Annotated in this window: 40 protein-coding genes and 3 pseudogenes (2 of these 43 running past the window's edge); 29 read left to right on the plus strand and 14 right to left on the minus strand. The window is 56.5% G+C overall.

Features of this window, described 5'->3' with window-relative positions; all coding sequences use genetic code 11:
• The 6 genes from D8896_RS19645 to D8896_RS16930 all read right to left on the minus strand — a co-directional run.
• A protein-coding gene (locus D8896_RS19645; protein ID WP_162991631.1) for a hypothetical protein crosses the window boundary here: on the minus strand, positions 1–789 show its beginning. It extends 2,388 nt beyond the left edge of the window; 789 of the gene's 3,177 nt are visible here — the first part of the coding sequence; its start codon is at positions 787–789; its stop codon lies off the left edge, out of view.
• Positions 790–950: 161 nt separating this feature from the next.
• Entirely contained in the window at positions 951–2,495 is a 1,545-nt protein-coding gene (locus D8896_RS16905; RefSeq protein ID WP_162991632.1) for a coiled-coil domain-containing protein, read from the minus strand.
• A gap of 37 nt (positions 2,496–2,532) precedes the next feature.
• A complete protein-coding gene (locus D8896_RS16910; RefSeq protein ID WP_121823286.1) occupies positions 2,533–4,314 on the minus strand; it encodes an FtsZ/tubulin family protein in 1,782 nt (593 codons plus the stop codon).
• Positions 4,315–4,317: 3 nt separating this feature from the next.
• Complete coding sequence (locus tag D8896_RS16915) at positions 4,318–6,429, minus strand: hypothetical protein (RefSeq protein WP_162991633.1); 2,112 nt, start codon at positions 6,427–6,429, stop codon at positions 4,318–4,320.
• A 148-nt stretch (positions 6,430–6,577) separates the two neighbouring features.
• Positions 6,578–9,214 carry a protein kinase domain-containing protein gene (locus D8896_RS16920; protein WP_121823288.1) on the minus strand — a complete coding sequence of 879 codons (2,637 nt, stop codon included), beginning with the start codon at positions 9,212–9,214 and terminating at the stop codon, positions 6,578–6,580.
• Positions 9,215–9,709: 495 nt separating this feature from the next.
• Positions 9,710–10,669: a DHH family phosphoesterase gene (locus tag D8896_RS16930; RefSeq protein WP_121823290.1), complete on the minus strand. Its 960-nt coding sequence runs from the start codon at positions 10,667–10,669 to the stop codon at positions 9,710–9,712.
• A gap of 102 nt (positions 10,670–10,771) precedes the next feature.
• Between D8896_RS16930 and D8896_RS16935 the strand changes: the two genes are divergently transcribed.
• From D8896_RS16935 to D8896_RS16945, 3 genes and pseudogenes are all read left to right on the plus strand, one after another.
• Entirely contained in the window at positions 10,772–11,437 is a 666-nt protein-coding gene (locus tag D8896_RS16935; RefSeq protein WP_121823291.1) for a metallophosphoesterase family protein, read from the plus strand.
• A 141-nt stretch (positions 11,438–11,578) separates the two neighbouring features.
• Entirely contained in the window at positions 11,579–13,306 is a 1,728-nt protein-coding gene (locus D8896_RS16940) for an AAA family ATPase (protein ID WP_121823292.1), read from the plus strand.
• Between the two features lie 19 nt (positions 13,307–13,325).
• Positions 13,326–13,820: pseudogene (locus D8896_RS16945) on the plus strand (hypothetical protein); the annotation flags it as partial.
• Positions 13,821–13,831: 11 nt separating this feature from the next.
• Here D8896_RS16945 and D8896_RS16950 read toward each other — a convergent pair.
• Both D8896_RS16950 and D8896_RS16955 read right to left on the minus strand, forming a co-directional pair.
• Entirely contained in the window at positions 13,832–14,635 is an 804-nt protein-coding gene (locus D8896_RS16950) for a DUF6036 family nucleotidyltransferase (protein ID WP_121823293.1), read from the minus strand.
• Complete coding sequence (locus D8896_RS16955; RefSeq protein WP_121823294.1) at positions 14,632–15,558, minus strand: helix-turn-helix transcriptional regulator; 927 nt, start codon at positions 15,556–15,558, stop codon at positions 14,632–14,634. The genes D8896_RS16950 and D8896_RS16955 overlap by 4 nt, the downstream gene beginning before the upstream one ends.
• Positions 15,559–15,696: 138 nt before the next feature.
• On the opposite strand from D8896_RS16955, the gene D8896_RS16960 reads away from it, so the two are divergent.
• Together D8896_RS16960 and D8896_RS20175 are read left to right on the plus strand one after the other, a co-directional pair.
• Positions 15,697–16,020 carry a hypothetical protein gene (locus tag D8896_RS16960; RefSeq protein WP_121823295.1) on the plus strand — a complete coding sequence of 108 codons (324 nt, stop codon included), beginning with the start codon at positions 15,697–15,699 and terminating at the stop codon, positions 16,018–16,020.
• Positions 16,021–16,197: 177 nt separating this feature from the next.
• Positions 16,198–16,716 carry an HNH endonuclease gene (locus D8896_RS20175; protein WP_375137066.1) on the plus strand — a complete coding sequence of 173 codons (519 nt, stop codon included), beginning with the start codon at positions 16,198–16,200 and terminating at the stop codon, positions 16,714–16,716.
• A gap of 264 nt (positions 16,717–16,980) precedes the next feature.
• Here D8896_RS20175 and D8896_RS16970 read toward each other — a convergent pair whose 3' ends face one another.
• Both D8896_RS16970 and D8896_RS16975 read right to left on the minus strand, forming a co-directional pair.
• Complete coding sequence (locus D8896_RS16970) at positions 16,981–18,327, minus strand: orc1/cdc6 family replication initiation protein (protein WP_121823296.1); 1,347 nt, start codon at positions 18,325–18,327, stop codon at positions 16,981–16,983.
• A 774-nt stretch (positions 18,328–19,101) separates the two neighbouring features.
• On the minus strand, positions 19,102–21,267 hold the full coding sequence (locus D8896_RS16975; protein ID WP_121823297.1) for a type B DNA-directed DNA polymerase: 2,166 nt from the start codon (positions 21,265–21,267) through the stop codon (positions 19,102–19,104).
• A 217-nt stretch (positions 21,268–21,484) separates the two neighbouring features.
• On the opposite strand from D8896_RS16975, the gene D8896_RS16980 reads away from it, so the two are divergent.
• From D8896_RS16980 to D8896_RS16990, 3 genes are read left to right on the plus strand one after another with little or no spacing between them, the layout of a single operon-like run.
• Entirely contained in the window at positions 21,485–22,606 is a 1,122-nt protein-coding gene (locus D8896_RS16980; protein WP_121823298.1) for a hypothetical protein, read from the plus strand.
• The gene (locus tag D8896_RS16985; protein WP_162991634.1) at positions 22,599–24,461 is read left to right on the plus strand and encodes a hypothetical protein; all 1,863 of its coding nucleotides are present in this window, start codon (positions 22,599–22,601) and stop codon (positions 24,459–24,461) included. Before D8896_RS16980 ends, D8896_RS16985 begins: the two co-directional genes overlap by 8 nt.
• Before the next feature lie 5 nt (positions 24,462–24,466).
• Positions 24,467–26,104: an AAA family ATPase gene (locus tag D8896_RS16990; RefSeq protein ID WP_121823300.1), complete on the plus strand. Its 1,638-nt coding sequence runs from the start codon at positions 24,467–24,469 to the stop codon at positions 26,102–26,104.
• 175 nt (positions 26,105–26,279) lie between these two features.
• Here the strand turns inward: D8896_RS16990 and D8896_RS16995 are convergent, their stop codons facing one another.
• The 3 genes and pseudogenes from D8896_RS16995 to D8896_RS17005 form a co-directional block, all read right to left on the minus strand.
• A complete protein-coding gene (locus tag D8896_RS16995; RefSeq protein ID WP_121823301.1) occupies positions 26,280–27,566 on the minus strand; it encodes an RNA-guided endonuclease InsQ/TnpB family protein in 1,287 nt (428 codons plus the stop codon).
• A 173-nt stretch (positions 27,567–27,739) separates the two neighbouring features.
• On the minus strand, positions 27,740–28,045 hold the full coding sequence (locus D8896_RS17000) for a hypothetical protein (RefSeq protein ID WP_121823302.1): 306 nt from the start codon (positions 28,043–28,045) through the stop codon (positions 27,740–27,742).
• 2 nt (positions 28,046–28,047) lie between these two features.
• A pseudogene (locus D8896_RS17005) lies at positions 28,048–28,566 on the minus strand (hypothetical protein); the annotation flags it as partial.
• On the opposite strand from D8896_RS17005, the gene D8896_RS17010 reads away from it, so the two are divergent.
• The 6 genes from D8896_RS17010 (at position 28,526) to D8896_RS19650 (ending at position 40,055) form a co-directional block, all read left to right on the plus strand.
• The gene (locus tag D8896_RS17010; RefSeq protein WP_121823303.1) at positions 28,526–29,170 is read left to right on the plus strand and encodes a hypothetical protein; all 645 of its coding nucleotides are present in this window, start codon (positions 28,526–28,528) and stop codon (positions 29,168–29,170) included. The pseudogene D8896_RS17005 and the gene D8896_RS17010 overlap by 41 nt on opposite strands.
• A 559-nt stretch (positions 29,171–29,729) precedes the next feature.
• Complete coding sequence (locus D8896_RS17015; RefSeq protein ID WP_162991635.1) at positions 29,730–30,956, plus strand: hypothetical protein; 1,227 nt, start codon at positions 29,730–29,732, stop codon at positions 30,954–30,956.
• A 486-nt stretch (positions 30,957–31,442) separates the two neighbouring features.
• Positions 31,443–34,658 (plus strand): PD-(D/E)XK nuclease family protein, encoded by a 3,216-nt coding sequence (locus D8896_RS17020; protein ID WP_121823305.1) that lies wholly within the window; start codon positions 31,443–31,445, stop codon positions 34,656–34,658.
• Entirely contained in the window at positions 34,655–38,377 is a 3,723-nt protein-coding gene (locus D8896_RS17025; protein ID WP_121823306.1) for a UvrD-helicase domain-containing protein, read from the plus strand. The genes D8896_RS17020 and D8896_RS17025 overlap by 4 nt, the downstream gene beginning before the upstream one ends.
• Positions 38,378–38,503: 126 nt before the next feature.
• Positions 38,504–38,956 carry a hypothetical protein gene (locus tag D8896_RS17030; protein WP_121823307.1) on the plus strand — a complete coding sequence of 151 codons (453 nt, stop codon included), beginning with the start codon at positions 38,504–38,506 and terminating at the stop codon, positions 38,954–38,956.
• Positions 38,937–40,055: a hypothetical protein gene (locus D8896_RS19650; protein ID WP_162991636.1), complete on the plus strand. Its 1,119-nt coding sequence runs from the start codon at positions 38,937–38,939 to the stop codon at positions 40,053–40,055. Before D8896_RS17030 ends, D8896_RS19650 begins: the two co-directional genes overlap by 20 nt.
• Here D8896_RS19650 and D8896_RS17045 read toward each other — a convergent pair.
• Entirely contained in the window at positions 40,052–42,247 is a 2,196-nt protein-coding gene (locus D8896_RS17045) for an argonaute/piwi family protein (protein ID WP_121823310.1), read from the minus strand. The two genes, D8896_RS19650 and D8896_RS17045, sit on opposite strands and share 4 nt — an antisense overlap.
• Positions 42,248–42,429: 182 nt before the next feature.
• Between D8896_RS17045 and D8896_RS17050 the strand changes: the two genes are divergently transcribed.
• The 15 genes and pseudogenes from D8896_RS17050 to D8896_RS17115 form a co-directional block, all read left to right on the plus strand.
• Positions 42,430–43,536, plus strand: a complete 1,107-nt coding sequence (locus D8896_RS17050) for a competence protein CoiA family protein (protein WP_205596870.1) — start codon at positions 42,430–42,432, stop codon at positions 43,534–43,536.
• Between the two features lie 63 nt (positions 43,537–43,599).
• Positions 43,600–46,041, plus strand: coding sequence for a DUF262 domain-containing protein (locus tag D8896_RS17055; RefSeq protein WP_121823311.1), 2,442 nt, complete (start codon positions 43,600–43,602; stop codon positions 46,039–46,041).
• 386 nt (positions 46,042–46,427) lie between these two features.
• Complete coding sequence (locus D8896_RS17060) at positions 46,428–47,246, plus strand: ParA family protein (RefSeq protein ID WP_121823312.1); 819 nt, start codon at positions 46,428–46,430, stop codon at positions 47,244–47,246.
• Positions 47,243–47,650: a hypothetical protein gene (locus D8896_RS17065; protein ID WP_121823313.1), complete on the plus strand. Its 408-nt coding sequence runs from the start codon at positions 47,243–47,245 to the stop codon at positions 47,648–47,650. Before D8896_RS17060 ends, D8896_RS17065 begins: the two co-directional genes overlap by 4 nt.
• A gap of 273 nt (positions 47,651–47,923) precedes the next feature.
• Positions 47,924–49,174, plus strand: a complete 1,251-nt coding sequence (locus tag D8896_RS17070) for a tyrosine-type recombinase/integrase (protein WP_121823314.1) — start codon at positions 47,924–47,926, stop codon at positions 49,172–49,174.
• Positions 49,175–49,245: 71 nt separating this feature from the next.
• A pseudogene (locus D8896_RS20180) lies at positions 49,246–49,314 on the plus strand (zinc-ribbon domain-containing protein); the annotation flags it as partial.
• 39 nt (positions 49,315–49,353) lie between these two features.
• Positions 49,354–49,758: a hypothetical protein gene (locus D8896_RS17075; RefSeq protein WP_121823315.1), complete on the plus strand. Its 405-nt coding sequence runs from the start codon at positions 49,354–49,356 to the stop codon at positions 49,756–49,758.
• A 210-nt stretch (positions 49,759–49,968) separates the two neighbouring features.
• Positions 49,969–50,199 carry a hypothetical protein gene (locus D8896_RS17080; RefSeq protein ID WP_240452058.1) on the plus strand — a complete coding sequence of 77 codons (231 nt, stop codon included), beginning with the start codon at positions 49,969–49,971 and terminating at the stop codon, positions 50,197–50,199.
• 6 nt (positions 50,200–50,205) lie between these two features.
• On the plus strand, positions 50,206–50,625 hold the full coding sequence (locus D8896_RS20085) for a hypothetical protein (protein WP_121823316.1): 420 nt from the start codon (positions 50,206–50,208) through the stop codon (positions 50,623–50,625).
• A 26-nt stretch (positions 50,626–50,651) separates the two neighbouring features.
• On the plus strand, positions 50,652–52,388 hold the full coding sequence (locus D8896_RS17090) for a hypothetical protein (protein ID WP_121823317.1): 1,737 nt from the start codon (positions 50,652–50,654) through the stop codon (positions 52,386–52,388).
• Positions 52,385–53,239 (plus strand): hypothetical protein, encoded by an 855-nt coding sequence (locus D8896_RS17095; RefSeq protein ID WP_205596871.1) that lies wholly within the window; start codon positions 52,385–52,387, stop codon positions 53,237–53,239. Before D8896_RS17090 ends, D8896_RS17095 begins: the two co-directional genes overlap by 4 nt.
• A 2-nt stretch (positions 53,240–53,241) precedes the next feature.
• Positions 53,242–54,294 carry a hypothetical protein gene (locus D8896_RS17100; protein WP_121823319.1) on the plus strand — a complete coding sequence of 351 codons (1,053 nt, stop codon included), beginning with the start codon at positions 53,242–53,244 and terminating at the stop codon, positions 54,292–54,294.
• Positions 54,295–54,306: 12 nt separating this feature from the next.
• On the plus strand, positions 54,307–55,428 hold the full coding sequence (locus D8896_RS17105) for a hypothetical protein (RefSeq protein ID WP_121823320.1): 1,122 nt from the start codon (positions 54,307–54,309) through the stop codon (positions 55,426–55,428).
• The gene (locus D8896_RS17110; protein ID WP_205596872.1) at positions 55,412–57,646 is read left to right on the plus strand and encodes a VirB4 family type IV secretion system protein; all 2,235 of its coding nucleotides are present in this window, start codon (positions 55,412–55,414) and stop codon (positions 57,644–57,646) included. Before D8896_RS17105 ends, D8896_RS17110 begins: the two co-directional genes overlap by 17 nt.
• Positions 57,639–57,671, plus strand: partial view of an ATP-binding protein gene (locus tag D8896_RS17115; protein WP_121823321.1) — the 5' end (the start) only. 3,792 nt of this gene lie beyond the right edge of the window; the window shows 33 of its 3,825 coding nt (coding positions 1–33); the start codon lies at positions 57,639–57,641; the stop codon falls past the right edge of the window. The genes D8896_RS17110 and D8896_RS17115 overlap by 8 nt, the downstream gene beginning before the upstream one ends.

Below are 57,671 nucleotides of genomic sequence, written 5' to 3' on the forward strand. Positions count from 1 at the left end.
CGTTCCGTCATGACTTTGAACGATCTCGTACGTATCATCCCCCAATGGGGAGTGTTCACCTGGAAGCGCTCCGACAGTGAGAAGTTGTTGTTCGCTTTGGCCGAGGATTTCGGTGCGTCCCCCAGCTCCGGCGAGTTCCACGCCAGCATGATCACTGCTCGTTTTTACCAAGCCGTCTCTTCCGACCCAGTAGATCGCTGCATCAGTAGTCACGACGATACTATCTCCAAGCGCCGCAACGGAAACGATCGGTGAGTCAAACGACCGATTGAACTGTATCACACCGGTTTCGTCGTAACAGCGGAGAGTCTCCTGGGACGTACATGCGAACCAAGACCCGAGATCAAACAATTGACGGCGATTTGGCGTGAGTTCGACCCCATCAATCGGGAATCGGACGCTGCCGGATACCGTGTTGAGTCCAACCATACTCCCGTCCACGCGGAGCGCGACGAGGAGGTCGCTCTCGCTAAGGGCAACAAGTTCGGTAACGTCAGACTGCCAGTTGTCCTCCAGCGAACCAATATCCGTTATCGTTGAGATAGACCCATCAAAGACGCCGTAAATTGAGTGATCAGCTGCGAGAGCGATTTCATCACACGTAGTCGACACCTCTGTCTCGTACTGTTCGACACCTCCCTCGTGAAATACGTGGATCCGATCAGCTTCAGTAGCGATAGCGATCCCATCACCGGTTGCCCCATACGCTGTCGGAACTCTAATTCGAGTCGTATTGATCCGACCGAAGCCGACGGTATCGAGCAATGAGTCGAGTTCAGGAGCAGTCATCTGACGGTTATAGATGTTATAGATCTTATTTTAGATGTTTTTTGTGGTCTAGCGGTTTACCATCTGGCCGTGAACCACATGGAAACGAGCCCCAAGTCATTCGATCTACTCCGTCAGGGTGGGGTCACAAAATGTTTTATTATACCAAATGACAAATACAGCTATCCTTGATGCTCAAGGCGTCTAAGTAGGTCCTTTGGTTTGGGGTCTTGGTACAGTTTGCGTACGGTCGTGAGCAACTTGTTGGCGCCGAAGATGATCCCCTCTGCCTTGTCGGCGTTCCCCTTTGACGCTTCCTGTGATGCGTTCTCGATGAGTTCCTCGGCCAAGTTGGTGAACTGTTGTGGGATTAGGCTGTGTCGCTTGTCATCCCCGAAAATGTAGTTCTTCTTGATATTGTCGAGTCGGTCGCGGGTCTCTTCGACATCGGTCGGTTCATCGGGACCGCGACCCTTAATATCGACGACCAGATCGTCGATCACCTGCAGTTTTTCACTTGCTATGAACCGATCAAGCGGATCGGGGTCCGCCGAACGGTCAAGGGATTCGGTTACAGTGTCGATCCGGCTTTTCAGCGTCGAACTTAAGACCTCGATCCCAAATTCACTGCACTCCTCTTTCACTTTCTCGGCGCGAGTTTCGAGACTATCGACATCCTCTGTCCCACGCTGAAGCCGGCGTTTCTGTCGCTCGTATTGATCCAGTTCGTCGAGGACGGTCCCAAGCGACTCTTCGAGTTGTTGCGGTTCAGTCTCCTCCTCGTTACGGAGATCGGTGAGAAGTGACTCTGCAGCAGAATTATGGACCGAACGCTCTGCGAGCGCATCAGCTGCTTTCCGTGCTTTTCGTTTGCCAAATCGTCCATCGTTGATATCCTCGTGTAATTTGTTAAGAATCGCGTCGGGACTTGCCATCGGATACATATCTCCGAAAATCCCTTCAATGGATTTGCGGAGCGTCTCTAGTTCCGTCGTGTACTGGTCGACCTCACTCTCTTTCTCCGCAAGCTCATCAGCAGCTTCCAGCATCAATTCCGAGAGGACACGCAGAGCATCGATCGAATCCGCCGAAGTATTATTTTGCTGCTTCTCAACAGCGCTTTGGATATCAGTACCAATAGCGTTAAGATCGGTTCCAAGATTTCCATTCCGGTTCGGCGGCTTTACATCATCGTCCAACGGGACATTGTCGAGGACTGCCCGTATTTCTTCAACCTCCTGTTCTTTGGTAGCGAGAGCATTGAAATCCTGTTCCAGAATGCGTTCGTACTGGGTGGGGACATTGGATCTACTGAGCTGATGTGCTAGATCATCAGTAGTCGTGTCTGACGGTAAATCGAGGCCAGTGACCGTTCTCTGAATGCTCCGCATCTTGGTGGCCTCGCCCCCATCAGCGATCACTAGATCGCCAGCTTCAGCCATCTCGGTTAACTCTACCGACTTCTTGAACGTGGAGAGAGACTCCGTTTCCTGGCGCTGTCTGGTATTCGTATTCTCCCAGATTGCCTCAATATTCGATTCGTACGCTTCCAGCGTCGATGTGTAGTCGTTTCGGGACAGGTGGATGTACCCCAATCTGCTCAAGAAAAGTTCCACTCCGAGAATAGCCACCGCACCGAAAACGAGTCCGAGAGCAACGGCTGGGACTCCTGCGGATCCAAACACTTGACTCCGGACTAAATCGCCCTGTATAAGTAACTCATCCATCGCACTAAACTCGAGTAGCTGGGGTCCAATCATGAGCTCATCCCTTGTTTTCCCGTCCAAGCAGACTAAGTTGTGTCTGCATCTGGTCAACATACGGTCGGAGGCCCTGTTCTTCGTCTTCCTCAATAAGGTCCCCCAACCCCCGTGGATAGATCTGTTCGTATGGACCCGACAGAGAATCTCCGTCTTCGGTCAGCAGTTTCGCCTTTGCACCGTCTTTGTCGGGGAGGATCTCCGTAAAAACCTCTTCGGCCGTTTGTTCAAGCCTGGGCATCTTCGGGTTCCACATGAGTCCCCACAGATAGAGCCGATCTCTCGATTCCTCCGGAACGTGGGTATGGTCTACGTTGATCTCCATATCAGAGAGCGACCCTTCGGCGTCAAAATCTTCCCGAAGAACCTCCTTAATTGTCGTTTCGATGCCTGCCTGCATTTCCCGTTCGTATTGATCCATGATATTTTTAGAACCGTAGAAAATGAAGGCACCACCCCACGCTGAACCAGGGTCAAAGTCGATAAGCTGACCCAGATTCAGTGCTCGTCGGATGAATTTCTTGTTCCGGTTCGGGAACCGACCCCGCTTAGAATATAGGACAGGTGCGCCAATCACTGCCGGGAGGAAATCAAGCTGGGATATCGGGTAATTAGTCTTTGGCGGATTGATCAAGTCGGGGACGTCCAACCCGCGAGGGGATCGAGGGGCATCGTATTCTGGATTGGATGTCATAGACATTACTTCAAGGTAGTGGATCAAGGCCTTGTTCGCTTCCTGTAATCCAGCGGATGTAGACACCGAGAGATCCGGATTGTTCTGCAGTCGGTTGTAGCCAATATCAAACCGGATGAGATTTTCGTCGGTCTGTTTCAATCGGTTATTATCAAACAGTATGGCGAGATCCGAGAAACGTCCCAGTGTCCCTAACCCAAAGAGACTATTAACTTTGTTTTCATCATTCCAGACTTCATCGCTGTCATCATCCGGGTCAGGCAGGATCGATGTTGTTAGGATCGGTTTATCAAGGTTGAAATTCGGAGTACCGTGTATTTCGTCCTCGTCATCACTCGCGTATTTGATTTGGTGTAACAGTTGTGTGATTAGCCCGGTTGCACCCGTCCCAGTACCTTTGGCGATACTATGTACCAACAGCAAGGCCTGAGCACTTTCTAGTGCCTCACGTTCGATATTGAACCGTTCGAAAATACTTCCACTGGAGATCTCCTGCCACATCTGGGTCCGACCAACAAAGGGACTCTCACCCGCGCCATCACCGTCTTGACCAATCACGTGATCCATCGGGTGATTTGAGTCCCGCTTGATGTAATAGGTCGATCCGAGTTCCTCCTGATTGGTATCAAGGAGCGTTTGTCCCTGGATTGCGCCGTCCCAGAGATCGGTTCTTGGGGACCGATCGTCAAGCGACTCTCGCCGGAGCAGAGTCGCGTCAACGACACCACTCCCTGCACCGCCGACACCGATCAGATACCATTTGTTTCCGGTCTGAATTTCTTGCTGTTCCTCATTTGGGTTGCTATGCTGTGAGCCACTACTGTCCTGATCTGTGGTTCCAGTTGATTGCGTGCTGGTGGTCTCTTCGTCGGTGTCCTCAGACGACTCCCCGATGAAGTCATCAATGGAATCAACTTCTTCGTCGGAGCTCACTTCGTCGTCTGGGTCTGAATCCGCCTGGTCATGCCCAGACGACCCCATCGGAATGGCATCACCATCCGCGTCGTGTTCCTCAACTTTGTGCCGTTCGAACTTAACAATGTTATCGAATTCTTCACCGCACTCGGGACAGAAGTGTTCTTTTCCACTCATGATTTAATTTGTAATTTGGTTAGTCGCCCAGTTCTCGTACTCAGCTCCAAGATTCATCACTGCGGGGGACAGTCGCTGTCCCTCTGCAACAAGTGAACGTGTTCCCGCGAATCCGTTTGATGAGGTGATTTTAATTCGTTCATCAGTTTCCGTCTCTTCTACCAGATCAACACTACTCCCTTCCGAGCGTAGGAACTCGATCAGTTGATTGATTGTTTCCTCTGTCGCGATATCGTTTTGATCGAGCGTGAGTTCTACAGGACGGCTGTTCGCGCTCCGCATCTCCATCTTTATTCTTTCTATGATATCGATAACCCCTTCGTTCATCGGTTCACCGGGGTTTTCCTGTTCTTCCTCAGTTTCACCCGGATCCTGATCGGGGATCGAGGTAGTTTCCCGTTTCACGGTGATCTCATTATCCGACAGTTTGAATTCGAGATCCGTCACTGATGGGAACTGGTCCGTCACGGCGTTTGTAAACGCTGCTTGGAGTTCAGCGGTCCACACACTACCGAACGACGACCAGTCATCGACCTGAGTAATCGTGTCAGAATTGGAATCCAACTGATCGATGACGGAGTATTCGATGTCCTCAAGCACGACGAGGATATCTCTCGCCGTTTCGATCGACTCTTCTAGTTCCGTGACGAGTTCCTGAGGAACTCCTGTCGGATTGACTGGGTTCTCTCGACCCCCATGGAATCGCTCTATCACGCTGGACTTACGATTTTGGAGCTCAGCTGCAGACACTGTATAGTCACAAACGTCTTGAATCCAGTACCGATCGAGCGTTTCACCGATTGGACCGCCGATCGAGTCAACTGCGGACTCAACAATCTCCAACTCGGATTCAAGCTTGTCGAGTTTCTCCTCGAACACCGCTTCACGTTGGTCGAGTTGTGAGTCAAGTTCGTTGATCCACTCATCGACTTCGGCAAGCGATGTTTCGATGTCGGTGATCGGTTCTGGATTGTGTCGAATGATCGCCACTAGTTGTTCACTAAGCGGTGGTTCCTCCTCGGATAGAACGATCGTTTCGTCGATAGAATTCAGAGAACGCTCCTCGTGGAGAGAGTACTGTTCGCCGAAACGGGAGTCGAATGCCGTTTTCGACCCATCAAATTGTTCCTCAACGGTGAACTCCATCGCATCTCGGATCTGGTCATCGATCATATTGCTGTAGAAGTTCACCGGGAACTCGTTGGCCTCCGCCTCAAGTTCGGCAGCTCGTTCTTCTAACTCGTCTGTGCCCAGCTCATCCCTATTATCTAATGCCTTCTCGGCGTCCCCGATAACGCGGTTCAAATTACTCGCGTGGTTCGCAATTGATCTTTTGGCCGGTTTCCATGGTTGCGATTGGCCATCTTTGTCATTGAAAAACACCTGCACTGGCGTTCCGACGTTCTGTTCGAAGTCCTGTTGGAACGACTGCTTGAGATTCGTTGCCTTGTTTTTCACCGTCACTATCCTGCGTAGGGCCTCTTTTCTGCGGACTCGTTCCCAAGGATGCAGCCGGTACGATGAGTACAGACTGCCCAGTACGATAACCGGTATTGTATAGAACATTGCAATCTGGCCAGCGGGAACGCCACGGTTGAACAGGTCAAGGTACATCAATGACAGCAGGACGTAAACTATGCCTGACAGGCCAAACGCGAAGAAGGCCAATCGATCCCCCGGTGGGAACTGATCAAGGTCGTCCGTGAGCGTAGTGAACTGAGCAACAGCCTGCGTACAGGAGGCAATCGCCGTGAGAGCAAACAGAATCAGAACGACGTACGACTGCGAGAACGTGATTGCTGCGACCTCACCCAGCACAGCCGTATCCCGAAGCGTTACGGCGATCGTTCCAATAAGTGGAATTGGGTCAACCAGATTGACTCCGGTGAGTGCGGAGAGCGCTTGCAACGTCGATGCAAAGATCGGTACTGCACCGATGACCCAGAGGAACAGCGGAATACGGGGAGCCCGACTGTCCTGATCAAGCTCCTCTACCGGCTCGGCATCGGTGCCATACGATTCCTCGTTGAAGGTGACAGAGTCCTCAATGTCGCTTGTACCTCCATCTGTAGCTGTTTGCCTCCCGCGATCGGTGGTTTCGGATCTTCGTGTCATGACTCACTCAGCTACCGATCGATATCAGATTCGTCTTCTTCGGTGCCCTATTGCGATCCAACAATGGACAAAATACTAACACACCTCAAAACGAATATTTTGGAAATCATAAATCTGTTGGCCATACCAGTATTCGGGTATGGGCCGATCATCGGTGAGATGCCGGTTCGTGGATCGACAGTAAATTCGAGAGATCCCGTTTAGTTGGGTCCGGGTGCATCGCATTGACTACGTACTGATCGATCCACTCGGGGGCCGAAGAGGTGTATTCCGAGGGAAGTGGGAGATACTGATCGATTGTGTCGGGATGGATGACGATCCGATCGCCGACCGGATGAATGTGATGTGGGACGACCCCAGTAATCATTTCGTAGAGCAGAGCACCGGCACGATAGATATCAGTCGCGTGACTGGGAGTTGCCTCGACGGACTTGAACTCCTCAGGTGCCGCATATTCAAGATGCAATGGAAGGTGCAGCCGATCTCGATAGAATTCCCACAGACCCACATCGGCGAGTTTCGGCACGATCGAAGTGGTTTCGCCCTGTTGGCGGAAGTAGACGCGATCAGGGGAAAGACACCGATACTCGATGCCGTTATCATGCAGTTTCGAAAGGACCTCCGCCACGTTGCGGATGATAAAAACTGCATCTTCCCAAGGGAGCGGCCCATCGTCGAGATGTTGCCGAAGGGTTCCCCCGTCCGGAAACTCCGTCGCAATATAGGCGTACTCGGCTGTCTGGGGGGAGGATCTGGGAAGCCAGTCGTAGAGGCTGACGATTCGGTCGTGCTCCATTGACTGCGCTTGCCAGCATTTGAGCGCATCTTCGAGCTGGATTAGTGGATCTTTCTCTTCCTCTTTGTCATAGTACAGGGGGAATTCCCGTACTGCAACGGGAGACGTTATCTCTGAAGTTCCGTTACTTGGAGCGGAACCATCGGGGGCGTTTACGCTTCCTCGCCAAATCTGCGGCTCAGTCGATAGCTCCGGCACATGTTCGACATCCTGAATCGACAGGAGAAGTCCCGCCCTCGGTGTGAACGGTGGTGCGATGAACTTACGATGACCGGAGGAATCCGAAGGTCCACCGTGGTAGTCTACGCGTCCGCTGTCAACGAGCCGATCGACCGTGTCAAGGACGGAAGTGAGGACGAAAACGTGGATAGCAAGGCTATTCGGATCTCTGCGGAAGCTCTCATAATTAATGGAATCCGGTATTGAATCGTTTGAGACCCTCGCCAGAGGATCAGAAGACAAGAGGTTAAGCAGTGTGAAGTGCGGAGGTGTCTCCGAGTACCCATACTCGGCTTCGACGCGGGACTGGAGGCGGTTGTAGATCGCGGCATACTGGTGTCTCAGCTGTTCCGGTACCGAATAACCGATTTCATGGGATGTAACGGGGAGATGTTTAAACAGGTCATGCGGATCGAACAGTTGGCTATCCTCAATCAGGTCAGTAGCCGATCCCTGTACGTCAACCATTTCTCCGGGGTAAACGATCCTGGCATCCCGTTCCCGTTCCAGCGCCTCATATACAAGTGGGGCTATGATCTCTGCCGAGAGTGCGAGCGAGTCGATGGTCGTAGCCGGATCTACCTCATGAGTAGCAAAGAGATCCCCTCGACTGCCGATCTCTTCTATTGTCTCGATTAGTTTAATCAGAAGATTCTGGTAGAACCGTCCGATATCGTTATTCTTGTCCGGAAGGTCCCCGATAGCCTTTGCTGCGGTTTCCGAGGGACTGTGTTGATCGACATCGTACTGGAACTCGATGGGGATGGAAATCGAATCTCGTGATCCCGCTTCAACCGTGGCAGTTACAGTCGGTGCGTCGAACCACTGTTCGTTCTCAGGGACAGTCGCTTCGACAACGTATTTGCCCACTGGGAGATCAGCAGCAACTACTGTGCCTTTCGACCCAGTAGTTGTACTGTCGAATTCAATTCCTGTATCTGAGTGCGTGCAGGTGACATCAATACCGGCTGTCGGAATATCAGAGACACTCGTCTGGATCTTCAGATCACCCGCCTCCAGACTGACCCCCCAATGAACGATCCGATCCCCACTATCGAGATCAATCTGCTTGGGTAGTGGATCAATTCCCCGTTGGAATTCCACTTGATCGCACTGTGCCGGGAGCTCAAACGTCAACTGTTCACCATGGGTCGTTTGGCGTTGGACTTCCCATCCATTCCCATCTTCGGTGAGTACGGAACAATACGAAGAGTTGATATCCAGGTCATCAGTCGGGATGATAACAAGCCCCTTCGGCGGCAAGGTTACAGACTTCTGAATTGGGTTATCTCTATCTGGATATATGGTAAAATCCGTTGTTGTAGTGCATCCGTTTCGACTTACTGTTAGTTCATAATTCCCGGGAGGGAGTTCTAATTCAATCGATTTTTTCTCCCCACTTCGGATGTCATAATTCAAAATGGCTTCTCTTTTGTTTCGATCAAAAACAACCTCTGCGGACTCTCTCTGTACCCTTCCGGAGAGAGTACCCTCTTCTTCATTCTGTAAATTGAGGGTGTATTCAGAAACGGCCTCATTGGAGCCGAAGACTAAATCTTCATTCTCTGTGACAGTAAGCAATAATGTACCTGTTTGCATATCAGTCGAATCGTTTTCATCATCGCTATCGGGATTATTCTCAACAGCCTCCCCTATCTCATTCCCCGTTTCAGTAGCGACAACTCGGTGAACAACTATCAACACGAAAGTTGCTAGTGAAGCGGCGAACATAACCCACAGACCCACTACCACTATACTGTCCGGTAACACGTATGTCGGATAGGTTTACATTCAAGAAAGTAAATTGTTTGCTATGGCCACTAGTACACGATCCCAAATACGGAAGTCTTGTGAGAATTGGCACCACCCAGATTCGACCCTTGCCGCTCATTTGAACGACTGCACTGAGCAATCCCATGAACCCGGACCACCTCAACGCCGATCTACGAGTGTACCTCCGCCATCGAAACCTGTGTGTCCTGTGCTCGGAACTCTTCATTGCTGCTACACTCCGGGCAACTGTACTCGATTCTGATCAAGACATCGCCAGAGCTGGGATCTAAGGCATCACGGTAGTACTTCAGAGCGGATATTAGCGCATCCACTTCATCCTCCTCTAAATCAAGTACAATCCGGTGTTCACCTCGTTGGGTCAGAATAGTATTCATCAATCGACAAGCCTCCTCAAAGCGATCCTCAGTATCCATATGTGTGGAATATCCGCCCTCGTATTTATCTATAGTTTAATGGTAAAATAATGGACCGTCAGATGGATATTTCACCGAACGTCATTCCGAACTCATCCTCAACTTTAGCGATCAAAAACGCCTCGATAGCGTCCTGATCACCCGATTCGAGATGCGCGACGCCCGCGCCTGCGTGACCGCCACCGTCGCCGCCGAATTCCGCGGCGAGCGACGGTAGTAATGAGGCACCGAGGTTCATTCGGTCGGTGAATCGGGCCGAGGCCCTAGTCGCAACGCGCAACTGGTCACCCTGCTGGGAACACACCACTGCGAGGTCGACACCAGCACTCCGAAGAGTACAGGCAGCCGCGGACTCGTGGCCGCCAACCCGTGATACCGCGATGACGATCTCACCCGCACGATAGCCCCGTGCCCGAAGTACACCCAGCACTTTGGCCATCCGTTCACCGGGAGAAGGCGATCGATCGAGGAACTCCGGCAGGTCAGAGGCACGGTCGCCAAGCGTTCCGATCACACGTACTGCTGTCGTTACCGTCGCCGGCGACGCCGCAGCGAGAAAACCGGTATCGTCGAGGATCCCAACGAGCAGCGGGAGGGCTGCGTCCGGCGACAGAGTCCAGTCCGCAGTCTCCGCAAGACGGGCAACCAGTTCCGCCGTCGCTCCCGCGTCGGTATCAACCATGGTCGCGGCCGCCCGTTCCGAGAGATCAGCTGGTTCGTGGTGATCGACGAGGAGCGGAGCCGCGGGATCAACCGGAGCGATACGGTCCGATGAAGGGGTGTCGAGGACAACTATCGTATCGTACGCGGCTTCGTCGGGGGCAGTTACGGGCGTCTGCGCAGTAAGCGTGAGGAGCGACTGCGCCGGCGAAGCGATCCCGTCTGGGGTACAGAGCGTTCCACAACCTAGCAACGCCTGCAGGCCCATGGCCGCACCGAGACTATCCCTGTCCGCTTGGTGATGCGTGACGAGGAGCGGGTCGTCAGCGGTTTCGAGCGCAGAGATGAGATCCGACATTGTGAGTTCTCTCAACGGATCGGTCTACAAACACAAATGGGTTGGTGCGACTCACTACGATCTCCGTTAGCCATTTTTGGTAGCTCAGTCATATTCGAGCAAATGAAGATCGGACTGATTTCGGACATTCATGGTAACCTCCCGGCGCTTGAGGCCGTGCTCGAAGACATGCCAACAGTTGATAGCGTCGTCTGTGGAGGGGATATCGTCGGCTACAATCCCTGGCCCGCCGAGTGTGTCACTCGAGTGCAGGAAATTGCCGACGTCGTCGTGGAGGGGAACCACGACACGTCCGTCGAAACGCCTCACCGGTACGAAGCGAACCGAATGGCCGAGGCAGGACTGGAATTTGCCAAAGCGAGGCTGAGTGACGACCAACTTGCCTGGCTCGACGGACTGCCCAGACGAACCACGTTCGCGGACGACGACTATCTCTTGATCCACGACCACCCGAAACACCAAAATAAGTACGTCCACCCTGAGGAGTTCGAAACGTTAAGTCGGTATCTCGCCGGCTTTGACGGGGTCGTGATCGGTCACACGCATATTCAGCATGCAGCGACAGTCGACCGGCGACTGATCATCAATCCCGGAAGCGTGGGACAACCACGCGATGGCGATCCGGATGCAGCTTACGCCGTCCTTGATACTGCAGCGGAGTCGGTCGAAACGCATCGAGTCAGATACGATATCGACCGAGTCATTGCCCGTGTCGAGGAAGTCGGTTTACCCAAGAAGATCGGAACACGCCTCCTCGATGGGTCGTGAACGGGAGAAAACAGGGCATTCACCTGACGAGAGTTTGGTCGTTAACTGAGGAAGAACTCCGGTTGTGCCGAGAGGTCCAGGCCGTCATCGGGGACGAAAAGCAAATACACTACGAAAAACCAACCATGTTGACAGCAACCAGTGACTCGGAACGTATCTCTCGCTGCTCCCCCGACTCGCACGCTCGCTGACGATGTCTGGAGCGATGAAGTGTGGGAGACACTAACCCCGGTCTTAGAGAGCCAGACCGCAGATACCCCACCAGCGACCGCACCCAACACGATTCTCATCACGGGACCAGTCGGCGCTGGAAAGTCGCACCTAGCCACTGCGATCGCTGGTGAGATCGGAAACGATGTTTACGAGATCGAGTCGCTGACGCCTGATCAGATTGTAGATCTCACCCCAGATCTCGTCGACCAACTGGTGGCTGAGCGTCCGTGTACCGTGGTTTATGACATGCTGGAACCGCTGGAGCATCAGACAGTAGGGGCCGAAAAGGTTGATACGCTCACCCACTGCATCCAGCGTATCCGAGAAGTGGATGAATTGGTATTGGTCGCTACTGCACGCAACATAGCTGCGTTACCTCAGCGACTCACACACGCCGGCGTCTTCGATGTTCTCTGCCCGCTTGCTTATCCAGAACCGGAACGACGGGAGCACCTGTTGTCGGAGTTTTTGAACGCAGTCGAGGTCCGGGTTCAGTTGCCTGCGGACGACCGGGCGACCCTTGTGAATGAGCTAGATGGGTTTTCATCGGCCGATATTCGTACTGTTGTCCGCAGGGCGGTCGGCTACGCTCACGAAGAGACTCCGGCACTGCTTACTGTCTCCGAACTCGAACGCGCGATAGCGAGACTGACGGAGGACATCGATCTACAAGACGAAGCCGAGGCCGGGTTTTTCGGTGACAGCGAGTACGATACGTTCTATACGTATGATAGCAATCTGGCCTCCGATGAAGACGAAACGGAGGATGAACCCGTCGGATTCACGCTGTCAGACGATGACAATGCGGAGGATCCACACATTGCTATCCAACAACTCGACGAGATCCCCTCCGTTTCGTACGACGATGTCGGCGGGCTCTCGGACGCCAAGCGTGTCCTCCGTGAATCGATCGAATGGCCGCGTGAACATCCCGAACTCTGTGCCGATCTGGATATCGATACGGCGAGGGGAATTCTACTCCACGGACCGCCCGGAAACGGCAAAACGATGCTTGCAAAAGCCATCGCTCACGAGACCGAGAGTCGGTTTATTTCGGTCAAGGGGCCGGAGGTTCTCGACAAGTACGTCGGTGAAGCACAGAAGTTCGTCGACACTCTCTTTGAGACGGCACGATCCCTTTCACCCGCGGTGATTTTTATCGACGAGATCGACTCGATAGCTGACCAGCGAGGCGGGCAAGGCTCAGAACGGGCCTCTGACCATGTGATTAACCAGCTCCTGATCGAACTCGACGGCCTCGATGAACTCTCGGATATCGTCGTCATCGGAGCGACGAACCGCCCGGACATGATCGATAGCGCGCTCACCCGTCCCGGCCGCCTCGGACGGGAGATACATGTACCATTCCCGGGGGAGGAGGCTCAGTCCGAGATATTTCAGGTTCATACATCGAACAGATCGTTGGCTGCTGATGTTTCTATCGAGTGGTTAGTCCGCGAAACTCCGGACCGTATCTCCGGTGCACGGATCGCCGCGATCTGTGAGGACGCCAGCCGGGCAGCGCTACGACGAACACTTGCAGAAACAGGCACCCCGAACAGTGACGAAATACAGATCCGGAGAGGTGACTTCGAACGTGCATTGGAAGACAATCAAAATGAAGAGAGCCATCCTAGAACCGCTGGTTTTCAGTAATTTGAATCGATAAAACACCATCGTCGACGTGATGGCCACGCTCGGTGCCTGGCGCGTCTGGACCGGAAGCGCAGCCGCGCGCGGTTCCTACGACCATCGCGAGCGTCGTGAGGTCCACTACCTCTGGCCGGAAGGCCATCCGGTGGAGGAAGTGCTCCACGAGCGGCTCAGTGGTCCTGCGGAAGCCGTCGCTCCCGACGGTGGCCGAACAGGCGACGTTCGCGACCGACTGGTCGTCGACGAGAACGCACAGTCGGAGGACGATCTTGAGTCCCGCACGAAGCGTGCCGTCGCCGAAGCGATGGACGTCTCACTCCTCTCGAAGGGTGGCCGCTATGAGGTACAGTCTGCGTCCGGGAACCGGTACGAAGTCGACGTCATCGACGAATCGTGTTCCTGTCCCGACTGGCAGCAACGTTCACCCGAAGGCGGCTGCAAGCACCTGCGCCGCGTCGATCACGAGATCAAACGGGGCCGCGTTCCCCGACCAGACGGCCGCCTTCCCTCCCCGTAGTCGTGGCCAGACTACTCCACGGGACGGACTGTGTCGCCATCCCGACGGACCCGGTCGAACGTTGAGAGATACGCGATCCGGTCGTGAACCTCGTCAGTATCCAGCTCCAGTTTGGCGGCCAGTTCGTCGACGGTCATCGGCTCGTCGAGTGCCTGGAGGACTTCGAGCCCCCGGTAGTACCTGTTCGTGAGCTCCTGGACGCGGTCCTCGATCGGTGTGGTCACTCCGTACCGCTCCTCGAGTTCGACCAGCGCCTCATTCGCGAACGTGGCGAACTGATCGTCCCCCAGGCGTTCGATCTGGGCTTCGAGTTCAGCCCGGACGACGTCGTAATCGAGGCCGGCCTGCACGAGCATATTCATGTCCTCGATGTCGTCGTCGCGGCCGGCGATCGCCTTGAACAGGAAGATATCCTCGTTGCTGACTAGCCGGACCGTCAGTCGATCCGTGTCGAGGAACGGCTCGCTGCGCTCTTGCATCCCGTCGGTGAGCACGAGCTTGTTCGCGACCTGCTGGTTGAAGATGTCGAGGCGACACCCGTCGTCGTTCTCGACGCAGCTCGTCGCCCCCAGCGCCCGATAATCTGGATCCAGCGACTGGACCTCCGCATACCCGAGGTCCATCAAGACGGCCCACAGCTGACCGTACGCGTCGCCATCCGGGACGACCAAGTCGATATCTTTCGTCGCCCCCTTGAGGTCGCGCAGCGACATCGCGCCACCACCAATCAGGTAGACCGTGAGCGGTTCAGGTAGCCCGTCCCCGATTCGCTGGAATTCGTTCTCGATGTACTCGCGTCCGAATGTTGGTCTCATTGTGGTAGATCCACCTCGTAGTCAGCCGCTAGCTCCTGAAACTCGTCCCACTCCGGAAGCCGGTCGTCGTCGACCTCGCCGTGCGTCTCGAGGTAGCGGAGCAGGGCGTCGATTTCGTCTTTGAGGCCATACTTCGCCGCCTGCTCTCGGAGGTCCGCCTCGTCGACGTCGACGTGGCTGAGCAGGAGGAGACAGTACGAGCGGTGGCGGCTGCCGTCATCGATCAGCAGCGTGTGACAGCAGAGCTCCGCCGGCGAGACTGCGTCGAGGTCTTCGGAGTAGACGTAGTAGCGGTGGCCGGTGAGCAGGAACTGGAGGTCGAAGGCCGCGAATCGAGCGAGGCCGGTTTCGTGGAACCCCTCGGCGTCGATCTCCGTCTCGGTCTGGGCGAGGAATTCGTCGTAGTCCTCCCAGAGAATTGTGCCCTTCGGGGCGACGGCTTCGAGGCGGTGGCGATGCAGCTGGTGTGCGAGTTCACGGGCGAACTCGTGGAGGCGGTCGAAGTCGGCGTTGAACTCGTAGCGGCCGTCGGCCGTCCCGACGAGCCCACGGTCGCGAAACCGCTTGAGGACGCGGTTGACCGTGTTGCGGTAGTTATCGCTCAGGTCGGCGATTTCAGAGACGGTTCGCGGCTGGTCAAGGTAATACAGCACCTCGAGTGCCTTGCCCGTCAGCAGTTCGGGGAAGTCGATGTGGGAGTGCTGGCGGACGAGGTCCTGGTAGCGTTCGACGGCGCGAGCATCCGACGGGACGACTCGTTTTCGCCGGCCATCGCGTTCCGTGTAGACGAGCCCCTTCTCGACGAGGTCGGCGACGGCACGAGAGAGGTAGCTCTCGCTGTGGTCGAGTTTCGTCGCGAGTTCGGAGATCGTGTCGCCGCGGTCGACCGTGGCGAGGACCTCGAGTTCGATGCGCCGGAGCACGGTGTAACATAGTACGAAACTTGTATATAAAGAAGTTTCGAGTAGTGTTACAGCCAGCAATCGCGAGAACCGTCTCCATCGTATTAACCAACAAAACTATGGATTCGTGGGCCGTGTTGGTTAACACGAGAATAGCCGATGTCCTACAAACCCCCGACCCCACCAGCGAACCTCCCGGCGGAGATCGTCAACACGCTCAACGAGTCGGACCCGGAACAGCTCCGAGACGTTGCGACGTACGCTGAAGCGCTCGCCGAGCACAAGGAACGAGAGGCCCGTCTCGAGGAGTCGGCAGATCAAGAAGAGGTCGAAGAACGACCAGACGATCTTCCGGACGACGTCCCTGCCAAAGCGACAATCACGATCAAGGAGATCAATGACAATCGCTACTACTACTGGCAGTGGCGGGAGGGCGATACGGTGACGTCAAAGTACAAAGGACCGGTCAACCCCAACGAATAGCCCCAGACATTCATCAGTGATGACGGTTGCTAATGGTCGGCGAGATGCCGATCTATGCCCGTCGAGGTTGAGTGTGACTTCTGTGGTGATACAGTCTCAAGACCGCTGTCGGTAGTGGAGCGTGCAGAGCACCACTTCTGTGATAAAACATGTCACGGGAAGTGGCGGACTGAACAAATGGACAGCAGGCTCGTCCTCCAATGTGACTACTGTGGGACGGAATTCAAACGATACGAAAAGAAGCTCAGAGACGATCAGACAAACCAGTTCTGTAGCAAGGAGTGTAGAGGGCGATGGCAGATAGAAAATCGTCCGCAGACGGAGTGTACAAACTGCGGCGAGACCATCAGGCGAATTCAGTACGATATCGAATCAGCGGATCGGCATTTCTGTAGTCGAGAGTGTAAATGGGAATGGCAGCAGGAGACAGCGACCTACGATTGGGAATCAACCCCGAACTATGGACCACTGTGGAAAAAGCGGCGTGAACAGGTCTTGGAGCGAGATAATCGAACCTGCCAAGGGTGTGGCCGTAGCGAAAACGAGCTCGGATATACGCCGCGAGTACATCATATCCGGCCGTTCGCGGAGTTCGATGAGGACGAGGTCGAAGCTGCTCACGATCCATCGAATCTAGTCTCGCTCTGTGAGCCTTGCCATACCCGGTGGAAGGTATCCCGCTCCGTCCAAAGCTAATCTCATAGACACCCCGTGTGCGAAGTGAAATTGCCAACAGCATTGAGGCAATACCCCCCGTGTGCGATATGATTTCGGCCGTTTGCCAGGGAGACCCCGTGTGAGAGATGAATTGAATGATGAGTTGAAGAGGAGACACCCCGTGTGCGAAATGAAATCTTGCGTACTGTTGTCAGACATATCTAGTCAATCTAATAATACGCTCGGCGGAACCACCCCCTGTGTGCGAAATGAATTCGGAGCCGGCGTCGGAGAGTCTTCGCGTTAGTTCCCCTCGAAGAAATCGTCTATCTGCGCGTTGACAACGGATTTGACGAGATCCTCGTCGTGTTCAGCATCCTCGAGGCGGACGTCAGTTCGGAGGGTCTCGGCGACTACCTCCGGATCGTCGACGAAAGTGTACTCCTTGTGGACGCCACTACCGTACCCGCGCCCCCGCTTCTCCGACGTAACGAAATTGTAGGTCTCAGCTTCGTTCATATATCGCAGATAGGAGTCGCGCGATTTTTCATCGGCATCCAGGAGATCGGTGAGGTACTGGTACACGCGATAGGCAACCGTACTGGGGACAGCGTTCAGATTGCGCTGTGAATAAACAGGGACGATCGCAGTAGCGTAGAGCGAGAGCTTCTTTTGCGTCGAGAGGCCCTGCATCTGAGTTAGCGTCCGGTCCCGTTCGGCTTCCTTCTGGGCGTCGCGAACGTGCTCTTCACGAACCGTATCTTCTCCACCTCGGTCGGCGATTTCACCCGCCTTCCGGAACAGATCGATTGCCTTCCGCGCATCGCCGTGATCCTGAGCAGCGAATGCAGCACTGAGCGGAATGATTCCATCCTCGAGGACATCGTCCTGGTACGCGTCGCGACGACGTTCGAGAATCGACTGCAGTTGATTCGCGTCGTAGTCGGAGAAGACAACGTCCTGCGGATTGAACGAACTCTCCGCCCGGCCGTCGAGGTCCTCCATGAATCGGGGATCGTTCGTGAGCGCGGCGACGGACACGTGACCCTCAATGCGCCCGAGCTGGGACGCTCGCGACAGCTGGTAGAGCAGTTTCGAATACGCCGGCTCGTCGTTCGGATCGCGTTGCCGGCCCACTAGGAGATCGACCTCGTCGAGGATGATGATGACCGAGTCGAAGTTATTGCTCAGAATATCGTAGAACCGGTCAAGCTTCTGGTCGGTCGAAATCCCGCTCTCGGGGACACCGACGTCGACCCCGGCTTCTTCGGCCGCATTCTTCACGAGGCGATAGACAGCCCGGTCGTGCGATTTGATTGTCTGGCAGTTGATTTTGATAACGCCAAACCGATCTCCCTGCGAGTTCGCGAGTTCGAGAACCTGCTGGCAGACCGCATTGATGATGAGTGACTTCCCGGTTCCCGACGGCCCGTAGAGGAGCATATTGGGTGGGCGATTCCCCTGCAGTGCCGGTCGTAGGTAGGTGATGATGTCGTCCAGCTGCTCATCACGACCGACAATTCGATCCTCGTCGATGACAGCATCCGGGTCGAGAAGCCCCTTATCTCGAAAGACAGAGTTCTGAACACCCTCCTGAAGGCGGCCTTTGATAGATTGTGAGAGGGATTGTTGATCGTCGCCGTCAGCCATGTTTGTGCAGTTAGGTCGAAACTATAAATAAATATGGGTACCGTGTGCGAGGTTAAATCAGTCGAATTCAGTCGGTAGAGGGGTTTAGAAGAGTAGTAGTCGGTAGAACCCCGTGACCGCGGGCGAAATCAATTGGTCGTAATAGCCCCCCGTGTGCGATATGAATTCCCGGGAAGCTCATCGAACAGCCGTCGACGCCAAAGCGGGTCACAAGAACTCGGTGGAGATACCTCCCCGTGTGCAAGATGAAACATCAGACGTGGTCTCGATCCGGATAGTACCGAGCATATCTCTCGACAATCTCGTGTGGGACGAGATCTCGTCGGGAGATCACCCCCACACCCCGTGTGCGATATGAATTTGACGAGAGGGAGGGCAGGACCGATTGAGTCGAGAAACACGGGATTCGGCCAGAGAACCCACGAAAGGCCGTAGAATAGACGATAACACCCAGCCCACGAGGGAGGCAAACCACGAACCAGTCCGGTCGTGTCACGAAACGTACTGTTTCGTTCGACCGACTCTAGTTCTATTGCGGCTATGGTTGACAGAGTGGCTATGTAAAAGTTTCCCTGAAACATAGTCCACTCCGATATTGTTACCTCTGCGTTCTCTCCTCCGTGATATCGTGGATTTCGGGTATCTCGCGTTCTCTCTTCCCGACCACCCCCTCCCGTCTTTTTCCTGATTTCATTTCGCACACGGGGTGTGGGGGTTCGACTTCGTGTTGGTCGTGGTTAACCAACAGCCCCTTCCGAACGACTCTTTTGTAGGTTAATCGTCCTCCGTGTTCACGAACGTCGTCAACTCCGGCACCCGCGTCTCCGTGAGCTCTCGACGAATCTCAGTCCGATCCCAGCCGAGCGGTGCCAGCACACTCTCGACAGCTCTGACGAGTTGCGTCTTGTAGTACGACGCGTCGTACGACTCGATCTCCTCGTGAGCCAACGCGACCCGCTCTCGCGAACTCTTCTCGTCGTCGACGACCACGTACTCGATGTCCTGTCCCGGGTGGATGGCGAGGTCCTGGTTCCGAGCCCGCTTCAGCGCCGCCACGTTCTGTGTGTTCTGCGTGTACCCTTCCAGCGGCTTGGAGACACGGTTCCGCTCGACGAGCCGCTCCACTGCTACGTTGCCCGCCTGTAGTTCGCCGATTGCTCGTTCGAGCCGTCCGAGTACCGCGTCCGGTGACCGCGTGGCATCGAGCTGGTCGAGACAGTCCCGCTGGACGTCCTCGATGAACGGCGGGGTCGAGCGCTGCCGGGCTTCGATGCCTCTGACCTTGAAGTCGTCGTCACCGGCGACCTTTCCGAAGTACTTCGTCAGCGCGCCGGCGTCGCTCTCGCGCTGCGGGACGAACGCCACCCAGTCGTAGTGGGCCTCGTGTTCGAGCCGAATCTCGACGCGTTCCGTGATCTCCGTCGCGAGCGTCCCGAGGTTCTCACGGTCCTCGTCGTCGACGTCGGGGTCCGGGGTCACCCAGATGGAGTCAACGATGCCGTGGACGACGCGCCAGCCGCCAGCTTCCAGTCGCTGTTTCGCCGTCAACAGAATCTCGCGAGCGAACGCGTTGATTGCCTCGTGGCACTCGATGCGACCGAACTTCGCGTTGCTGAACCCCTGATAGCCGAAGCAGGCGACGAGGATCCACTTCAGCGCTCCCGACCCCCCCTCGAGTTCTGCCAGTCGGTCCTCGTCGGGGTTGTCCCGTTCCTTCTTGCGACGGATGGCCGCCTTGATCTCGTCGCGAGCGTCGATGATCGGCTGCAGCACGTCGACGAGGTAGCCCCGGTCGTCGCAGATCGAGTACCCGAGGCCGGGGACGTCCTCGCGGTCGCTGTGGCAGTCACACCGGATGACGTCCGGCGAGACGTTCCGGGTGCAGATGATGTTCGGATACAACGAGGAGAAGTCGAGTTCGTGGACGTTCTCGTGGAGGCCGACCTCGGGCGCGAAGATGAACCCGCCGCGGTCGGCATCGTGGAGCGTTCCCATCGGCTTGTAGAACTCGTGGCGCCAGGAGTTCCATGGCACGAGGACGTCGCGGTCGTGGGCCTCGCAGATCTGGATCGCCGTGAGGACGTTCCCGATCGACGCCCACGCGAGCTCCTGAACGGGTTTTTTCGAGCGCGACACGAGGTCGAGGACGCCGTCGAGGTTCGTCTCCCCGTAGAAGAACGTGTTCGACTCGTCGATAATCGCCCGGCCGGGCACGTTGTACCGCGCCGGCGAGTGGCCGACGCGGCCGTAGCTCGAGTACGTCGACCGGCTCGCGAGCTGCTGGTAGTCGACGTCCGGCCACCGACTCAGCGAGAAGTCGTCGACGCCGGCGTCCGTCGCCATCTCGTACAGGGTCGGGATGATCTCGCTGGTTGAGCAGACCAGGACGTCCGGATCGTGCGCGTCGAGTGCCCCTTGGACGGCGGTCAGGATATCCGTCGGCGAGCCGGTGACGGCGTCGCCGGCGACGGTCAGCTCGCCGTAGACGTCGTTGCTCGTTTCGGTCACTGGGACGCTGAGCCGGAGCGTCGACAGTTCGCTCGCCGGCGTCGGATCGGCGCCGGTCTCCAGACAGTATCGGAACTCTCGCGAGAAGTCCACGTTGAAGCAGGCGAGATCCCCGACTGGATAGTCCGACAGCTGGCGTGCCTGCCGGGCGAGTGGGGTGACGCGGTCGATGTGGGCGACGTTGACCGCGAGAACGGTCTCCTCGTCTCGTCGAAAGCTCGGCCGTCGCGTAACCATCTCGGTCGCGACGACGTCCGGGTGCTGGTCGTACACCGACTGGAGCGTTGTGAGGTCGAGGTCGGTCTCTGGGTCGCGAGCGGCGACGTAGAAGCGTGGGGTGTAGTCATCGCGCTCGGTCGCGACGGCGCCGTCGGCGGTTGCCTCCCACTCCAGGACGCGGCCGTCGTCGAGGAAATCGATGCAGAACGGCATTTGTTGTTCACAATCCACTGGACATCCGAATCCGATAAGCGACGGCGTGTCATTTCCGGGATTCCGGAATAGCCCGAAACCGTGAACGACGGCGTATTCCGATCTATTTGCAGGTGGTCCTCCATTTCCAGAATCGTGTCCGGAATTCCTCACTCACAGGTAGCTCCTGGGGAAAAACTGTTGTCGGACGGACGTAATTGGATTACCTATTCAGAGAATGACGACCCATTCATTGGCAGATGCGCTTGCTGATAGACAGGTTCAAGAATTGCTTGGGGCCCTCCAGTCCGAACACGTGGTGACACCCGGAGCGTTCGAGAACGACGTTGAGCAAGCGCTCAAAGAGACGATTTCATCTAGGTTGACCGACGAACCAGTCGCGTACGAGACTATTTTGGATGAGCATGGCGATCTCGTTGGATCGACGGATCGTGAAAGGGAGACGCTCCCGTGGTGGTTATTGGACTTCGTCTGGACAGTTGATACAGAAGGGTCGGACCAGATGGAACTCACGCTTGATGATCCAGCGAGCCTCAGCCGTTTTGAGGACTATCCCGAAGGGGAGACACGGGTGGTTGATATCTCTCTTCGAGATGACCATCCGTTCAAAGAAGTTCTCACTGCTCTGCAGGACTTGAAACAGGCGTTAGCGGATGAGGTTGATCCAGAGATAATTGACGGAGCGGGTAACGGGACAATCAGGTCGTTTCCTGAGAGAGATCGTCTCTTCGATAGTCCATACGGCGACAATAAACTGGAGACCCACCGCGATTTCGAGAACTGGCTCGGCGACCTCCTCGGACTGTTCCCGCCCGAGAACGACGCCTCAACGGGGCTTTTGATGGCGCTTACGAACGTCCGGCGCTCCCACGCGGAAAATGTACTCCCGGATCAGACACTGAGTCAGTTCGACCGCATCGGACTCGTTGATGAGGACGACCGTATCTTTAACCAGCGATACTACGAGGCGCTAGGAACGATTTTGGAGTTCGTAGGAGTGTTCGACCAACACATCTCAGTGAACCCGCCCGAGGAACTTGACGTGCAGACCGACCAGTATGATGATGGCGAGATGTTCCCGCTTCAATACGCCTTCCACGACGCGTGGGCGAGCGCGAACCAACCTGTTGACGGTGCTGACGAGTGGTTCGGGCGCGTAGGCAACTCTACACTAGAAACCGAAGAGGAACGCCGGTTCGCCAACGTAGCGTTTGACACACCGCTATGGATACACAGCTCATCGGTCCTGTTTCAGCCGTGGGAAAAGAGCTACTATGCAAGTAACCGTGACCAGCTGCACACTCTGTTAGATAAGCGCAACCATCCAGTCGATGAGTGACAGAGATCGCGACTCGCCACGCGACCGTAATCACGAGGATACAAGCGGGGAGCAAACGGAGGCGCCGGCTCGAATACCGAGCGATCCGTCAGATGCAGACGATGCTGACGAATCGACCCCGGAGGAGCGTATCGCAACGCGTTCGATTGGCCTGTCAGGAAATGACGGTTCGGTAATTGACGAAGCACGCCCTCAAGCCGAGATCACCGTAACGTCTGGGAAGGTTCAGTCGGGGTCGGTCTCGGTCAAAAGACTGACCCACCGGACGGCAGTCGTTGACTCGGTGAGGCCTAGGGCAAGGGTCGCGCAGTCATCTGGTACGGTGACGACATCAGATATCGAGCTAGGACAGCGACGTTCAGCAGTCCGGATGCCGAGTCGACCAACGCACCAGCGGGAGAGTCGTGAGGGAACAGCTGCGACTCGCGACGTTGAGATTGAGCAGCGGACTGAGCCTGTCACCGATGCCAGCCGACCGTTGGCGCAAGACAGGGTCCAAGAGTCTGAGAGCCGTGGCGCCATCGAAGAGATTGAGGAGTATGACCCGGTCTTCCGCTGGGCGGGTGGAGCACCCTACGGAACCGATCGCCCGATGTTTGTGGTCAACCGCGACCCGGCTTTCTCGACACTAGAGCATCTCAAGAGTGTCCTCCGTGACACGTACGCTGAACTCAAAGGCGGCGAACCGGGTACCGCCACCGTAGAATTCCTTGCGAATGAGGTGCAGACCCCCTCGGTACAGGGGAACATTGTAACGCTTGACCTTCGAGACGACGGCTGGACGGCAGGTGTCCAGAACGGCAAACCGTTAATTGAGCGATCAGATGTTGACTTGATTCCGAGACTCCGTGACGTTGTCGACGGCCTCTACAGTGGGGATGTGGGCTATTTTGTATTGAACGTCCCAGCCGAGTGGGGGAGTGGATACCTAACTGAACGGTTCCACGAACGACTTGTCGCACGGCTTGCGGGCGTCTCGCAATCCGAAGTCGAGACGGACGAGCGAACCACGCTGTTCGAACGCGTTGAGTCGGCACCCGTCGTCCTTACAGAACCAGTAATCGAAACCGAGAGTACCTATGCCGACCGGGTAGCCGGATATCACGGATTGGACAAAAAAAGTGCGAACGAATTTGAGTCAATCCCGCAGATAGAGCAGGCTGTGGGTCGGATTCTCTCCCAACAGGATTGGTTCAGGATTACGCTGACCGAGCGCCACGGGTCGGAAGGTAATCGACACTACCTGTGGAAGGCTGCTATTGTCGACGGCGTCTGTCGGGCTGTGTGGCGGACCAGCGAAGGTGGCGTGGATGGCCGTACGTACAACCGATTCGTCCGTGAGGAGTTCCGCCCTCAGCTTGCCGACGAGGCGTTCCCCCTAGAAACCGAGTACGAAGTCCGTGATACTGAGCAGGACGTGCGCCTCGCCGCCGACGTGTGGATTCGAGGGCCGACTGACGACTGGCAAAGAGCTGTTCGAACTCTGTTTAATGGTGAGGCCGACAAGGAGGGTGACGGACAGGGGACTGACTCCGGAGACGAAGAAGATATCAAATTCCCGGTGGCCGTCGAGTACGAGACCGGATTCAAAGAGGGCGCGTTCAATTTTCGGAAAGTCGTGGAGACGCTCGAAAAGTACGAACCAGGTGAAGAGGTCGGACATATTGCCGTCGTCGTGCCACAACGGCTGCTCTATCGCGGACGTGGTCGAGCGGAGATGCTCACAACGCTCGTTTCGCAGTGGACCAAGCGTGTCGAGAATACCACTGCCTCGCTGTACGTACCTAAGCTCGTCGGTGGATCGTGCCGACGTCTTGTTCGGGCCACAGACAGAATTGATGAACTCTACGAGTAATCATAATGCCAGACACACCGCTGTATAACTGGGTTGAACGCGCACGCGACAACCCATCGGTAGCATCGATCCGTTCCTCGTTATTCGAAGGACAGCAGTACCTTCCATGGACAGTGGTCAGGAGTCGTGCTGAAGACCAGCCAAATAGGGCGTTCGAAGTACGGGCCTCCAAGGACGTAACCGAGCAGTACGAATTCCGTATCAATCCAGACGGGACTGAGAACGGAGTGACCGTCTACCGCCGTGAATTCGATGTCACAACAGCAGGGCCACGGTCAGGCGACGCCGAGCACGAACTCAGGCTCATCGTCGAGCTCGTTGATCAAGACGTTACGCCGCCTGATGACTTGAGAACCGAAGTCAAAGAGCGTGAACTGGCCGAATTTATGCAGGCTGATTGGGTTCATCCGGTCGGCGCAGACCGCGTCGCGGGGCTGGACCATCAACGAGCGGATCTTGAACGATTTCTCGAAGCCGACTACGAGTCTTGGGGTCTCTCTGAGCGGACTGGAATCCTTCTGGAGGGGCCTCCGGGCACAGGAAAAACCGAACTCGTCAAAGAAGTCTGTGAAGAGAAATACGGCGAAGTCCCCGTCAGTATCTCTGGACCTGAAGTGCTAAGCAAGTGGGTCGGCGAGTCCGAGCGAACACTTCGACAGAAGTTTGAGGAGGCGCGTGACCGGGCTGACAGCCCTGTTCTCTATATTGACGAGCTCGACGCCATCGGGCGCAGCCGTGACTTAGCCAGCCAAGACCACGGCCACCAGCTTGTCGCACAGCTGCTTGTCTTGCTTGATGGTATCGACCAGAAGGCACGTGACCGCGACCGATCGCTGAAAGTTATCGGATCGACAAATCTTGCCGAGGTGCTCGATCCGGCGCTTCTCCGGCCTGGTCGGTTCGGTAGTGATCCGATTGAGTTCGGCCGTCCAAATCCAGCCCAAAGAACGGCGATCCTCCATCATTACCTCGAACAGAGCCGTCGGGCGGAGGCCTCAAATTTGGATAAGTCCCTCGACAGCTTTGTTACAAAGTTCGAGACGGAACCCCTCTCAGAAATCGTCACAAACACGGAGGGGTTCACTGGGGCCGACCTCGAAGATCTGGTTCTCAAGACGGTTGAGCGACTCGAACGCGGCGGCAACGAAGAACTTACAGTAGCAGCCCTTGAGAAGACGCTAACTGGACCGTTCGAGGGACGAGGGCGTGGACCCTTCACCGACGAAGAGATCACGGCTGGCGGTCGGACACGACGGGTCGATACGCACGTCGGTATGATTCGAAGTGAGTCCTTGGACACCGACACCGCTCGAGATACCGCACGCCAACACGTCGCGGCGCTGGGGGAGAACGAACGCGGAACCTTCAGAATTGTTTCTGTTCGTGAATTGCTCGGGCCGGACCACCAGACCACTCGTGAACAAGTTATCGAGACATTCCAGACGCCGGTGACTGCTCCTCTCGTCGTCTATCTCAAAGGTGCACGGACGCTGAACCGAGCTAGGTCGGCTTCTCCGTTGCTGCAAACACTCGTCGAGACACTCCACGAGGAGGTTCTCAAGTGGCCTGACGACAACGTGCTACTCTACGCGAAAGATGATGACCACTCGCTGTTGTCTTTACCGACAACTGATCTTGACTGAAGACTTATCGAACCACGGGCTACCGGGATCAAGAAATTCAGAACCGGCCCGAACATAGGGCCAATCAGGCAGTTCGCTGAGGTTGAGATCCAGCTTCTTGACTATGCCGTGCATCTTGTGAAGCATATTCAGGACGCGGCCGTCGTCCAGAAAGTCGATAGTAAACTGCCCCATCCTACTCGCTCACGGCTTCGCCGTTCGCTTCGTTGCGGGTGGGGCTTTCGCATGGACTCCCGTTCTGTCCGCCGTCGGCGGAAGGCTCGTAATCGCCATTCACGTTCAACGTCCCGCGATTCAAGCGCACGTTTACGGGTGCGCCTCCGCCCGACGACTTTTGCGCCGAGCGGAGATACTTCAATCCGATATTCTTCGCCGCGTTGTAGTCCGCATGGGGGGAGTATCCACACTTCAGGCACTCGAATACGTCCTGCCCGTCCGAGGTTGAACGGTTGTTCTCGTGAGTGAAGCCGCACTTGGAACACCGCTGGCTCGTGTACGCAGGACTCACCTGTTCGACCGAGATGCCGACCACTTCGGCTTTGTACTCGACGTACTCGAACAGGCGTCGAAACGCCCACGCGTGGAACTTCTTGGCGTTGGGCATCCGCTCACGAATCCCGGTTAGGTTCTCGAACGCGATCACGTCGCAGCCATAGTCGACGGCTTCCGCGACGAGTTCCTTTGAGACAGTGTGTAAGAAGTGATCGTAGCGGCCCGTCTCAGTACGTCCGACCGACTGGATGGTTTCGTGGGCGGACCGTGTGCCGCGCTGGTGGAGTGACCTGCGCCGCTTCTCGAACTCACGGTGCCAGTGATTCAACTCCGACCCGTTCCAGAATGTCCCTGTGGAGGTGACGGCGATGTTTTCCATGCCGAGGTCAACGCCGAGGACTGTGCTGTGCTCGCCGTTGCCATCGTCGGCAGTCTCGAACTCCACGTCCGCCTTTGTTCGGACGTGAAGGTAGAACTCGCCGTCGCGGTAGTGCAGTTCTGCGCCCGTCACTTCGTAGTCGTCGTTGTATAGATACTCCGAGTGTGGTGTCTCGCGGTTCTCGTCGGGGAGGACGTATTCAGCGGTAATCCGTCCTTCGACGGTCGAAAGTGTGGCGTGGTCATCGTTGAATGTCGCACACCGCTTGTCGTAGACGAGCGTCGGCGCGGTGAAGTTTGGCTTCCCCGCATAGTCACCTTGCTTCCAGCGAGCAACGACGCTCTGTACGGCATCGGCAGCCTTGTTGCGGGCGTTCTGGACGAGGTTCGCTTGCAGCCAGGTCTCTGCCCGCACGTCGTCATAGGTTTCGCGTTGGAGTTCGGCCTTGCTCGTGGTCTTGTACTCGCCTTGCCACGCGTGGTCGACGACGTAGTTGGCGGCCCACAGGAACTCGGAAATGGTTTCGTGGAGGAGATCGGCGTCGCTGTCGGCCACGTCGAGCTTGACGGGGACGGTGCGACGGACCTCCATCCGTGTTTCAGATGTGTACATGTGTCTTTATATTCACCACGATTCGGTGGGAGTCGGTAACCCATCGAGCGTGGATGGCACAGTATCGTGTCGGTTTCCTCTCCACACAATCTCTCGCTTCGCTTGCCCGGTGAGGTCGGAAGCTTCCCCTTGCCTCACGCTGAACGGCATCGTCACGGATTCGAGTCCAGTGGGCCACTCTCTTGATCATCCCGTGCTGCGACCGCGGCTTCGAGCTCTTCGAGGCGTTCCTCGTGGTCGTCGAGGCGGGCCTCCTGTTCGAGATCGATGCTGAGCAGCGCCGGCAGCAACGGGTTCTGGTGGTTCAAAAGCCCACTCGCGTCGGCGTGCTCGCGGGCGTACTCGAACAGCCGGTCGAACCGCGGCTGGTTGCGACGCCGCAGTGCCCGCCGGAACTCTGCCCAGCGCTCTTCGATGGCCCGGAGCGCATCTCGGTAGGTTGGGTTTGTGCGTCCCATCGCTATCGGCCTCCTGTACCACTCGCCGTCCATGCATCGAGCAAGAGGTCCGCGGTTGCCGCCACCGTCTCACCGTCAGCTGTGACACCCGTCCCGACACCCTCTGGGGTCGGCGGCGACGGCGCCGGCGTCGTCGGTTCCATGCCGACCTGCGTGGCGCGTGCCGCGAGCAGCTGCCGCCAGTACGCGAACGTCGTCTGGTAGTACGCGCCGTCGTCGACGGGATAGACGAGCGTCTTGAAGTCTTTGCCGACGACCTGTGGGCCCATCCGGGTTTGCTCGCACTCGAGCTGATGGTCGGCGACCGTCGCGACTGGCTCGGTGAATTCGTTTCGTTCGTTTCGCGTAACGAGCACCGGGATGTCGTACCCATCGGCGTAGGTCGCCAACCGGGCGAGAGTTCGGGCCTGGAGGGTTTTTGCGTGGGTCTCGCCAAGGGTATCGTCGCCGCTGTACTGGGCGTCGACGGCCGGCGCGACGATGAGGGCGGGGGTGTGGGGCGACGTGTTAGAAAACCGGGAATACGATCAAAGCATCCTCGCCCGGCTCGGCGATTACCCAGAGCTCAAACGTCACTTCCACACTCGGCTCTCCCGGAAGATTGACCAAGCGACGTACCACCCGATGCTTGATCTCCTCCGAAACGACGCGGAGACCTACCTCACGTTCCTCGATGAGAACTGGCATCGGATACCAGCGGCGAAGCAACAGCAACTGCTCGGAGACGCCTTCGAATCCACATTGAGCGAAATCGGGTTTCTTCTCTGGCTTGACGACCACGGCCTCAGCTACCGTATCGACGTTCCACTGCACCACCACGAAACCGGTAAAGAACTGGACAAAGATGTGGACGTGGTCGTGGAAAACAGCTACATTGAAATCCGAGCACCACAGCTCTGGCGTAATCTCGACGTTGCAAACAGGGCGATCGGTATCCCCAACACTGCCTACAACAAAATCGCGGACAAATTCAAATCTGATTACACCAACACGGCCGAGCTGACAGAGGACTCCGTATTCATCGCACTCGATATCACCCAATCGGAAATCATGCCAGAACAGGTCGTGGCCTCACTCTACGGCTCATTGAAAATCCAACTTACGTACGACACTGAATCAGGCTAGGCCGTCGATGACCGCCCCGTTCGTGATCCCGACGACGCCCTTCAAGCATGGCCACTACTGGATGACAATCTTAATGGTGTGATTTGGTACACCGCCCACATCACCACCGACAGCGACGGCACACCCGAACTCAAAGTAGACGGTGACGTCATCCCGAACCCCCATCATCAGGACGAAGACAACCCTCAATACTGTAGCGGCTTAGTGGACACCCTGTTCAACCCGTAGCCAACACCTAGTTTGGTTGCCCTTTGATGCAGGAGAGATAGCGGATCGAGAGGTCTAGGATAACGGTTGAGAGGTGCGTCGGAGAAACGATGCAATTTCCTAACTAAGATCAGCCTGACCCGGTCTGGGCTCGAAGACTACTATAAGAAGGGGAACTCACCACCCATGATCCTTCTGAATTTGGCTCCGTTATCGAAATGAACCTCGAAAAAATGACTTTCGGTATCTCAAGCTCGAATATTCACAGGTGGAGGATTTCCCGTCTAGCTATACTCGGTAGTAATCACAGTTGTGGTTAAAATATATTCCAGATGAGCATAATGGAGAAGCCATGGAGGGAAGACATGATTTCCTCTTCTGGTACGAGGAAGGATCGCGCCACCAAAACATACAGAAAGAGAACAACGTAACGGATTCGCTATTGAAAACATTACAGGAGGGGACTGATGGGATTTCTCGAGGCGTGATTGCGAACGCGTTCGACATCCAAGTTCCAGCAACAACCTATGAGTGGGAATACACAGCACAACCAGTGCTGAGTCCTGAGAATATTTCTGAGTGGGACATCGACCTGCAACAGACCTATATCGTTGGCATTTCAGAAAACGGGGAGAACGTCGCCGAACGCGCTGGAACCACCTCGATTGATTCAGACGACCGACCGCGACCAGATGGTCTGGTCCAGCTCCGGTCACGGAATGCCGCAAATTCCTCGCCTATCTCAATCTTTCTTGAGGTGAAAACAGGCAGTGACACGCTTAGCAAGTCTGAGATGGCGACGTACCGGGGTGCGCTCGGACTGTCATCGCCTGAATTTAATGAGGCTGGACGCGGCGTCCAGTGGCTTGATGTCTACCGGGTGCTACGGAATTACCTTGAGCGGACGGAACGACAGCCGGACAGGTTCTTACTCCGGGAGTTCACGGAGTACTTAGCGTGGTTTGAACTGGACCATATCGTGGCTTCCCACGAAGGGGACTATATCAAGCGGCTGAAATTCACCGGGTATCCGGTGGAGGACCGTAACAAATTGGAGCTTAAATTCATCTGGGACCGTGACGAGCGGCAGTCCCAGTCACCCGCGTTCACAGCCGCCGAGTTTAATACCTGTCTTAAGCAGATACCGACAGACATCCGTGAAGATACATTTGTAGACGGTGATTTGCAAGTGTTGGAGGACTGGGCGCGATCAAAGTTTGGTGATGCCTCTGTGGACGACGGGCAGCGGGTTGCCGTGTCCCCTGCCGAGGAAGACGGTGCGACGGTACGCCTCGTAGAGTCTGATCCGGTCCCAGGGAAGCGGGTTGCTTTCGTTGATTCCGAAGAGACGGTTGAATCAATCGGGGTTCGACATAAGGCGTTGTATTTCGAAGGTTCGAACTTGATGCCGATCTGGGCGGGCCCGTCTGGGCGGAAGAATACGCATGTACCAGCGATTCTCGATCCGACAGCCTTCCGGGACCTGATGGGTGAGATGGATGATGAAGCGCGGCAAACAGCGTTTGGCGGGGAATCACCCGATACTGCTGCGCTGTGGGAAGTCGAATTAAATGGCTAGACTGCTACGACCTGCTTGGATGCGAGGGTGTCATACAGCGGTTCTCATAGCTGTTATTCACCCCCCCAATTTGCTCAGTATAGGGAGTTCACATACTAATCAAAGATAAGCAACAGGTCGAGAGCTGAAGCTCCACTCGATCGTGCTATCTATCCGCTCTTACATCGTGATACCTATAATTCCGAACCATTCGGGCTTCTTCGTCGTGTGTTCAGTGAAGTCAACCAACAGCCAGAATTGTAGGATGGAACTCCTCAAGCGATCGGGTGTATTAGTCACTAACCGTGACGTAGTCATCGAACATTTCAACACCCTTATCGAGGACCCCGAGATTTCGGAGAGATCCTGAACAGGTTTTTACAGTAGAGGTGTTTGTGAGAGTCGTCGGTAGCGATCTGCGGCCATTCTAACTTTTTAATGGATCTGCCTGAAGACCCGTCTGTGTCTGGGACAGAATTATATCACGGGAATTAGTTTGCTTGTTGCATGGCTAATGGCTGTGATTTTCTCACCAGTCCCTCCTTCGACGCGCTTCAATCTGAGGTGTTTGAACGGGTTGCTGAACAGGCTGGCGGCGAGCCCGGCAGCATCCTCTACATCGAGAACAACGACCATCGCACGGATGAGGTCGCCGACGCGTGGGCCGAGACTTACCAACCACTCCGACTTCGAGTAACCGATTTCAATACTGTCGTCGGGGAATGCTACGAGCGGATCGCTGACCCGAGTTCTCTTCTGGATGCGCTGACTCGGCGCCGGTTAATCGACCGAGCGCTTCGAACTGCCGCTGACCGTGGTCTCTTGGACGATGCGCATCTCTATCGAGACCACTTCACCGATCTTATTACAGAACTGGAGGGAGAGGGCTACCACTCCCCTGAATCAGTTCGAACCCTCGTCGAGAATTCCCAGTTATCACCTGGAACCATTGATCTGGTCGCGAGCGTGTATGAGGAGTTCTACGAGCTCCGTCGAGAAGGTGTCGGGGATGACGTGTACACCCTTAGTGAGGCGTACCGGACGGTCCTCGATAGCGGAGCTTCCCTTACGGAGATCTTCCCTCACGTCGACGTCGTCGTAATCTCTGGATTCTACGACCTGTCCCACCACGAGAAGCGTTTTATTCACCGACTAGCCACCGTATTCCCTGTCTGTATCTCGCTCCCCCTGGCCGACACAGAAACGCCGTCCGGTGGAGCAAACCAGATCACTGCTGACGCGATGGAGACGTACCAGGCAATTGCTGGCCCACCGACCGCTGTCACTCCCGATTCTCCGAGTTCACTCATCGACGCTGCTGGAAAGCTCTATACGCCATCTCCAGGGGTTGACGAGGATACGGCTCCTCCCGACCAGCTTCAATGGTACAGCGCCCCCACACCAGATCGAGAGGTTAGACAAGTTGCTCGAAGGGTGCGGAAACAGCTCGCGGACGGCGCCGACCCCAACGACATTCTGGTTGTCATTCCGGGTCTAATCTCGTATCAGGAGCAAGTCGCCGACGTATTCGAGGCCGCTGGTATCCAGTCGGTCGGGTTTGCGAACAAACTGCTGTATCAGACGTATGCTGGGCGGGCAATGCTCGATCTGGCTGAACTCTGTGTCGACGACCCACGCACAGATACGGTAGCTCGTCTCGCGACGAATCCGCTCGTGACTCTTGGAGGAGCCACCGACGACGTTGATCGGTCCGCTGTTGCTGACCTCGCCCGCCGTCTTCCGACAGTCGATACTGACCGACTTCTCGAGGAACTCGACGATGCCTCCGCTGAGGTGTTGGAGAACCTCTTCCAGGTCGCCGACGATGCTGAGGCCGCGGAGGCCGACGACGTCGTTGAAGCCGTGCACACTGTGTTCGAAACCGTCGATCTCTCTGAAAACGTCGACTCTATCGAAGAAGATGCGGCGTCATTCGATGCTCGAATGGAGGTCGCGTCCTACAATCGGGTCGAGAGGGTGTTTGATGCGATCGAATTCGTGGCTGAGCGCTTTGGAATAGACGAGCCAATCGAAGAAGTGGCCGATGCACTTGAGAAGGTGCGGGTTCCCCCACCGAGTCAATCTACACAGGATGTCGTCGAGATCGTTGGTCCACGCGATGCCTACATGCAGTCCTATTCGCACCTGTATTTCGTCGGGTTGACCGAGCAGGACTTCCCCGTCGAGAAGGATCGACCTCTCTTTTTCGAGCGTCTGTTCGACGACATCCCCGACCTCTCGTTCACCGATGACCGAGCTGAGTCCCGCTACCAGTTTGCTACCTTGCTCTCAGGTGCCGAGAGCGTCTACATTACGACCCCCGAGACATCATTTGATGACGATGACCTGCTTGAGTCGTCGATTCTCGATGAACTCGCTCGAGTAACTGGCCTTGAGCCAACGCCTGATGATCTTGGGAATGCCGTTCCCGAAGATGTCCAGCGGGCCCTTCGTCATCACCGAGATAGGGAGGGACGGGAGGAAGCCGTTAAGCACGCTGCTGACTCCGGAGTATTCTCGCGACAGCAGGCCGAGCGCGTCGTGGCGGGTACGAGGTGCGCTGAAAGTCGAGCTGACGCCGGACTATCCGCCCACGATGCACAGCTTGATCCCGAATTGGTCTCGGAGCTCCACGGTGAACGTGGGCCGTACAGCCCGACGCAGCTGAAAGATTACGCTCAGTGTGGGCACGCCTACTATATGAAACGGATACTGGGCATCGAAGCGCCCGACGAGTTCCATCTCGAGCCTCAGAAAGTCGATCTCGGGAGCCTCGTCCACGATATCTTCGAGGAGTTCTATCGCGGGCTCCAGGATGACCACGGCGATCCAGTTGACCTCAGTGAATATGATCGAGAATTCCTCGAAGAACAGCTGTTGGAGCAGACACGAGATAGCCTTGCTGACTCCGACATCGACTTCGACGACGTGTTCTATAAACGGTGGCTGGAACAGCTCCTTGCTGGGCTCGCGACGCCCGACGTGAACGAGTACTTCGGTGATGATCGACCTCATCAGGGAATCGATCGAGGACTCTTCGTCCGGTTCCTTGATGCGGAGCACGACGACAACGACGATGTTCCGGCATGGTTTGAGGTGCCGATGGACTTCTCGGATTCGGAAGAGGGCGAGATCACGGTGACGACGCCGGATGGAAGAGAGATATCCGTCGGGGGATTCATCGACCGCGTGAGCCTTCGCGAACAGGACGATGGTACCATCGAAGGATTAGTTCACGACTACAAGACGAGCGACCCAGAAACCATTCAGACAATCGACGGTATCGAATTTCAGCTCCCGCTCTATATACTTGCCACACGAGCAGAACTAGCAGCCCGATACGAGGATACACTTGCCGATGTGGACGGGGAATTCTATGTAACGGAGCCCCCGACAGAGATTACTCGAAAGTGGAGTCTTCGATACTACCTTGAACGGAACGATGGAACTGACGAGGACTACGAGCGGTTCCTCACAGAAACCGTCCCATCGCGAGTTGGCGAGGTAGCTGACGGCATCGAGAATGGTGCTTTCCAAACGACCACGCTTTCGCCGAAAGAAGCGGGCTGTCGCTACTGTGACTATCGGGACATCTGCGATGTTCGACACCACCAACGACAAGAGATAATCCAAGAGATGGATCGCTCCGATTCGTCCGGTTATATCCCACAGAGGGCGCGAGATGGGTCGTTCTTGGATACGCTTGGGGGTGAAGACGGATGACGGGTATCGACGATGCGCCAGCGTCGACGGACGACGAAGGCGAAGAGGAGCTCTCCCCAACAACTGAACAGGAGGAGGCTCTGGAACTCGATCAGAATATCGCGATTACCGCTGGGGCAGGCACTGGAAAGACCACAACCTTGACTCTCCGTTACCTCGAGATGCTGGAGTCCGACCCCGACATCGGGCCCGAGAACATCGCGACGATCACGTTTACGAACGATGCCGCGAATGAGATGCGGGAGCGTATCCGGGAAGAAGTAGCTGAGCGTCTCAGTGAGGTCCCCGAATCAGACGAGTACGACTACAGTCGATGGCGCAGCATCAAGGACGATTTGGAAGACGGCTATATTCATACCATCCACGGCTTCTGTTCTCGGCTGCTCCGCGAGTACGTCGTCGAAGCCCCGGTCCAACCCGAGTTCGACACGCTGGACGAGGCCGATTCCAAGGTGTTGATGCAGGAGGTGGTCAGGGAGACGATTGACGCTCGCTGGGAAACGGATGAGGATATTCGCCGCCTCGCTCGACTCTGGAGTCGAGATTCTCTTGAGCAGGTTCTGGCCGGTCTACTCAACAGCCGCCCGATGAGTACTGAATGGGCGAATCGCTGGGAAGACGAGTCCGTAGATGCATATTTGGACCATGTCTGGAGGACGTTCTATCCGACGGATCAGGAGACTGCTGAGGATTACCTTAGCGACCCGTCAGTACAGGCCGCTTTGAACACCATTTGCGACCTCTACGACCAAGAATTCGACATCGATCCTAGTGATAACGGGATGGATTTCCTGGAGACCGTCTCTACTATCGCACGTGAAACCGGAATTCACACCGGCGAGGCAGAAGGAAGAGAGTGGCAACGAGCCTTCGACGTTATTTGTGACCGACTGACGACTGGGAGTGGTAGCAGATACAGCCGACGTCACTGGTACCGGGGGTCCAAGTCGAGCTGGAGTGCTCACGAGGGCGAGCAGGAGCAATTAGACGCAGCTGCAGATGCGCTTCTGGAAGCGATCGAACCTGAGGAGCGAGAGTTCATCGGCGGTCTCGATACCGAGTGGAACAGTAGTCATTACGTCCTGAGCCTTGCTCGGCTCTACTGCACTGTTCTGGACGAATACACACAGACGAAATCGGATCAGAATGCTCTGGACTATCACGACCTCATCCAGACCTGCATCGAGTTCCTGAACGCGGACGACCGCGTCTGCGAGCAAGTTCAGTCACAGTTCGAGTACGTAATGGTCGACGAGATGCAGGATACTGACCTGCTCCAGTGGGAGCTCATCAAACTCTTGACTGCCGGCGATACCGATGATTTTGACGCTCAGAACGTCTTCTTGGTCGGTGACGAGAAACAGAGCATCTACCGATTCCGTGGCGCCGACGTGACCACCTTCGGTTCGGCTCGTGAGGACCTCGCTGCGGCTAATCCGGACGATGTCGAGACTACCAAGCAGCTCAGAGGCAATTTCCGCACGATTCAGGAGACGCGGGAGTTCCTGAACGCGCTCTTCGACAAGGTATTCGAGCCGATGGGCGACGAGTACCGCGACTATGAAGCCAAGCCGCAGGAACTTACGGATGAACGCCGGCAGGGACGTGATGTCACCGGATCAGTCGAGTACCTGCTCGTGCCTGACGATGACGTCCCGGAACTCCACGGTACCGATTACTTGAATCAAACTCCTCGATTCGCTGGGCACGGCGAACGAGAAGCTCACGCGCTTGCCAGCCGTCTCACCTCGTTACTGGACGATCCTCCGGAAGTCTACGATGACGACGAGGAATGCCTTCGACCTGCGAAACCCGAAGACGTCACCATCCTGTTGCGCGCTCGCACCCGGCTCAAGGAGCACGAACGAGCGCTGGATGCATACGGAATTCCGTATACTGTCGTTTCGGGTACTGGGTTCTGGGACGCCCCCGAGATCACAGCCTTGGTCAATCTGTTTAGGTTCTTCGAGAACCCGGACGACGACATCGCTCTCTACGGTGTCCTCCGGTCGCCACTGTTTGGTTTCCCCGATGAGGATCTCGCCCGACTCCACTCCGAGGATCAGCCACTCTGGATTGCTCTCCAGACAGCTGAGGATGATCTCGGCGACGCTGCCCGTCTCCTAGACGAGTGGCGGCAGATCGCTGCTGTCAACGACGATGTAACGGTTGACACGACTGTTCCGTGGGGAACGTTGCTTTCCCGGATTATCGACGATACCGGGTATATCGCCAGTGTCGGGGCAGATGAACGCCCGCGACAGGCGGCAGTGAATATCAACAGGTTCCGCGAACAGGTTCGCGCCTGGGAAGAGGGTGGCGTCAAGACTGTCTCGGAACTCCTCACGCGAATCGACCGTCGGAAGGAAATCGAATCCCACGCTGACGAAGCGACTATTCCCGAAGATGCTGACGGCGTCCAGATTCGAACAATCCACTCGGCGAAGGGGCTTGAGTTCCCTATCGTCGCAATTCCAGAAGTGGGCACCGAGTTCAACTTTCAGGGGGATGTCGACGACTACGGGAAAGTCTACCTCGACGAGCTTGACGTCGGGGATGGCGAGTCAGAACCCGTGCTCGGTCTGAAAGCTCCGTCAGCCGACGATCCCTATGAGCACCAGAATACGCTCGCTCGGACGCGGCTTCAGGAGGAGGTCCGAATGCAGGAACGAGCTGAACTGAAGCGTCTCCTCTACGTCGCAGCGACGCGGGCCCGTGACCACCTGCTCTTCAGCGGCGTTCACTCTACCGACGCTGATGAGGAGGATGGCTTGGGGTTAGGTGACCCGAATGATGCCGCGGATGCACGATACTGGCGTGATTGGCTCCAACCGATTCTCTTGGAAGACGAGGACGGTGATGCAGGACATATCTTGAGACAGCTCTCCGTCGGGGCAGATCATACGACCACTATCCGTGGGAGCGAATACACAGTTCGAACACCAACCGCTCCTGTCCACGATTGGGACGCGTCAGCGGCAACTGAGCGCGACTACCCTCAGATTGACATTCCTGCTCCAGAACTGTCCACTCCCCCGACGTCGATCACGGCCACGAATTTTGCGAAAGCACTCTCTCCGGATGATACAGCCATCTACACTGACGAACTCGAGGAGGACGCCGCGAGCCTCGAAACGGATGGCCTTCAGGCCAACCATCTGGGAACGATCGTCCACAAGCTCTGTGAGCTACGACCTGCTCGAGACCGGTGGCGCTCCATCGCGGCTCGGCTGGGTTCTGCTTTGGATGATACGGTGACTGATGGGGATTTGGATCGGATCGAAGAGTATACTGAGCGCTGCCTACAGTTCCGTGACGGCGTCGCCGACGACGAGTTGCCGACAACCATCCACGAGGAACTCTCGGTTGTGACGCGATTGGAAGCCGGCCGAATCGTCGGCGATATCGACCTGCTTCTAGTCAGTCCAGACAGCTACCACGTTATCGACTACAAGACGAACGACACCTCTCAACGGTCGGTCGACGACCTCGCAGAGAAGTACTGGCCACAACTCGAAGTGTATGCAGCTGCCCTCTACCAGAACGACGATTCCCGAATCGTTCACACCACGCTGTACTTTGCCGACGCTGATGAGCATCGGACCACGACCCACGACATGCTTTCGTTGGATATTCTTGGTGATGACCTGAACACACAACTTGAGGGGTTAACGCAGTCCGACGGCGCCGCAGTCCGAGGAGAATCGAGCAATTTCTGAGCTAGTCCAGGATCACCAACGCTATTCCTGCTCTGGAACTCCTCTACCCCCAATTCCTATTCTCAACCCTCGGAATTTAAAGCGAAAACTTATATCACTCGACAAGGCGTACACACGTAATAGCGTATGACTCGATGGCGAGCGAAGCGCCGGTACGAGGCAAACCGGCGGTTCGGCGAGCGTGCAGATGAGGCGCTCGTAGCCATCTCTATCCTCAAAGCTAAGCGCGACGGCATCGATCTCGAGCAGAGTGAGGACGACTTGCGAGCGAAACTTGAATCAGGCCGCCACCTACTTGAGCAAATTCGCGACGCGCTCGATGAAGATCCGAACGCTGACCCGTATGAATTAGCCATCGCTGAGCAGATTCAGGAGAACGCGATTACTGCACGCTCCCGGTTGGTCGGCGATTTCGATGACCTGATTGAGGTCATGGAAGCCGCTGAAGAGACCCTCACCTATCAACAGGGTCTTGATGACGTCCGTGAAAAGTTGAAGGAGATCTCGGAGACCGCGAACCGCACTTCTCGAGATAGTATCAATCGTATGCGGGGTACTCTTGCCAACGGAACTCGCTGAGTCCCAAGTTGCGTTTCTTCGGGGCAAATTCGAGGCCGCCCGCGAAGTCTTGGATTCTCTCGATACTCGGATTCCTGTGACAGATTCGATTTACAGCTCCGTGGAGGATGGATTCGATAATATCGAGGAAACGCGTTCTCTCTACGAGCGAGCGTACGACCAGGAACCGGATGCAGAAGCGACTCACGAACTGTATGAAGAGTATCTAGGAGCCATCGATACTGTTGCCCTAGAGCTCCAAGTTCTGGAGACGGAACTTGTTTACTTAGATCTACATCAGTATCAACGCAATTCGGCTACATCTGGCCGGCTTGACCATGCATCGTCGATCTCATCTGAGCTCGAGGATGCATTTGGAATCGATATTACAGTCCTCCCGGTGATCTGGAATGGATTTGCGATCGATCCTCTTGATGAAAATATTCCTGCGACTGGTGATCTGAGCCAAATTTACGCCCTCATCCTCCCTAGAACCCAGAGTGACCCAGAGGTCTATGCCCCGATATTCGCCCATGAAATCGCGCATGCGGTCTTGGACCGACACGACGAACTAAGGACGGGCTTCAATAATGCCGTAAGAGAAATCCAGGGACGAACCCGGCAAGAGATTGATGATGAGGCTCAGTTTGCACGCTCGTGGCGGGCTTGGTTTGAGGAACTGTTTTGTGATGTCTGTGGAGTATTGACTTTTGGGCCGTCTTATCTCGCTTCGCTTGTTAGGCACCTTCATCATTCCAATCCGTATTATATTGAGGAGGATCCAGATGGAGACCTACATCCACCGCCTGCACTTCGGTTCGATCTTGTGATGGATCTCTCTGACGAGTACTTCCCGAACCTTCTGAACGGGATTCGAGATGACCGTATCGCGTTCGAACGCCACCTCGATGCTCTGGAACACAGTCAGCCTCGAATATACGACACCTACGACTACGGTGAGCTCAGGACATTCATTACACAAGAGGTTCCGGCATCGGTCGATCATGATCTCGAGGCACTCGTCGACGACATCACAGCCGGTGTGACTCCTGATGACCGGCCGGAACGATCTCACCGGTTAGCCGCAAACCAATATTGGCTGGATACCTATCCACCTTAGAACGGCGGGTAGGTGAGGCGTGAAACACGGTCGTGACTGAGACGACTATTCATTCTCCGAGTGAGGTACACCGTCAGAGGGTCTTTGATTCCCTTTGAAGGCGCGCCCCAATTCAGTTCCGAGAGATAGAACGCATCCCGTCCGACTGAGTAAATGTCGAAATCTCCCTCTTCAACGGAAATCTCACAGAGAATCGGCTGCGGGGTCCCCTCACCTAGTCGGGGTGCATCGGTCGTGACAATCAGGACGGTCTCATCATCCAGCTGAGCATACGAACCCATATCCGGCATTCCGTCGTCGTCGTAGATGCGATAGGTGGGAGAATGTTGGACGTCGACGCCCACCCATTCGAATGACTCAGTTACGAAATCATTTGATTTCAGATACTCTACCCCCTCTTTGAGGCCGGAGATCTCATCGTCGCCGAGGTACCCGTTTCGGTGAATCGTGAGGGAACTCAGTTGATCGAACCCAGAGCGAGGATCGTTGACCGCACCCTGAACGGCCCGAATCAGAATCTGCTTCGCCATCCCTTGGTTCGTCACCGTACTTCGCCCGGTCGGATTCGTCTCCTCTGTTTGATAGAGAATCTGGTTGTCAGTACCTGAGACTACTACTCCGCTAGCAACGGTTCGGTCACGACCTGTTACGCTAAGTCCGAGGTAGGCGTCTGTATCGAGCTGATTCTCGATGCTGAATGGAATCACGCCTAGCTTTACCCCTAACCCGACTGCCGTGTTCGAAATGACATCGGCCTCGTGTCCCGACCGCTGGGCGCTTCGCAGATTCGTTGCGGTTAACGATTGGAGCGGCTTCCCGTCCAGTATCTCGATCAATTTGTGGTAGACATCTTCGTCGTATTCGGGGAGATACCCAAAGCCGGCGTCGACATCCTCAAGCGAGCGTTGCCATTCTTCGACCTCTCGCGGGTCCTCGTAGTTGACTCTTCCAGGCCGATCCGAGAGGATGAGTCCAAGGTGTTCCTCAACATATTCTCGCACCTGCTGATAGGCACTGAGCGCTTCGTCTTCCGTCCCCTCTGGGAAGAGGACAGCCACACTGAAATCCTGGTCAAACGTGCGTCGAGGGCCGACTTCCTCGAGATACCCCTGCTTTGCTGGGTTCCAGTATTCTTGGGTGAGATCGCTGCCGTCAAAGCTGATGTTCGGTCGCCCAATCGCCATTTCCGTTGAAGGGTCGTCGCCAAACGTCAGTACCGGATAACCGTATGCGCTGATCCCGTCGCGTACCGATGATGGGCTAATGTCGGTCTGGATAGAGCCGATACTGATGTCCCCGATCAGCTCACGGAAGTCTTCGACTCTTTGCCATCGCTCCTGAGGCCCGAACGTCGCCCGTTGGCTGATTTCGTCCGGGCGATCCTCAGACGGTGCAAACAGGAGTAACGACGGAGCAGCTGGGTACCAATCACTATTCCCGTACTGAATTTTGACGGTTGGCTCAGATGGATCTATGCTGTCGGCATATCGCTTCCCATGCCGGCTCTCGATCTCATCTAGTGTCTCGTTGTCGAACCGGCCGGGTGGAATCTCGGAGACTGTCGTGTTCTCAAAGACTCCCGTGACAGTGCAAGAAGACCGCTCCGAGGTTTGGTAGATGAATGTACGCCCGACGAGTTCGTCGTTGACTCGATCTATTCCCCAGTCGGGGTGATTTAGATAGTCTGCTAGCGTCCTCGATCCGAATGCACCTAACGTCGGATCTAATGTGATGAGAGGTCGGTCGTGATGACTAATTCGTACTTCGACGCCGGGGTGGACATCGTATCCTTCGATACGCGCTTCTCGGTCCTCATGATAGAACGTGTTTCTCGTAGAGTCGTACCAGTAATTGTCCGCTTCGAGATCATCTTTCAGTTCCTCGATTATCGCTTCCTGTAGAACCTTGAAATCGATCCACACAGAGAAATCGAGTTCGGATTCATGTGCGAATTCTAGCTCCGCTCCGTCCGCAGATTGAATCGTTCCATAATCCCGCTCGGTGCCGATTACTGCGATATAATGGCGACCGCCTTGGTTGTACCAACGTGCCCTCCCACCTACATTCCTTTCGAGGATTGTGGCGTGGGCATTGAGGAGGGAGTAGTTATCGTTGGGCTGGGGATCGATATCATAGAGGTCCGCAGTTACTGACGGCACGTCGATTTCAAACGAATTGATGAACCGACCCATTGTCTTCTATTCCCTGTTGACAGGATATAATACCCCGCGGTTCTCCGCTGAATTGCTAGTGATTGGGGTGAGAAAATCGATCTAACCATGCCACGAAGTACTTATTCTAGATTTATTTCTCAATCGAGGGCCGCAATAGGGGCATTATTCTATAGGTGGAGTGCTAAGCTGCGACAGCTAGTATGCCGTTCTTGGCCCTCCACGACGGTACCGAGGTTATCCCGAATCAGGTACAGAAAGGGGATTTCCTCGAGTGCTCGAAATGCGGCGATCAATTAAAAATTCGCAACTCCCATCGCCGGACGGGGTCGTTCGTCGCGCGGCATTTCTACCACGCTGCTGAAGAGGAGACGGACTGTGGCGGTGAATCTCCACCTCATTTGCGGATGAAGTCGATCGCGTATTCGAAGCTCACGACCGAGTATCCCGACGCCACAATAGGACTAGAACAGCAGCTGGGTGACCGGCGTGCCGATATTCTCGTTGAGTTTCCACAGCCTCGATTCCCTGAGGGCCGTGGGATCGGCGTCGAAGTACAGCACAAACACGAGGACAAGGATGTCGATGCAGTAACCGCTGAGTATCTCGCTGCAGAGTATAGTGTCATCTGGCTGGGAGAAGAGGACTTCTCCGGATTCAACGTCGATCTCTCTGGCATTCTCTCGACTTGGCCTCACGCGGTCCAACACGACTTCAGCGACGGGTATCACGGCGTCATCCACTGGCTCCGACAACCAAAGCCAGCCAATCCCTCGATAGACGTCGTCCTCCCGCGAGAATATCTAGCTGAACACAGCGAGGGGCTTCGTCGAGCATGGGAGTACGGGAAGTTCGATCAGGGAGGCCAATCGGACTGGAACGATCTCGGATTCTGGTGGTTGAGTGCCTCGTATGACCCGTACCAGAAGTGGTTCAAACTCACCGAGACGCCTGACGGGCGGACGATGCTTCAGCTCGGGAAGCAGGTCCGCGGTACTGAACACGTGCTCGCTCCAGTTCAGACTGGACACTCTCGGAATCGGGGGAAGGTTCACAGCTTGGCTTACGAGGTGGATTCAGCAGATACCTCCGCTGGCGAATGGGCAGATATCGAAAAGGCGTGGCTGGAAACCGGCTTACAGAGCACTTCAGTTATCTTCAAGCTCGTTGCAACCCCGAGCGGGGAGATCGCTCTATCGCTGGGAAAGTACAAGGAACACAGCGACGACGGCGAGTTCATTACCGTCTCTACCGAGTTCCAGCGTAATCTCAAAGAAAACCTTCACGAACTGGCTAACCTATTGGGATGACCTGATGTGGCCCGGAAACCCGCCCACAACGGTAAATGGACGGACTACAAACAGCAGTCAATAATGTCGGACGAGGCTGACGATTTGTATGATAAGTACATCGACTACGATGGCAGAGATCTCGATACCCGGAATGTCGGTGATGGGAAGGTAGTTCGGCCGATTACGGCCGAGAATTTCGAGATGGAGAAACGGACTCTGGGGGAGGTCCTCACCGATCAGAAGTTCAACGTACCAGAGTACCAGCGACTGTACTCGTGGAAGAACATCCACCACGAACAGTATTGGTCGGACATCGTGCAGTTCGTGAATGCCGACCTAGTCGCTGACCGACGCGAAGTGTCGGACGTGTTCTTCAGCTCGATGTACTTCGCGGTCAACGACGACAAACAGGTGTACGAGGTCATCGACGGCCAACAGCGCCTGACGACGACACACCTGCTGTTGCGCGTCCTTATGGAGCACCTCGAGGATGTCGACCCAGCTTCTATCGAGGACGATACCCTGGCGGAGTTTCGGGACTACGGGATCGGACGAATCACCGATATCCTCTATGTGGAGGAGATGTTCGGCAAACGTGAGCCTCGGCTCACGCTGAACAAACACGACGCTGAATTTTTCAAAGCCCTCATGATGGGGCCCTCCGCCCAGGTGGACTACCTCAAGAACGAGGCCGACTTCAGCATTCACGGGAACAACAGCGATGCAGTACAAGTCTCGGAATGTCTGGACCGGTTCGGTACCACGGACGATGAACTCGCGGACTTGGATACTGACTCGCTGTCCTTAGGGGCGTTCTTCAAACTGTACCGCTCACACCGGCGGTTGTTGAACGCTTACGAGTTCTACGACGAGAAGATTAGCGGCGTCGTCGCCGACGCCGAGACGCCGGACGAGACTGTGCGAGCGCTCGTGAATATCCTTAACTACGTCTACAACTCCTACCACGTCGGGGAGTACCTGATTCGAGAGGCGGAGTCGGATTTCCGGATGCAGATCTTCGAGATTTTGAACGACCGCGGCGTCGATCTGACGAAAATCGACCGTATCAGGGCGGCGGTCGTGAACGCGTTCTTCGATACCGACGTGAAAGACGAGTACGTCGACAAGTGGGAGGATATCGTGGTGGCGTTCGCAACCGATGGTGACGCCATCGACGACTACCTCTCGATCTATCTAAGTATCGTCGACGATGGCATCGACAGGATTGGTGACGCGAGCGCCGAACTGACCAACGCCTTCGACACGAGGAACATCGACTCGGATGTCGTCCCGCGGCTTCGGAATCTCGATGAAGCGAAGGCCTTCCTCGACTACGCGCACGACCTCGTCCACTACTACCAAGATATCACGACCACGGAGCTCGCCGCCGAGGACCTTGAGTTAGCCAGTCACCGAGATCAGTGTCGGGAAATCCTTGTTCGCCTCAATAACCAACAGATGGATCAGTGGCGGCCATTCGTCCTGGCGCTCTACTATCACACCAATCCTGAATCGGAACGGGATGCAGCACAGTTCCACCGCGTACTAGAGACTATCGAGAAACTCAACCTGCGACGGCTCCTCATCTCTGAACGACCGAGTATTTTCCGCGAGGTCTTCATCGAGGCCGTTGAGGAGTTCAATCTCGCACCAACTGCCGACGCCACTCCAGATAGTGTATACGAGCCCTCTCGAGAGTACCTCATCACCGAGATGCGTTCCTCTACGCCGACGCTGTTCGGCGACCGGTTTGTCGATACGGTCGTTCAGACGCAGTCCTGGAGTACCGGAACGGCGCGACTGCTCTTCGGGAAGATCGCACAGGATCACTTCGACGACAGTAGTCGTGCCGTCGAACGAGACCTGAACATGGGGAACATACATCTCGAACACGTCCTCCCGCAGACTCCCGTCAGCGACCCGGAAGACCCGACGTGGCTTCGGGAGTTTTTCAAACTCGACTCGGAGCCGAACATCGAGATCGCGTCAGAGATCGAACGCTATATCGAGCTAGTGCAGCGCTCTGATCTCGACGAAGAGGAGGAGCGACTGAAAGACAATATATCGGAGTTCATTACACAGGGGTTCATCGACGATATCGGGAACTTCCTCCTGCTCCGTGACACCGATAATATCGGGGCGAGTAATCGGCCACTCGCCGAGAAGATGACGCAGTACTACTCCGAAATCGACGGTTTCGCCAGTATCTACCCCAATCGATATTTCACGGCCGAATACGGCAACGTCGATCGCGACTCCCTCGACAAACTCCGTGAGCAGCACGATGGCGGTGACGTTTCGAATGTGGACGCCGATGTAGTGGCGTATTTCAACTCCTTCTGGACCTACGAGACTCTGCAGGATCGACGAATTGAGCTCCTCTTGGATATTCTGTCGACGCTTGGGTTCGATTCGTTTGAGGACGAGTTCGGGATTGAATCCGACCAAGATGAGGTACGCCACGAAATTCGAGAGAAGACGGACCAAGAGTTTGAGAAACGTCTGTCTGTCCGATCGCTTTAACCCCCTCTGAGAAGTCGGTTTTGCGAGTACCTGTCGAAGCCTTCTCAGCTGACTATCCTATCCAGCTTCGCCATCCCCACAGAAGGTGCCGACCTCCTTTGCCGAAATGAAAGGAACGAACGAAACGAATGGAATGAAGTAAACGAGATTGGTGAATTGAATTCTCCAAACGAACTGGTTTGTCCCTGGTTGGCCATTTGCAGAAACGAACAAAACGAACGGAACGAATTGAGTGGTAGAAATGAACGCAATTAGTTCAACGAGCGAAACGAACAGTTGGTTTTAACATCGTAGTAATCCTCTCACCGAGTGAAACACCCTCACCGAACGCACCGAACTAAACGACCAAAACGAACGAAACGAATACAACGAGAGAAACGAAGATAATGACCGACACCAATACCGCACGAATCACGGTGGCGAATCAGAAGGGTGGCGCGGGGAAGACAACCGACGTCATTCATACTGGCGGCGCACTCGCTGCCCGAGGCCACGACGTCCTCCTGGTCGACATCGACTACCACGGAGGGCTCACCTGCTCGCTTGGCTACAACGATCTGTACTACGATACCGACCGTACGACGCTGTTCGACGTCCTCGACTTCGACCAGATGGAGTCGGTGAACGACATCATCGTCGAGCACGAGGAATTCGACATCCTTCCCGCCAGCGAGAAACTCGCGAACAACAAGAACATCCAGACGCTGCTTGAGGCGCCGAAGAGTCGCGAGCGGTTGGAGATGACTCTCGACGAACTCGAGAAGGACTACGACTACATCATCGTCGACACGCCACCATCCCTGAACGTCCTCACCGACAACGCCCTCGTCGCAACCGGCAACGTCGTCATCCCCGTCATTCCCGAGAAGCTCAACGCCAACAGCCTCCAGATTTTCGCAAAGCAGCTGAGTTCCCTCGAACAGGCGTACGGAGACATCAATCGGCTCGCGATTGTCTGTAACCGCGTCGAGCAGAACGCTGAACACCGCGACACCATCGAGGAGATCGAGTCGGCGTACTCCCTCCCGGTGTTCGAGATCCCGAAGCGGACCGACCTCTCCCAGTCGATCGGCGAGGGGGTGTCCGTCTTCGGCTTCGGCAAGGAGAACCAGCGCGTCGAGGATGCACGCAACCTATTCAACGAGATCGCCGACCTGTTCGACGAAACGTTTGAGAAGACCGCACCTGAGGAGGTGGAAGCATGACCGACGGCTGGGGCGATGCTTCCGGCATCGAGGGCAACTACGAAGACGAGGACGATGAGGCCGATTCCGGCGAAACGAGTGAGGTGAGTGAAACGGTGGAAACCAGTTCATCGACCGAAACGACCGAGTCTACTTCAACGAGTGAAACGAACGAAACGAGCAAAACGAAGACGAACATCAAGGACGAGTGGAATGGGCGGACGATCTACATTCCCGACGATGTCCTCGACGAGATGGAGGATACCTACCTCGAGTCCCAGCTAAAGCTCCGCAAGGCGGGCCAGGACGAGTTCAAGAAGAACCGCCACTTCTACCCGCTACTCGTTCAGTTTGGTGTTGAGGCGCTCTCTGAGGCGGATGCCGAGGAAATCAAGGCTCGGCTTTCGGAACTCGGCGACGGATGACCTCGCGCAGAGCGAGGCCCGAGATTTCGTATAACGATATATGATATACATTCTACTGTAATGCGGAGTTCCGACGCTAAGAGACTCTAGACCCCCGAATTCTCCCGATGGCTCAAGTACAACAAGTGGTCCTGATTATGCCCGTAATCACGACCACTTTGAAGTACCCCGCCGCAGTCGGTGAAGCACGAATGCAGCAACCGCCTCACGACGGCGCTTCTCCCAGGGTAGAGGACTCGAGACCGGGCCCGCAGGACGGTGGAGGGCCGGTGAATGCCTGACCGAGCGCTTTCGACGCCGCTCGACGACAGCTTCGAGCGCTACCTCCAAGACAAGGGGAAAGGCCGCGGTGGGGACGGTGGGAACTATCGACGAAACGCTGCACGCGAGCTCGAGCGGTTCGCCGAGTGGGCCGCCGGCGACCGCGGCGACGACGGCTGGACCGGGATCGTTCCCGACGACGTCGACCGGGAGCCGACCTTCGACGATCTCGAGGAACGCGTCTTCCGGGAGTATGCCCGGCATCTCGGTGGAGATCGGGGACTCAAACAGAATACGGTACAAACCTATTACCGCTATATCTCTGCGTGGTGCGGGTGGTGTGTCAACGAGGGGTATCTCGAAGCGCATTACGCCCAGCGGGCGAGTGCGATGGCGCCACTGCCGGAGGACGACGGCCGCAAGCCCGGCGACCAGCAGGCCTGGACGTCCGAACAGCGCCACGCTCTCACCCGCCACGTCGACGAACGGGCACGCGACGCCGTCGAGGCGTACACGACACTTCCAGAGGAGACTGCCCCCCTCGAGAAGCAGCGAGCGCGCTACGCGGCGCTGAAGGCGGCTCGTGACCGAGCTCTGGTGTTCGTCCTCGCGTACACAGCTGTCCGCGTTGGGGAACTCCTCCGGGATCCGAACGATCCGCGCCGGCGCGGCGTTCGCTGGGATGACCTCTCCCTCGACGACGGAAGTATGGACGTCTACCGGAAGAAACAGCAATGGGACGCCGCGAGTCTCCCCGACCCGGTGATCTCGCCGCTGCGAAGCTACCGCCAGCTGATGAACCCGCCGACGGACCGGTGGCCGGTGTTTCCGACGTTCGACCAACGGACGCTTGCGGGGCTCGTTCAGGATGAGTTCGAAGACCGTGGAGAACGCCCAGAAGAAATTACTGAGCGCCGTGAAGAATACGCTCGCGACCTATTACTGGCAATCGATGAGGATATTTGTCCGCCGTCGATCACGACGGACGGCGCACGGTCGATTCTCCAACGGCTCTCGGAGGCCGCAGAGATCGACATCGACCATCCGAAACACGATTACCTTGCTCCGCACGGTGGTCGACGTGGGATGGGTGAGGTCCTCGTCCGCGCGTTCGGGTATACAGTTGCGGCTCGATATCTCGATAATTCTGAGGAGATGGTGCGGGAGCGATACTCGCACATTGAGGCCGGCGAACTCGGTGATGTCGCAACAGAGGCTCTCGACGAGGTTGATTCAATTTCAGAGTTCCCAGAGAACCAGTAATGATTGCTGAATCAGCAGGATATCGGCCTGTACCAACAAAGGCACAGTATCTCTAACCCGTAGCTTGTAGTATGCCCTACTGCCCAAATTGCGGAAACCAGGTCAAAGCAGTTCACCACTACTGCAGTTCCTGTGGACAGGCGTTATCCGATATTGCAGAGTCGGAAACCGATCCACCGATGGCGATGGATAGAGAGGGCTTTTTGTCGATGCGCTCGCTTTCCTACGTGAACGAACTGCTCGCGGGAGAGCGGGAACTCGATCAAAACTCAGTTTCTTATACGCAGTTGTCTCGGGATACCAACGCTGCATTTGCTGATTTTGCTCGGTTAGCGATGGTGAAGGATCTCCATCTCCTCCACCTTTGGGCTGCAAGTTTGAACACGGATACGCAAAGTATACCGGCGGAGGACATGAACAGCAATCAGTTTCGAGATTGGCTTGCTACTCTCGGGTTAGGACGAACTCTTCGGATGTACGATGATGCGCTCCACACCGAATTCGAGGATCAGTTGGACGACAGGCTCCAGAAATTGATGGAGGTTGCGAACGAAGAGTTTAACAAAGAGGAAATCTCAGAGTAGTATTCCTTTCTCTCATGTATATCTCTATACGTACTCAATACTAGATATAATTATAGCTATTTCTATATTTTTCAATAACAGTTAACAGAAAGTATTTGCAAGTGTCCAGTTACTTTCCAATATGCACCGGGACTCAGCCGGTACATACCCATACCCGCATGTATGATTACGAGGCCAGTCACCATCGAGGACATCGATGACCTGTAACTGATGTGGAACGACCACATCAACGCCTCCGCCCTCTATCGCCGCGCCCTCCGCGAGGAAATGGAAGTTCGCGGTGTTGACCCCGATGAACTCCGCGACCTCCTCGAACGGGCCCGCGAGCAGGGCTACACGCTAGAAGAGATCGCAGAGGAGACGAATCGATTCGATGACCTTCGATCGCTGGTCGAAGACCAGCAGAGCCAGCCAACGGCTGGCGATGTAACTGACGATTAACCCGCCATGTCACAGGACAATACACCCTCCGACGCTGAGCGTCGCACCGACATCGAGCCACTGTTGACTGGTCCAACTCCGCGACAGGCTATGTTCACAGTTGTCCTCCTGAGTTTAATCGCCGTACAACCTGTCGCTGCACAGGGCAATGCAGTCTGTAGCGCGGACAACCTCCCGAGCATGATCGAGGGATTCTTCCAGTTAACCACTGCCCTCGGTATCGTCGGCCTCGCCATCGTCTGGCAGGCAGACTCCCTTATCGAGATGTTCACCCTCAATCCCGAGCAAAAGAAGGGCCTCAAGCGCCACAAGCGCTCGGCGATGAAGTCGGCGGTCATCCTTGTCGTCCTCGGGCCGCTGTACACCGTCGCCGGCTCGATGATGGGCCTCCCGTTGGCCGAGTGTGTCGACCTCGTGCCCTGGTAACCACCACATCGGTTTCCCCGCCCCCAATGCCCCAGCAAGAGTTCGCCGTACTCTGGGTCGTACTGTTCGTGACCAGCGGCATCACGGGGACCGTTGCTGCTGATCCACCCCGTCCCGACACTGAGGGGAACGGACTCAGCGAAAACGAGTCCGCGACGCTCTGGTCACGGGACGCGGACAACTACATCAGTCAGGAGGCATACCGGGACCGCTACGGCGAGTCCCGGTCCGCACTCCACCAGCTCGCAAACGGGACGGACATCACGTTCAAGCGGCCGCCTGACACCGCCGCAACGTGGACACGCAACGACTTTGAGGATCTCGACGCAGGATCTGCCAATACGTCCGTCCACCCACCCAATGCATCCCTGGAGGACGGGCGATTCATCGCCGACGCACACGCGACCGTGTTTGCGGTTCAGCCGTCGACACGGGCACACCTCGAACCGAGTGAAACACCGCTCTACGTCGCCCCGAACGGGACCGTTCGTGGCCTCGTCGATTATCGGGTACGCGTACCCAACGGCAGTTCCGAGGGGAACACGACCGTCGACTGGTCGCTTGCCGACCACGGGATCGAAGAAATACGAATACGGACGGACAACACGACTGTCGCAACAACCAACGGTTCGCAAACCCCCTCGATCGACTACCGACTCGCCGGTGACGGAGAAGCAACCTTGTCCATCGAAGCCGAGATCCAGGTTCGCCTGAACAAAACCGTTCGGATCGACCGGGGGAACGAAACCGAGGTCAACATCACGTATCCCACCGAGGAACTGACAGTCTCGGACGAGCTCGCCGTCGAGATCTACGATCTATCGGCGTACCCGTACTATGCCGAGTACCCGAACGGGGATACCGGGGTTGCCGTCTACCAGTCCCGGCCTTGGCAAGGGTACACGCTCACAGAAGCGGGCACCACGAGCGTCCGTGGTGTCTGGCGGTTCTACACCGCACGCGACACGGACTGGGACACGCTCGTCAGGACGAACCGCACCGCGAGTTCGACAGTTGAGTCGGATGCGCTCCCCGTCTACGTCCATGCCTATCCGTCGCGGATCGGTCCACGTGCGGAACCAGTGCGGGGCGGGCCGGAGATCGTCGAAACGTGGGGGATCGAGCGGTCGTCGCCGACGGCAACCATCGGTGAGAATGTTCATATCGAGGAAGTTACGGACGCGTACAATACGACCTACGGCGTCGCTGTCCGTGCCGAGACCGTCGACAGGGATGCGTTACAGGTCGCCGGTATCGTTCGCGGAGTCAATGCTTCGATCGAGGAGCCGCAAGCCGATTCTGAGCGGCAGCTACGACGGAGTCACCTCTCTATCGAGGTTATCGAGCAGAACGAGAGCCACGCTACCCTGCGGCTTGAGCTGCGAGATCGGCAGACTGGTGAGCCGATTACGCTCAATGAAAGCCCACGCGGATACCCGATCATTGGAGATTCCCGACGTGGCTACATCACGATAGCTGACCGGCGCGTCGAAACCAACCGCTCGGGCGTGGCCATCGTGACGATCGACCAGCCGGGGATCTACACTGCCCGGTACCAGCCCGGGTCCTGGCGAGATCACGACCCGGCGTACGTCGGCGAGACGGCAACCGTTCGGTGGCATCCGCTCAGAACCATCGAGGGATGGTTTGCGCTGCTGTTCGAAATTGGCTGGCAGCTGCTGCCGTTCATCGTGATGTTTTACGCCGGAACCCGCCTCCTGCGGTTACTCGCACCCGACGACAGCTTCGATAACAAATTATGACACGACAAAGCCATCGCAGTCGACGAACCGTCCTTCGAACAGCTGCTGGTGCTGCCGTTGCGAGCGTCGGCGGATGTCTACGTCCCGATGACAATGGCACCACGAACGGCGCAACCGATGAAGATGATGCCGAAGGCCCGTTCCAGCGCGTCGCCGTCGAGGAGACGATGCTTGTCGTGGAACTCACAACTGACGCCACCGTAGACCGGATCAACCTCATCAAGCCGAATGGAGAGCTATTCGGCCAACGGGAGGTTGCTGCTGGAGTGCAGCAGGCTACGTTTACGATCGGAACGACCTACGAACCTGGCGAGTACCGCGTTCTCGCGCTGCGGAACGGGGAACAGGTGGGCGAAATGACTGTACCTATCCAGCCGGATGTCAGCATTGAGAACGTCGGGATTGGCCGAAATCAGCCGGAGAAAATGTGGGATGCCCCGATCGATGAGATCGGCGAAGAGGCGTTCGTACGGGTTGCAAACCAGGGCACCGGTCCAACAGCGCTCACGAAGCTACTCTTCATCGGCGACGTACCGTATCCGTCCGGTGAGGAGGGTACGAACTACGTGAACGACGAGGATATTAGCGGGATCTATGATCCGGCATCGGAGTCGGAAGCCGATACAGTTGTCCTTCTAGCAAATAGTCGAGTTACAATCTATAGCTCCAGATCCCCGTTTGCGTTCGTTCCCGGTGCTGGAACGTCCTGCACAGACGAACACCAGAGCGGTGAATTTCGGCTAGTCCTCGAAAGAGCAGGGGACGACCAGCGGATCTCGAAATCATATAATATCCAGTATACTGCAGCAGGTGAGACTGACAGCTGCGATATCACCATTGAGGGGAAGTAACCATGGTTGATCTGATCGACGTAGTTCTGGAGGGGATTCAGGAAGTCGTTGACTGGTTTATTGGCCTCTTCAAGGCTGGCCTCCAATCTGGATATGAGGATCTCACCGAGGCGATGTTCGGCACTCCGACGCCACAAACGAGGGGTGCGTTCGTCTTTGGAGAGCCAACGAACGCCCCATGGTCCACAATCCGAGAGGCACTGATCGGCGGTGAGGTTATGCTGATCTCGTTGCTCCTGTTAGTGATGTGTGTCCAGGGACGGCACACGATCCGGATATTCAACATTGGAAGCGCGTATGAGGCCCACAGAACGAAACGAACGGCGTGGGTCGGTGCATTCCTCATCGCCACCTGGTACTGGGTGAGCGTACTGGCTCTCTACCTGATTGATGGATTTACTATCGCACTCGTCCCGGGCCTGGATTCCTTGAGCAACGTGATGCTCAACTTCCTTGAGGTGTCGCTGACAAATCCCGGATTATCGCTTGTCTTTGCACTCATCGGCGGTTTCTCAATGTGGGCCTTAGAGGCACTCTATTACGTTCGAGAGGTCCTCCTCTACGTTTACGTGTACGGGATGCCGATCGCATTTGCCTTCGCGTACGGCAATGTCCCGGTTCTTTCGAACGTTGCGATGGGGTTCAGTAAACGGTTTGTTCCACTCGCGATTCTACCTCTCCCTGCCGCTGTCGTATTCAAGGGATACGATGTTATCTACTCGCAAAACGCTCTCGCACCTGGGTCCCCGTTTTTACGATATCTGGTCGCGGCCTCACTGCCACTGATCGCACTCTACGTGACTTGGAAGACGTTCAAATTTGCAACGCCGCTGACGGCGAGGGTCATTGGTGGCGCGACGAAAGGAGCGGCTCTCGTCGGCGGTGTTGCAGCTGGCTCCTACCTCGGCGGAGCCGGCGTCGCTACGACTGCAGCTCGTTGGGGACCAAAGGCCGCTGCAGGCCATGCGGTCGCTCAGCGAGCCGCAGCGAAGGAGAATAATCGTACCGAAACGAGCAGTTCGCCATCGTACCGCCGCACTGAGAACGATCCCTGACTCCCCTAACAAATGTCGATCGACAAAGACGCAGCCGCACGGCGCATCATGGACCAGTTCGGTGAGGCAAGTCACATCCCCTACCTCAACATCGAGGAAGGCGATGTCGGCGTCCTGATTGCCGTCCCGATAGTCGGCCTGTTCATCGCCGGCCTCACCGGCATCGAATCACTCGCCCTGCCGTTCGTCGCTGGTGGCTTCGGCTTCGGCGTCGCGATCGTCTACGTCTCGCCCGACCACCTCAACGCGTGGATGTGGACGAAAGACGTGTATCGCTACGTCAAGCGCCCCCAGATCACGTTCAGCGCCCCGGAGGAAGCCGACAGTGGTACCAACGAGACGGAGCGCAACGAGGGCGGGCTCGCGAACTACACGCCGTTCACGCCCGACGAGCGGACGCAGGACCTCACGAACATCGAACGGGCGTGGCCGGGGGCTGGCGCGATCCAGCGCGCCGACGGCACGATGGAGGCGTTCATCGAGGTCGACCCCGGCAACATGGACTTCGCGATGTCCGACGATTGGGCGCGGCTCCAGGACGCCGGCGAGGAGTTCGCCAACAAGGAACTGGACTCGAAGCTCAAACTCCACGCGACGACCCGCTCGTTCCCGGTCGAACAGATTACGGAAAACATCGAAAACCGCCTGAACGACGAGGACGTCAAAGAGAACCCCATCTTCCGAGAACTCCTCGAGGAGTATCGGGAGACGCGGCCGAAGGAGATGCGCGAACGGGGCATCCAGCAGGTGCGGTACTACATCGGCGTCGAGGTCACCCCACTGGAAGTATACGACCGCTTCCGCGACGAGGGGACGCCGGCCGAGAAGCTGACCCAGTTCCCCGTCATCGGGTTCCTGTTCAACCCGTTCGTGACCCGCCGTGAGGACCTCACCGACGTCGAGCGCCGCGCACAGATGTTCGAGAAGCTGGACAGCCGAGTCAACGACGTCCGGTCGGAGTTCATCCAGCAGGCCTCAGGGTGGTCCGCTCGGCGGCTCAGCACGGTCGAACTCTTCGTGTTGAATATGGACTTCTGGAACGGCCGCGAACACGACTACGACGACGCAGAGAGCGTCGTTCGCGAACAACCCATCATCGGCCACTCGCGCCGGGAGGATGACCACGATGCGTAACCTCGTCCTCCAGACGGGCAGCGGAGCCGTCGGCCAGCTCACAGAGTGGCTGACGAATCCCACCTCAGCTGAAGGGGCCGCCCTCTACATCCTGCTCGCGGTACTGGTCGGTATCGGCGGGAAACTCCTCTGGGACTGGTACACCGACGACGATGAGGAAGAGGTCGAGTTCTCGGATTTGCTCGACGAGGAGACCATCGAACAGGGCGCGGCCGAACGCCAGCTCCTCGACGACATCGCCGAGTCACACAAGACGGTGACGGCGCCGGCGGCGATCGAGTGGGAGACGCGCGCGGCACGGGTCGGCGAGCAGTGGACGACGACGCTGTACATCGCTGACTATCCGGACTACCCCAACGACGGCTACCTCTCCGAGCTCTTCGAGATGACGGACGTGCAGTTCGACCTGACGGCCCACATCACGCCGAAGAACCAGGAGCGGGCGCGGAACGAACTGCAGGATATCGCTGACGACCTTCAGGTGGACGCTGACCTCGAACAGAGCGTGCGGAGTGCCTACCTACAGGAACGCGCCAACGAGGCCGCAGCGACGTACAAGGCCGTCGAGAACGGCGCGAACGTCTTCGACCAGGGGATGTTCATCACGGTCAGAGCCGACGAGAAGGAGGACCTCCGCGACGCCGTCCAGAAGGTCAAGAGCGCACTCCGCGACGATCCGGCGAACCTCACGCCGAAGACAGCGATCTGTCGGCAGGATCTTGCCCTCCAGTCCGCTGCGCCCATCGGCGACAACGAGTTCGGCCGGACGTCGATTGCGCTCGGCGGCGCCGTCGGCGCGCTGCTGTCCTCGCCGCACAACGCGACGATCCTCGAGGAGGGTGGCGTCGAGTTCGGGATTCACAAAGATAACCAGAGTCCGGTCGTCATCGACCCGTTCGCGCGGGACAACGGCTACGCGATGTTCACCGTCGGCGACACGGGGTCGGGGAAGTCGTTCAGTTCGAAGCAGAACTTCATCCGCTCCATCGAGCAGAGCAAGGACCGGATCGGCATCATCCTCGAGCCGCTGAACAACTGGGCGGGGGTCGCCGAAGCGCTTGACGCCAAACGCATCACGGTCGGCGGGACGCTCGGCCTGAACCCCTTGGAGATTCGGGAGACGCCCGAGCATGTCCAGCGGGCGATGGGCGAGGACGCGAGCCCGTTCAACGAGAAGCTCGACGACGCGATGAGCTTCCTCACCAACTTCTTCGCGCTCCGCGGCATCTCGCTGGGCGACCGCCGGACGACGCTGGAACTCGGGCTCAAGCGGGCGTACAAGCGCAACGGGATTACCGACGACATCTCCACGCACGGCAACCCGACCCCGACGATTCAGGATATGATGGACGTCTTCGAGGAGATGGTCAACGACCCCGAGGAGTTCGTCGTCCGGTCCGACGAGGAGGCGGGGAAGATCAAGGAGGACGCGACGTGGCTCCTCGACCAGCTTCGCCCCTTCGAGGACGACGGTCGCCACGCCAACCTCGGCCAGGAGTCCGACTTCGATATCCGTGACGAGAAGGTCATCTACCTCGACCTCGCCCAGCAGGAGGGCAGCGTCGACAGCAGCACGGCACTGACGATGCAGTTGCTGATCTCACTGGTGTACGAGCGGGCGAAAGTCTCGGAGAAGGAGGTCGTGTTCTACATCGACGAGGCGCGCTACATCATGCAGGACGCCGCGAGCCTGGCGTTTCTTGAGACGGTGTTCCGCCACCACCGGCACCACGACCTCTCGATCCGGCTGGTTACGCAGACCGTCGACGAATTCTTCGAGCACGCCGAGAGCGAGGCCATCCTCGACCAGTGTGCGGTCAAGCAATTCCACCGTCTCGATGGGATGGACGAGGAATGGGCTGATGAGTTCGGCCTAAACTACGCACAGATGCGGTTCGTCCAAGATGCCGTGCCGGGCAACGAGGACGCCGGCTTCTCCGAGGCGCTGGTGGGCGTCGACGGCGAGTGGCGCGGCATCCAGGTCAAAGCGATGCCCAAGGAGAAGCAGGTTATCGACTTCGACCCGACCTCCCAAGTTCGATCCTCGCTGCCCGGCGCCGGCGACGACGCCGTCGATACCGAGATGGAGGAGTTCCAGGACGAGCTCGAGCATCGAGCAACGAACGGAACGAACGAAACGAGCGAACTGAACGAGGAATCAGACGCCGTCGAAGCCGAGCCAGACGGCGGGTCAACGGAGGGGACCAACGATGGCTGAGTACCTTCGCGTCACGCCGACATCC

Origin of the sequence: Halostella salina, assembly GCF_003675855.1 — an archaeon.
Taxonomy (GTDB): Archaea; Halobacteriota; Halobacteria; order Halobacteriales; family Natronoarchaeaceae; genus Halostella; species Halostella salina.

What these genes read in the sequence shown, in the direction of transcription:
- D8896_RS16905 (WP_162991632.1), bottom strand. Translation starts at nt 2,495, where the DNA reads ATGGATGAGTTACTTATACAGGGCGATTTAGTCCGGAGTCAAGTGTTT.
- D8896_RS16910 (WP_121823286.1), bottom strand. Translation starts at nt 4,314, where the DNA reads ATGAGTGGAAAAGAACACTTCTGTCCCGAGTGCGGTGAAGAATTCGAT.
- D8896_RS16915 (WP_162991633.1), bottom strand. Translation starts at nt 6,429, where the DNA reads ATGACACGAAGATCCGAAACCACCGATCGCGGGAGGCAAACAGCTACA.
- D8896_RS16930 (WP_121823290.1), bottom strand. Translation starts at nt 10,669, where the DNA reads ATGTCGGATCTCATCTCTGCGCTCGAAACCGCTGACGACCCGCTCCTC.
- D8896_RS16935 (WP_121823291.1), top strand. Translation starts at nt 10,772, where the DNA reads ATGAAGATCGGACTGATTTCGGACATTCATGGTAACCTCCCGGCGCTT.
- D8896_RS16950 (WP_121823293.1), bottom strand. Translation starts at nt 14,635, where the DNA reads ATGAGACCAACATTCGGACGCGAGTACATCGAGAACGAATTCCAGCGA.
- D8896_RS16960 (WP_121823295.1), top strand. Translation starts at nt 15,697, where the DNA reads ATGTCCTACAAACCCCCGACCCCACCAGCGAACCTCCCGGCGGAGATC.
- D8896_RS20175 (WP_375137066.1), top strand. Translation starts at nt 16,198, where the DNA reads ATGGACAGCAGGCTCGTCCTCCAATGTGACTACTGTGGGACGGAATTC.
- D8896_RS16970 (WP_121823296.1), bottom strand. Translation starts at nt 18,327, where the DNA reads ATGGCTGACGGCGACGATCAACAATCCCTCTCACAATCTATCAAAGGC.
- D8896_RS16975 (WP_121823297.1), bottom strand. Translation starts at nt 21,267, where the DNA reads ATGCCGTTCTGCATCGATTTCCTCGACGACGGCCGCGTCCTGGAGTGG.
- D8896_RS16980 (WP_121823298.1), top strand. Translation starts at nt 21,485, where the DNA reads ATGACGACCCATTCATTGGCAGATGCGCTTGCTGATAGACAGGTTCAA.
- D8896_RS16985 (WP_162991634.1), top strand. Translation starts at nt 22,599, where the DNA reads ATGAGTGACAGAGATCGCGACTCGCCACGCGACCGTAATCACGAGGAT.
- D8896_RS16990 (WP_121823300.1), top strand. Translation starts at nt 24,467, where the DNA reads ATGCCAGACACACCGCTGTATAACTGGGTTGAACGCGCACGCGACAAC.
- D8896_RS16995 (WP_121823301.1), bottom strand. Translation starts at nt 27,566, where the DNA reads ATGGAGGTCCGTCGCACCGTCCCCGTCAAGCTCGACGTGGCCGACAGC.
- D8896_RS17000 (WP_121823302.1), bottom strand. Translation starts at nt 28,045, where the DNA reads ATGGGACGCACAAACCCAACCTACCGAGATGCGCTCCGGGCCATCGAA.
- D8896_RS17010 (WP_121823303.1), top strand. Translation starts at nt 28,526, where the DNA reads ATGAGGGCGGGGGTGTGGGGCGACGTGTTAGAAAACCGGGAATACGAT.
- D8896_RS17015 (WP_162991635.1), top strand. Translation starts at nt 29,730, where the DNA reads ATGGAGGGAAGACATGATTTCCTCTTCTGGTACGAGGAAGGATCGCGC.
- D8896_RS17020 (WP_121823305.1), top strand. Translation starts at nt 31,443, where the DNA reads ATGGCTAATGGCTGTGATTTTCTCACCAGTCCCTCCTTCGACGCGCTT.
- D8896_RS17025 (WP_121823306.1), top strand. Translation starts at nt 34,655, where the DNA reads ATGACGGGTATCGACGATGCGCCAGCGTCGACGGACGACGAAGGCGAA.
- D8896_RS17030 (WP_121823307.1), top strand. Translation starts at nt 38,504, where the DNA reads ATGACTCGATGGCGAGCGAAGCGCCGGTACGAGGCAAACCGGCGGTTC.
- D8896_RS17045 (WP_121823310.1), bottom strand. Translation starts at nt 42,247, where the DNA reads ATGGGTCGGTTCATCAATTCGTTTGAAATCGACGTGCCGTCAGTAACT.
- D8896_RS17050 (WP_205596870.1), top strand. Translation starts at nt 42,430, where the DNA reads ATGCCGTTCTTGGCCCTCCACGACGGTACCGAGGTTATCCCGAATCAG.
- D8896_RS17055 (WP_121823311.1), top strand. Translation starts at nt 43,600, where the DNA reads ATGTCGGACGAGGCTGACGATTTGTATGATAAGTACATCGACTACGAT.
- D8896_RS17060 (WP_121823312.1), top strand. Translation starts at nt 46,428, where the DNA reads ATGACCGACACCAATACCGCACGAATCACGGTGGCGAATCAGAAGGGT.
- D8896_RS17065 (WP_121823313.1), top strand. Translation starts at nt 47,243, where the DNA reads ATGACCGACGGCTGGGGCGATGCTTCCGGCATCGAGGGCAACTACGAA.
- D8896_RS17070 (WP_121823314.1), top strand. Translation starts at nt 47,924, where the DNA reads ATGCCTGACCGAGCGCTTTCGACGCCGCTCGACGACAGCTTCGAGCGC.
- D8896_RS17075 (WP_121823315.1), top strand. Translation starts at nt 49,354, where the DNA reads ATGGCGATGGATAGAGAGGGCTTTTTGTCGATGCGCTCGCTTTCCTAC.
- D8896_RS17080 (WP_240452058.1), top strand. Translation starts at nt 49,969, where the DNA reads ATGTGGAACGACCACATCAACGCCTCCGCCCTCTATCGCCGCGCCCTC.
- D8896_RS20085 (WP_121823316.1), top strand. Translation starts at nt 50,206, where the DNA reads ATGTCACAGGACAATACACCCTCCGACGCTGAGCGTCGCACCGACATC.
- D8896_RS17090 (WP_121823317.1), top strand. Translation starts at nt 50,652, where the DNA reads ATGCCCCAGCAAGAGTTCGCCGTACTCTGGGTCGTACTGTTCGTGACC.
- D8896_RS17095 (WP_205596871.1), top strand. Translation starts at nt 52,385, where the DNA reads ATGACACGACAAAGCCATCGCAGTCGACGAACCGTCCTTCGAACAGCT.
- D8896_RS17100 (WP_121823319.1), top strand. Translation starts at nt 53,242, where the DNA reads ATGGTTGATCTGATCGACGTAGTTCTGGAGGGGATTCAGGAAGTCGTT.
- D8896_RS17105 (WP_121823320.1), top strand. Translation starts at nt 54,307, where the DNA reads ATGTCGATCGACAAAGACGCAGCCGCACGGCGCATCATGGACCAGTTC.
- D8896_RS17110 (WP_205596872.1), top strand. Translation starts at nt 55,412, where the DNA reads ATGACCACGATGCGTAACCTCGTCCTCCAGACGGGCAGCGGAGCCGTC.